52 protein-coding genes and 1 tRNA gene (2 of these 53 only partly in view) are annotated in these 56073 nt (G+C 65.0%); 25 read left to right on the top strand and 28 right to left on the bottom strand.

Going from position 1 to position 56073, the window contains the following annotated elements; translation table 11 throughout:
* Positions 1-1127, bottom strand: the 5' portion of a protein-coding gene (locus AAC071_RS08405; RefSeq protein WP_339831622.1) for a globin-coupled sensor protein. Its footprint begins 220 nt before the window's first position; 1127 of the gene's 1347 nt are visible here — the first part of the coding sequence; the start codon lies at positions 1125-1127; the stop codon falls past the left edge of the window.
* A 350-nt stretch (positions 1128-1477) separates the two neighbouring features.
* Here AAC071_RS08405 and AAC071_RS08400 point away from each other — a divergent pair, with 350 nt between their 5' ends.
* The 3 genes from AAC071_RS08400 to AAC071_RS08390 all read left to right on the top strand — a co-directional run bounded on the left by AAC071_RS08400 (position 1478) and on the right by AAC071_RS08390 (position 5594).
* Complete coding sequence (locus AAC071_RS08400; protein ID WP_339831620.1) at positions 1478-2230, top strand: Crp/Fnr family transcriptional regulator; 753 nt, start codon at positions 1478-1480, stop codon at positions 2228-2230.
* Positions 2231-2300: 70 nt separating this feature from the next.
* Positions 2301-3935: an NAD(P)/FAD-dependent oxidoreductase gene (locus tag AAC071_RS08395; protein WP_339831619.1), complete on the top strand. Its 1635-nt coding sequence runs from the start codon at positions 2301-2303 to the stop codon at positions 3933-3935.
* 204 nt (positions 3936-4139) lie between these two features.
* Complete coding sequence (locus tag AAC071_RS08390; protein WP_339831618.1) at positions 4140-5594, top strand: NAD(P)/FAD-dependent oxidoreductase; 1455 nt, start codon at positions 4140-4142, stop codon at positions 5592-5594.
* 4 nt (positions 5595-5598) lie between these two features.
* Here AAC071_RS08390 and AAC071_RS08385 read toward each other — a convergent pair whose 3' ends face one another.
* From AAC071_RS08385 to AAC071_RS08375, 3 genes are read right to left on the bottom strand one after another with little or no spacing between them, the layout of a single operon-like run.
* A complete protein-coding gene (locus AAC071_RS08385; RefSeq protein ID WP_339831617.1) occupies positions 5599-5811 on the bottom strand; it encodes a hypothetical protein in 213 nt (70 codons plus the stop codon).
* 7 nt (positions 5812-5818) lie between these two features.
* Entirely contained in the window at positions 5819-6838 is a 1020-nt protein-coding gene (locus AAC071_RS08380) for a nitronate monooxygenase family protein (protein WP_339831699.1), read from the bottom strand.
* Entirely contained in the window at positions 6838-7653 is an 816-nt protein-coding gene (locus AAC071_RS08375; RefSeq protein ID WP_339831615.1) for a crotonase/enoyl-CoA hydratase family protein, read from the bottom strand. Before AAC071_RS08375 ends, AAC071_RS08380 begins: the two co-directional genes overlap by 1 nt.
* Positions 7654-8072: 419 nt before the next feature.
* On the opposite strand from AAC071_RS08375, the gene AAC071_RS08370 reads away from it, so the two are divergent.
* The 6 genes from AAC071_RS08370 to AAC071_RS08345 are packed head-to-tail and all read left to right on the top strand — an operon-like array spanning position 8073 to position 14923.
* A complete protein-coding gene (locus tag AAC071_RS08370; RefSeq protein ID WP_339831614.1) occupies positions 8073-9062 on the top strand; it encodes a branched-chain amino acid ABC transporter permease in 990 nt (329 codons plus the stop codon).
* A gap of 7 nt (positions 9063-9069) precedes the next feature.
* Positions 9070-10317, top strand: a complete 1248-nt coding sequence (locus AAC071_RS08365) for a branched-chain amino acid ABC transporter permease (RefSeq protein ID WP_339831613.1) — start codon at positions 9070-9072, stop codon at positions 10315-10317.
* Positions 10314-11096 (top strand): ABC transporter ATP-binding protein, encoded by a 783-nt coding sequence (locus AAC071_RS08360; protein ID WP_339831612.1) that lies wholly within the window; start codon positions 10314-10316, stop codon positions 11094-11096. The genes AAC071_RS08365 and AAC071_RS08360 overlap by 4 nt, the downstream gene beginning before the upstream one ends.
* Positions 11093-11878, top strand: coding sequence for an ABC transporter ATP-binding protein (locus AAC071_RS08355; protein WP_339831611.1), 786 nt, complete (start codon positions 11093-11095; stop codon positions 11876-11878). The genes AAC071_RS08360 and AAC071_RS08355 overlap by 4 nt, the downstream gene beginning before the upstream one ends.
* A 13-nt stretch (positions 11879-11891) precedes the next feature.
* Entirely contained in the window at positions 11892-13733 is a 1842-nt protein-coding gene (locus AAC071_RS08350; protein WP_339831610.1) for a long-chain fatty acid--CoA ligase, read from the top strand.
* Positions 13730-14923, top strand: coding sequence for an ABC transporter substrate-binding protein (locus AAC071_RS08345; protein WP_339831609.1), 1194 nt, complete (start codon positions 13730-13732; stop codon positions 14921-14923). Before AAC071_RS08350 ends, AAC071_RS08345 begins: the two co-directional genes overlap by 4 nt.
* 18 nt (positions 14924-14941) lie before the next feature.
* On the opposite strand, the gene AAC071_RS08340 is transcribed toward AAC071_RS08345, so the two are convergent.
* Positions 14942-15814: a DUF3108 domain-containing protein gene (locus AAC071_RS08340; RefSeq protein WP_339831606.1), complete on the bottom strand. Its 873-nt coding sequence runs from the start codon at positions 15812-15814 to the stop codon at positions 14942-14944.
* A gap of 51 nt (positions 15815-15865) precedes the next feature.
* Positions 15866-17680 carry a DNA helicase RecQ gene (gene recQ / locus AAC071_RS08335; protein ID WP_339831604.1) on the bottom strand — a complete coding sequence of 605 codons (1815 nt, stop codon included), beginning with the start codon at positions 17678-17680 and terminating at the stop codon, positions 15866-15868.
* 130 nt (positions 17681-17810) lie between these two features.
* On the opposite strand from recQ, the gene AAC071_RS08330 reads away from it, so the two are divergent.
* Positions 17811-18650 (top strand): fumarylacetoacetate hydrolase family protein, encoded by an 840-nt coding sequence (locus tag AAC071_RS08330; protein WP_339831601.1) that lies wholly within the window; start codon positions 17811-17813, stop codon positions 18648-18650.
* 6 nt (positions 18651-18656) lie between these two features.
* Here the strand turns inward: AAC071_RS08330 and AAC071_RS08325 are convergent, their stop codons facing one another.
* From AAC071_RS08325 to AAC071_RS08290, 8 genes are all read right to left on the bottom strand, one after another.
* On the bottom strand, positions 18657-21869 hold the full coding sequence (locus AAC071_RS08325) for an efflux RND transporter permease subunit (protein ID WP_339831599.1): 3213 nt from the start codon (positions 21867-21869) through the stop codon (positions 18657-18659).
* Positions 21866-22999, bottom strand: a complete 1134-nt coding sequence (locus AAC071_RS08320) for an efflux RND transporter periplasmic adaptor subunit (protein ID WP_339831597.1) — start codon at positions 22997-22999, stop codon at positions 21866-21868. The genes AAC071_RS08325 and AAC071_RS08320 overlap by 4 nt, the downstream gene beginning before the upstream one ends.
* The gene (locus AAC071_RS08315; protein WP_339831595.1) at positions 22992-23552 is read right to left on the bottom strand and encodes a PadR family transcriptional regulator; all 561 of its coding nucleotides are present in this window, start codon (positions 23550-23552) and stop codon (positions 22992-22994) included. The genes AAC071_RS08320 and AAC071_RS08315 overlap by 8 nt, the downstream gene beginning before the upstream one ends.
* A gap of 160 nt (positions 23553-23712) precedes the next feature.
* Entirely contained in the window at positions 23713-24438 is a 726-nt protein-coding gene (locus AAC071_RS08310) for a glutathione S-transferase N-terminal domain-containing protein (RefSeq protein ID WP_339831593.1), read from the bottom strand.
* A gap of 35 nt (positions 24439-24473) precedes the next feature.
* Positions 24474-26309: an acetyl-CoA hydrolase/transferase C-terminal domain-containing protein gene (locus tag AAC071_RS08305; RefSeq protein WP_339831592.1), complete on the bottom strand. Its 1836-nt coding sequence runs from the start codon at positions 26307-26309 to the stop codon at positions 24474-24476.
* 6 nt (positions 26310-26315) lie between these two features.
* On the bottom strand, positions 26316-29456 hold the full coding sequence (locus tag AAC071_RS08300; RefSeq protein ID WP_339831591.1) for an efflux RND transporter permease subunit: 3141 nt from the start codon (positions 29454-29456) through the stop codon (positions 26316-26318).
* A gap of 19 nt (positions 29457-29475) precedes the next feature.
* Entirely contained in the window at positions 29476-30549 is a 1074-nt protein-coding gene (locus tag AAC071_RS08295) for an efflux RND transporter periplasmic adaptor subunit (protein ID WP_339831590.1), read from the bottom strand.
* A 127-nt stretch (positions 30550-30676) separates the two neighbouring features.
* Positions 30677-32368 carry an iron ABC transporter permease gene (locus AAC071_RS08290; RefSeq protein WP_339831589.1) on the bottom strand — a complete coding sequence of 564 codons (1692 nt, stop codon included), beginning with the start codon at positions 32366-32368 and terminating at the stop codon, positions 30677-30679.
* Positions 32369-32496: 128 nt separating this feature from the next.
* Here AAC071_RS08290 and AAC071_RS08285 point away from each other — a divergent pair, with 128 nt between their 5' ends.
* Together AAC071_RS08285 and AAC071_RS08280 are read left to right on the top strand one after the other, a co-directional pair.
* Complete coding sequence (locus AAC071_RS08285) at positions 32497-33543, top strand: ABC transporter ATP-binding protein (protein ID WP_339831588.1); 1047 nt, start codon at positions 32497-32499, stop codon at positions 33541-33543.
* 111 nt (positions 33544-33654) lie between these two features.
* Positions 33655-34698, top strand: a complete 1044-nt coding sequence (locus AAC071_RS08280) for a Fe(3+) ABC transporter substrate-binding protein (protein ID WP_339831587.1) — start codon at positions 33655-33657, stop codon at positions 34696-34698.
* A gap of 3 nt (positions 34699-34701) precedes the next feature.
* Here the strand turns inward: AAC071_RS08280 and AAC071_RS08275 are convergent, their stop codons facing one another.
* The gene (locus tag AAC071_RS08275) at positions 34702-36162 is read right to left on the bottom strand and encodes a DASS family sodium-coupled anion symporter (RefSeq protein WP_339831585.1); all 1461 of its coding nucleotides are present in this window, start codon (positions 36160-36162) and stop codon (positions 34702-34704) included.
* 69 nt (positions 36163-36231) lie between these two features.
* Complete coding sequence (locus AAC071_RS08270) at positions 36232-36885, bottom strand: superoxide dismutase (protein ID WP_339831584.1); 654 nt, start codon at positions 36883-36885, stop codon at positions 36232-36234.
* A gap of 251 nt (positions 36886-37136) precedes the next feature.
* Between AAC071_RS08270 and AAC071_RS08265 the strand changes: the two genes are divergently transcribed.
* Both AAC071_RS08265 and AAC071_RS08260 read left to right on the top strand, forming a co-directional pair.
* On the top strand, positions 37137-37601 hold the full coding sequence (locus tag AAC071_RS08265; RefSeq protein ID WP_339831582.1) for an Hsp20 family protein: 465 nt from the start codon (positions 37137-37139) through the stop codon (positions 37599-37601).
* 41 nt (positions 37602-37642) lie between these two features.
* Positions 37643-37951, top strand: coding sequence for a DUF1150 domain-containing protein (locus AAC071_RS08260; protein ID WP_339831580.1), 309 nt, complete (start codon positions 37643-37645; stop codon positions 37949-37951).
* Positions 37952-38044: 93 nt separating this feature from the next.
* Here AAC071_RS08260 and ptsN read toward each other — a convergent pair whose 3' ends face one another.
* From ptsN to AAC071_RS08220, 8 genes are all read right to left on the bottom strand, one after another.
* On the bottom strand, positions 38045-38509 hold the full coding sequence (gene ptsN / locus AAC071_RS08255; protein WP_339831697.1) for a PTS IIA-like nitrogen regulatory protein PtsN: 465 nt from the start codon (positions 38507-38509) through the stop codon (positions 38045-38047).
* 115 nt (positions 38510-38624) lie between these two features.
* A complete protein-coding gene (gene raiA, locus AAC071_RS08250; RefSeq protein WP_339831578.1) occupies positions 38625-39206 on the bottom strand; it encodes a ribosome-associated translation inhibitor RaiA in 582 nt (193 codons plus the stop codon).
* Between the two features lie 256 nt (positions 39207-39462).
* Positions 39463-41001, bottom strand: coding sequence for an RNA polymerase factor sigma-54 (gene rpoN, locus AAC071_RS08245; protein ID WP_339831576.1), 1539 nt, complete (start codon positions 40999-41001; stop codon positions 39463-39465).
* A gap of 20 nt (positions 41002-41021) precedes the next feature.
* On the bottom strand, positions 41022-41813 hold the full coding sequence (gene lptB / locus AAC071_RS08240) for an LPS export ABC transporter ATP-binding protein (protein WP_339831575.1): 792 nt from the start codon (positions 41811-41813) through the stop codon (positions 41022-41024).
* 94 nt (positions 41814-41907) lie between these two features.
* Positions 41908-42465, bottom strand: coding sequence for a lipopolysaccharide transport periplasmic protein LptA (lptA, locus tag AAC071_RS08235; RefSeq protein WP_339831574.1), 558 nt, complete (start codon positions 42463-42465; stop codon positions 41908-41910).
* A gap of 22 nt (positions 42466-42487) precedes the next feature.
* Positions 42488-43204 carry an LPS export ABC transporter periplasmic protein LptC gene (gene lptC, locus AAC071_RS08230; RefSeq protein WP_339831572.1) on the bottom strand — a complete coding sequence of 239 codons (717 nt, stop codon included), beginning with the start codon at positions 43202-43204 and terminating at the stop codon, positions 42488-42490.
* Positions 43205-43322: 118 nt separating this feature from the next.
* Complete coding sequence (locus AAC071_RS08225) at positions 43323-43934, bottom strand: ribonuclease H-like domain-containing protein (protein ID WP_339831570.1); 612 nt, start codon at positions 43932-43934, stop codon at positions 43323-43325.
* Positions 43935-44012: 78 nt separating this feature from the next.
* A tRNA-Leu gene (locus AAC071_RS08220) sits at positions 44013-44099 on the bottom strand.
* 197 nt (positions 44100-44296) lie between these two features.
* On the opposite strand from AAC071_RS08220, the gene AAC071_RS08215 reads away from it, so the two are divergent.
* The 3 genes from AAC071_RS08215 to queG are packed head-to-tail and all read left to right on the top strand — an operon-like array spanning position 44297 to position 47161.
* Positions 44297-45304, top strand: coding sequence for a complex I NDUFA9 subunit family protein (locus AAC071_RS08215; RefSeq protein WP_339831568.1), 1008 nt, complete (start codon positions 44297-44299; stop codon positions 45302-45304).
* A 44-nt stretch (positions 45305-45348) separates the two neighbouring features.
* A complete protein-coding gene (locus tag AAC071_RS08210; protein WP_339831566.1) occupies positions 45349-46029 on the top strand; it encodes a glutathione S-transferase family protein in 681 nt (226 codons plus the stop codon).
* Positions 46010-47161 carry a tRNA epoxyqueuosine(34) reductase QueG gene (queG, locus tag AAC071_RS08205; RefSeq protein WP_339831564.1) on the top strand — a complete coding sequence of 384 codons (1152 nt, stop codon included), beginning with the start codon at positions 46010-46012 and terminating at the stop codon, positions 47159-47161. Before AAC071_RS08210 ends, queG begins: the two co-directional genes overlap by 20 nt.
* Here the strand turns inward: queG and AAC071_RS08200 are convergent.
* Positions 47151-47894 (bottom strand): hypothetical protein, encoded by a 744-nt coding sequence (locus AAC071_RS08200; RefSeq protein ID WP_339831563.1) that lies wholly within the window; start codon positions 47892-47894, stop codon positions 47151-47153. The genes queG and AAC071_RS08200 overlap by 11 nt on opposite strands.
* 44 nt (positions 47895-47938) lie before the next feature.
* Here AAC071_RS08200 and AAC071_RS08195 point away from each other — a divergent pair, with 44 nt between their 5' ends.
* Together AAC071_RS08195 and AAC071_RS08190 are read left to right on the top strand one after the other, a co-directional pair.
* Positions 47939-48829: an SDR family oxidoreductase gene (locus AAC071_RS08195; protein WP_339831561.1), complete on the top strand. Its 891-nt coding sequence runs from the start codon at positions 47939-47941 to the stop codon at positions 48827-48829.
* A 74-nt stretch (positions 48830-48903) separates the two neighbouring features.
* Positions 48904-49302: a translational machinery protein gene (locus tag AAC071_RS08190; RefSeq protein ID WP_339831560.1), complete on the top strand. Its 399-nt coding sequence runs from the start codon at positions 48904-48906 to the stop codon at positions 49300-49302.
* On the opposite strand, the gene AAC071_RS08185 is transcribed toward AAC071_RS08190, so the two are convergent.
* Positions 49299-50093 (bottom strand): alpha/beta hydrolase, encoded by a 795-nt coding sequence (locus AAC071_RS08185; RefSeq protein WP_339831557.1) that lies wholly within the window; start codon positions 50091-50093, stop codon positions 49299-49301. The two genes, AAC071_RS08190 and AAC071_RS08185, sit on opposite strands and share 4 nt — an antisense overlap.
* A 58-nt stretch (positions 50094-50151) precedes the next feature.
* On the opposite strand from AAC071_RS08185, the gene AAC071_RS08180 reads away from it, so the two are divergent.
* The 3 genes from AAC071_RS08180 to infC all read left to right on the top strand — a co-directional run bounded on the left by AAC071_RS08180 (position 50152) and on the right by infC (position 52377).
* On the top strand, positions 50152-51327 hold the full coding sequence (locus AAC071_RS08180; RefSeq protein ID WP_339831555.1) for a glycosyltransferase family 4 protein: 1176 nt from the start codon (positions 50152-50154) through the stop codon (positions 51325-51327).
* Positions 51317-51667 (top strand): hypothetical protein, encoded by a 351-nt coding sequence (locus AAC071_RS08175; protein WP_339831553.1) that lies wholly within the window; start codon positions 51317-51319, stop codon positions 51665-51667. The genes AAC071_RS08180 and AAC071_RS08175 overlap by 11 nt, the downstream gene beginning before the upstream one ends.
* A gap of 188 nt (positions 51668-51855) precedes the next feature.
* A complete protein-coding gene (infC, locus tag AAC071_RS08170) occupies positions 51856-52377 on the top strand; it encodes a translation initiation factor IF-3 (RefSeq protein ID WP_339831551.1) in 522 nt (173 codons plus the stop codon).
* Between the two features lie 54 nt (positions 52378-52431).
* Here the strand turns inward: infC and AAC071_RS08165 are convergent, their stop codons facing one another.
* Entirely contained in the window at positions 52432-53385 is a 954-nt protein-coding gene (locus AAC071_RS08165; RefSeq protein WP_339831550.1) for a glycerophosphodiester phosphodiesterase family protein, read from the bottom strand.
* 316 nt (positions 53386-53701) lie between these two features.
* Between AAC071_RS08165 and AAC071_RS08160 the strand changes: the two genes are divergently transcribed.
* The 3 genes from AAC071_RS08160 to AAC071_RS08150 all read left to right on the top strand — a co-directional run bounded on the left by AAC071_RS08160 (position 53702) and on the right by AAC071_RS08150 (position 55796).
* Positions 53702-53950: a hypothetical protein gene (locus tag AAC071_RS08160; protein ID WP_339831549.1), complete on the top strand. Its 249-nt coding sequence runs from the start codon at positions 53702-53704 to the stop codon at positions 53948-53950.
* Between the two features lie 89 nt (positions 53951-54039).
* Positions 54040-55272: an LLM class flavin-dependent oxidoreductase gene (locus AAC071_RS08155; RefSeq protein ID WP_339831548.1), complete on the top strand. Its 1233-nt coding sequence runs from the start codon at positions 54040-54042 to the stop codon at positions 55270-55272.
* 92 nt (positions 55273-55364) lie between these two features.
* On the top strand, positions 55365-55796 hold the full coding sequence (locus tag AAC071_RS08150) for a MarR family winged helix-turn-helix transcriptional regulator (protein WP_339831546.1): 432 nt from the start codon (positions 55365-55367) through the stop codon (positions 55794-55796).
* On the opposite strand, the gene AAC071_RS08145 is transcribed toward AAC071_RS08150, so the two are convergent.
* Positions 55759-56073, bottom strand: the 3' end of a protein-coding gene (locus tag AAC071_RS08145) for a 4Fe-4S ferredoxin (protein ID WP_339831544.1). The gene runs 1089 nt beyond the window's last position; 315 of the gene's 1404 nt are visible here — the last part of the coding sequence; its start codon lies off the right edge, out of view — the gene reads right to left on this strand; the stop codon is at positions 55759-55761. The two genes, AAC071_RS08150 and AAC071_RS08145, sit on opposite strands and share 38 nt — an antisense overlap.

Below are 56073 nucleotides of genomic sequence, written 5' to 3'. Positions count from 1 at the left end.
TCGACTGCAGCAGCGATGGAGGTTGCGATCTGGTTCATCTCGGTAATCGTCTTCTCGATCGACTTGATCGCTTCGACAGATTCCACTGTTGCGCCCTGCATCGCCTTGATCTGCTCGGCGATCTCTTCCGTTGCCTTCGCCGTCTGATTGGCGAGACTTTTGACTTCGGACGCAACCACCGCAAAGCCCTTGCCGGCTTCGCCGGCGCGCGCGGCCTCGATCGTGGCATTCAGGGCCAGAAGATTGGTCTGGGCGGCGATGTCGTTGATGAGGGTGACCACGTCGCCGATCTTCTGCGCAGCGTCGGCGAGACCCTGCACCTTGCCGTCCGTTCGATGGGCTTCCTGAACGGCCTGCCCCGCGATCTTGGTGGACATCGATGCCTGACGGCCGATTTCGGCGATCGAACTGGAGAGCTGCTCGCTGGCCGAGGCGACGGTCTGAACGTTTGTCGACGCCTCTTCTGAAGCCGCTGCAACTGTTGTGGTCTTGGAACTTGTCTGTTCGGCGGTCACGCTCATGGCCTGGGCGGACGCCTGCAGTTCGGTGGAGGCCGATGCGACGGACTTGATGATTTCGTTGACCGCCACGTCAAAATCGGCGATGGCCGTTTCAAGCGTCCGCTGGCGGCCGGCGCGTTCTTCCACCATGGCGTCCTGATAGGCCGAGATGGCCAGATCCATGTCGAGCAGAACGGCGGTGTTCAGTGCGCCGAGGACTTCGGCAAGACGCTTGGGTGTCCAGCGATATTTCTGCACCGCGACATCGACCAGACGGTTCATCACGAACTTGTATCCGCCGATATACCAGCGCGGCTCAAGACCGATGCGATTGTGGGTCAGGCCGATCGTGTGGACACTCTTCATGTATTCATCGTCGAACTTGCCGGTGAAGAGGCGGCCCCAATGCGTCCCCTGAGCCTGCTTGAGACGCGGCGTCTGCGTGCCGACAAGCTTGGCGAGGTCGGGCACGGCGCCGAGATGAGCATAGAATCCATCAAGTATTTCCGGCAGATGCGGCTCGATAACCTTCCAGAAATCACGCAATGCTTCGCCGGTGACCTCCGATACTTCCATGAAACGCATGCGGCCTTCGCGGTCGACCGTCGACACCTGGTCTTTCGTCATGATTTCCCCCAGCGGAAACGGACCGGCGGCGCCGGTCATCAATCCAGTTGAGCGCCGGCCCGGGACCCTTGAGTCGCAGAAAGTGCGACTATTTGTCCGTCGAATCGGAGCGATTAATGTTGATTCTAGAATTCGACTCAAAATAAATGGTTAACAGTAAAGTATTGGACATCTTATTTATTATAACAATACAGTATATACGTGATTTATATACTATGTTGAAAAATATATATTTTAGTTTGAGGGCTGGAAAAAGTAGTTCGGGCACGATAACTATTTTGCCGGGGTGGAAGTAATCCGGTCGAAATGGCCCGCGTACGGGGGCGCCGCCGGGCGGAAAGTTTTTGTCAGTGAACAACGAGAAAACCATCGGCAAGCGTTCGCCCTCAGCCACGATCGGTATCCGGACGCATGGCGGTATGTCTGGCGATTGTGACGATTGTCCTCTCCGGGACGCCGAATTCTGCGGCGCGGTTCTGCGCAGCAATCCGGACATCGGGGATCGCAAGATCAACGGTACGGTGCGTCCGCGCCAGCATCTCTACAAGCAGGGCGAACCGCGCGGCAGGCTGATGGACCTGAGGGATGGCTGGGCCGTCAGGTTCGCGCTCACGCCCGACGGACGGCGGCAGGTGCTGTCGATCGCCGTACCGGGCGATATTGTCGGCGGCGAGTTCCTGATGCGCGATCAGGCGAGCGTATCGGCCCAGACGGTCACAGCGGTCGACTACTGCGCTTTCGGGCCTGACGATCTGAGGGAGATCGCAGGGAAGGATCCGGATCTGGTCTGGGCCTTTGTCGGCATCTGCTTCTCCGGCCGCGAGGCCAGCGAGGCGCGGCTGGTCGATCTGGGCCGGCGCAACGCCGAGCAGCGCATTGCTCGCCTTGTTCTCGACATTTATGAGCGGCTTGCAAGGCGGGGCCTTGCCGAGGCGAACACCATGCCCTTTCCGCTGCGTCAGCAGATCATCGCAGATGCGCTCGGACTGACCCAGGTCCATGTCAGTCGCGTGATGACAGCCATGCGCGAACACGGGATTATCGAACTGTCCGGGGGACGTCTCACCATCCACGACATGCAGGCCCTACGCGACATCGCCTAACCCGTACACCTCTCTTGTGCCCACCCCGCCGGGGGCTACAATCGGGCAACAACAAAATCGGGAGGTTCTCGTGGCTCAGGATACAAAAGCGGCGTCGACGCCGCCGGACGCGACCGAGTTCGATGCCGTCATTGTCGGCGCGGGCTTTGCCGGCATGTACATGTTGCATCGGTTGCGTGGTCTCGGACTGACGGCGCGCGTCTACGAGGCCGGCGACGGCGTCGGCGGCACCTGGTACTGGAACCGCTATCCGGGCGCCCGTTGCGATGTCGAGAGCCTCGAATATCAATATGGTTTTTCCGACGAGATTCAGCGCGGCTGGACCTGGACCGAACGCTATGCGGCGCAGCCCGAAATCCTGCGCTATCAGAACTATGTTGCCGACAAGCTCGACCTGCGCCGCGACATGCGGTTCTCGACGCGCGTGACATCGACCGCCTATGACGAACGCGCGGGGCTCTGGACGGTCGAAACCGATCGCGGCGATCGCGTGCAGGCCAGATTCTGCATCATGGCGACGGGTTGCCTGTCGGCCGCGCGCGTTCCCGACTTCGAAGGTCTCAACGACTTCGAGGGCGATTGGTACCACACCGGCGACTGGCCGAAAGAAGGTGTCGACTTCACCGGCAAGCGCGTCATCGTCATCGGTACCGGATCATCCGGCGTGCAGAGCATCCCGCTGATCGCCGAGCAGGCGTCGCATGTGACCGTCTTTCAGCGCACGGCGAACTTCACGTTGCCGGCCGGCAACCGGCCGCTGCCAAAGGAAGAAATCGAAAAGTCGAAAAGGACTCTGCTGCAGGATCGCCAGCATGCGCGCACCACGGCAGGCGGCATCATCTGTTTCGAATACAATGAAACCCCGGCCGCCGAGATGACGCCGGAGGAACGCCGGCGCGAACTCGAAAGCCGCTGGAACATGGGCGGTTTCGCCTTTCTCGGGGCCTTCGGCGATCTGATGGCGACCCAGGAGGCCAATGACTACGCGGCCGAATTCGCCCGCGCCCGGATGCGCGAGGTGATCACCAATCCCGACGTCGTCGACCTTCTGCTGCCCAACGATCACCCGGTCGGCGTCAAGCGACTTTGTCTCGATACGCATTATCTCGAGACATTCAACCTGCCGCATGTCGAACTGATCGATGTCCGCAAGGCGCCGATCGAGAGGATCACGAAAAAGGGCGTCGTCAGCGGCGGCAAGGAATACGAAGCCGACGGCATCGTTTTCGCGACGGGCTTCGACGCGATGACGGGCGCGCTGACCAGCATCGACATCGTCGGACGCAAGGGCACGAAGCTCAGCGACAAATGGGCAGCCGGCCCGCGCACCTATCTGGGGCTCGGTTCGGCCGGCTTTCCCAATCTGTTTTTCATCACCGGTCCCGGCAGTCCGTCGGTGCTCTCGAACATGATCGTTTCGATCGAACAGCATGTCGACTGGATCGCGGAATGCATCGGACGTTTGACGGAAGGCAATATTCGTTCGATCGAACCGACGAAGGATGCCGAGGATACATGGGTCGATCACGTCAACGAGGTCGCGGCGACGACGCTCTACCCGCAGGCGAACTCCTGGTACATGGGTGCGAATATCCCCGGAAAGCCGCGGATCTTCATGCCTTATGCGGGCGGTGTCGGCGTCTATGGCGAGAAGCTGGCCGAGGTCGCGGCGAAGGATTACGAGGGCTTCGCGCTGGGTGCGTGACAGCGAAAAACCGCAGCGGACCCCCCCCTCTGTCACGCAACTGTCACAAAACTGTCACAAACGCTGCCGACCGGGTCTGGGGAAAGAACTTATCCCCGCTTTCGAGCAGGCCGGACGCGGGGACAAGAAAATTTGTCCCCGGGGGTGGGGACCCCCGAAGCCGAATCGCGCGGGCGCCGCGAACCGAAGGGAAGGACGGATGGCATGACCAGGGAACGAAATCTCCGCATCGCGATCATCGGCGCCGGCGCCTCCGGCCTGATGGCGCTGATCAGATTGCGCGAGGCCGGCATCGAGGATGTGACGATCTACGAGAAGGCCGACGCGCTGGGCGGCACCTGGCGCGACAACCGCTATCCGGGCGTCACCTGCGACGTGCCGTCCCATGGCTATCGCTATTCCTTCGAACCCAATCCCGAATGGAGCCGCGTCTGCGCGCCGGGCGCGGAAATTCTCGACTATCTGAAAAAGGTCGCACGCAAGCACGATGCCGAGGCCTTCATCCGCTACGGCGAGGAGGTCACGCGCGCCGACTGGCGCGACGGCCACTGGCATCTCGAGACATCGAAGGGCGGTCGGGACGCCTTCGACGCGGTGATCACGGCGACCGGCATCCTGCATCACCCGGTCATGCCCGATATTCCGGGTCTGGACGATTTCGCCGGCGAAGCCTTTCATACCGCGCGCTGGAAGGACGAGGTCTCGCTCAAGGGCAAGCGCGTCGGCGTCGTCGGCACCGGCTCGACCGCGACGCAGATCGTCGGCGCGGTGGTCGACGAGGTCGCAAAGCTCAGCCTCTTCCAGCGCACGGCGCAATGGATCCTGCCGCTGCCGCAGGCGCCGATCCCGGAGGAACAGAAGGCGCTCTACCGCGCCGACCCGGCGCTGCTCGAACGGGAATATCAGCGCATCTCCTTCGAGAACAATTCGAAATTCGCCGCCGCGATCGTCGGCGCCAACCCCCATGCCTACAAGGCGATGGTGACGGCGTGTGAGGAAAACCTCGCCCGCGTCGCCGACCCGGAGCTGCGCGCGAAGCTGACGCCGAACTACGCGGTCGGCTGCAAGCGGATGATCCTGTCGGACAATTTCTACGAGGCGATCCAGAAGCCCAATGCCGAACTGGTGACGGACGGCATCGAACGCTTCGAGCGCGACGGCATCCGCACGAAGGACGGGCGGCTTCACCCGCTCGACGTGATCGTGCTGGCGACCGGTTTCGACACGCACCGGCTGTTCCGGCCGATGCAGGTGACCGGCCGGGCGGGCAGGACGCTGGACGAGGCCTGGGCGCAGGGAAACGAAGGTTACAAGGCCGTCACCGTGCCGGATTTTCCCAACTGGTTCATGATCGGCGGACCGAACAGCCCGATCGGAAACTTCTCCTGGCTGCTGACGGCGGAGAACCAGTTCAACTTCGCGCTGCAGCTGATCCTGAAGCTCAGGGACGGCAATCTGTCGGAGATCGCGCCGAAACGCGAAGCCGCACAGGCCTTCAACGAAGCGGTGCGGGCAAAGCTGCCGGACACGATCTGGGCGAGCGGCTGCCAGAGCTGGTACATCGACCCCTTCGGCAACATCGCTTCATGGCCCTGGACCTATGAGAAGTTCGAGGCCGATATGCGCGCGCCTGTCTGGGAGGATTTCGAGGTCGCCTGACGGCTTATTCCTCGATGTCCTTGTAGAAGAAGGACGCGGTCACCACGCCGATGACCAGCGCGATGCCGAGAAAGTCGATCCAGGCCCATTCGGGATCGAAGGGCAGCGGCAATCCGGCAAGCCTGAGCAGCGCCTCGATGCCGACGACAACGCCGGCGCCCGCCGCGCATGAAACGACATGCGCGGCGATGCGGCCATGGGTGACGCGCCAGGCCATGACGCGGTCAGGCGACCAGCTTGTCGAGCCGCTGGCGGATGATCTGCTCGGCTTCCGACATGATGCGGTCGATCAGCTCCTTGCAGGTCGGAATGTCGTGGATCAGACCGGCCACCATGCCGCAGCTCCAGGCGCCCGCATCCATCTCGCCGCCCTGCATGACGCGCGGATAGACGCCGCCGACCAGTTCGCGAATGTCCTCGATGCCGAGGCTGGCGCCCTTTTCGCGCTCGATCTCGACGATCTTGTCGACCGCGGCATTGGCCAGCACGCGCTCGGTATTGCGCAAGGGGCGCATGATCAGGCGGGTGTCGAGTTCGCTGGCCGCAATCAGGGCCTGTTTGACGTTCTCATGCACCGGCGCCTCCTTTGTCGCGATGAAGCGCGTGCCCATGTTGATGCCGTCGGCACCGAGGGCCAGCGCAGCGACGAGCTGCGAGGCGGTACCCATGCCGCCCGAGGCGACGAAGGGGATCTTCAGTTCCTCGGCCGCGCGCGGCAGCAGGATCATGTTGGGAATATCGTCCTCGCCCGGATGACCGCCGCATTCGAACCCGTCGACGCTGACCGCGTCGCAGCCGATGCGCTCGGCCTTCAGCGAATGGCGCACCGAGGTGCATTTGTGGATCACCTTGATGCCCGCGTCCTTCATGGCCGGCATATAGGCTTCGGGGCTGCGGCCGGCCGTCTCGACGATGCGGACGCCGCCATCGATGATCGCCTGGATATATTCAGGGTAAGGAGGATTGGCGAAGCCCGGCAGGAAGGTCAGGTTCACGCCGATCGGCTTGTCGGTCATCTTCTTGCACTTCGCGATCTCGTTGGCGAGATCCTTCGGCGTCGGCTGGGTCAGTGCGGTGATGATGCCGAGGCCGCCGGCATTGGAAACGGCGGCCGCCATTTCGGCGAGGCCGACGAAATGCATGCCGCCCTGGACGATCGGATGCTGGATGCCGAAAAGTTCGGTGATGCGCGTCTTCATGTTTCTGCCTTCGGTTTCGATTGAATGGAATGCGGGGCGCCGGATCAGCCGGCGAAATTGGGGCGGCGCTTTTCGAGATTGGCCATGATGGCCTCCTTCTGGTGCGCCCCGCCGATCAGCTTGTCCTGCTCGACGGATTCGGCGAGCAGGATTGCGGCGGCGTCATTGTCCGGTGCGTCGTTGAGGATGCGCTTGGCGGCGCGGATCGCCGACGGGCTCTTGTCGGCGATCTCGCGCGCTACCGTCAGCGCCTCGGCGTAAGGATCGTTGCAGATGCGGGTGGCAAAGCCGTAGGCGAGCGCCTCCTCGGTCTCGAAGATGCGGCCGGTATAGGTGAGGTCGCGGATGACGTCCTCGCGGGCGAGCCCGCGCATCAGATACATGCCGGCCATGTCGGGCACGAGGCCCCATTTGATTTCCATCACCGAGAATCGGGTGCCGGACGCCACGAAGCGCATATCGGCGCCGAGCGCCACCTGGAAGCCGCCGCCAAAGGCGACGCCGTGAACCGCCGCGATGACCGGCACCGGAATGTCGCGCCAGACAAGCGCGGCATACTGGGCCCGGTTGGCGATGCCATGCGTGCGCTGTTCGAGCCGGCCGGTGATCTCCGACTTGTTGTCGGCCTTGCGCTCGCCGCTGGCCATGCGGCCGAAATTGCTCATGTCGAGTCCGGCGCAGAAGGCGCGGCCCTCGCCGGAGACGACGACGGCGCGGACCGACTTGTCGGATTTGAGCTTCTCGCCGGTTTCGAGCAGCGCCGCGAACATCGCGTCGTCGAGTGCGTTCATCTTGTCGCTGCGCACGAGGCGCACATCGGCGACCCCTTCGGTGATTGTCGTCCTGACGCGCTCTTCCATGAGCCGGGCCTCCCCTTTTTCTGCCGATACCGGTTGCATGAGTCATAGCGGGCCGGCGGGCGAATACAAGGCCGGGTGCGGTCGGCCGGGTCTGCAGAAATGAACCGCTGCCCGCTGCCGCAGCGTTCCGCGTCGCTCCGGCGCGTCGCGACGGCGCCGGCGCCCGGACATCCTGCGCCGATGAAATCGTCATTCCCGGCCGGCGGGCACTCAAATGGGTTTTGGGCGGCACTCGAACGGGTTCTTGCCGCTGCGCAAAGCCTGCCGCATGAAACCGGCGATGACAAGGAATGGCGCCGATCATGCCGGTTCCGATTGCGACATTGTGAGTCCTCTGTAGACTGTGCGGCTGGATTTCATATCCACCGGGACGGGAGACCCGGCGCAGAGGGACAGGGAACGGGGAGACGAGCGGGGGGATGGACAGGATTCTCGGGCGGATATGGTGGCTGCTTGCGGCAAGCGCCGTCATTGCATTCCTGTCGCCGCCTTTTCTCTGGCTGTTCGGCTTCATGGACGGGCCGCAACTGACGCTCTATCTGCAGCAGGTTGTCAGCGGCACGGCCAATGGCTGCGTCTATGCGCTGGTCGCGCTCGGCATCGTGCTGATCTACAAGGCCACTGAAACCATCAATTTCGCGCAAGGCGAGCTGATGATGGTCGGCGCCTTTCTGGCCTTCACCTTCATCACCATGTACGGCCTCAATTTCTGGCTCGGCGCGGCGCTGGCGGTGGCCGGCGGCGTGCTGTTCGGCATGGCGACCGACCGCGCCATCATCCGCCCCGTGGTCGGTCAGCCGGTCTTCGCCATCGTGATGGTGACGCTGGGTTTCGGCTTCGTGGTGCGCGCCGTCGTCGGCATGGTGCCCGGCTGGGGCACCGATACCTATGCGCTGGCAACGCCCTTTTCGGGCGCCGATCTGCGCCTCGGGGCGCTGGTGGTCAGCCAGGATTATGCGGCGATCATCGTCAGCACGCTGGTGCTGGTCGCCTTCCTCTTCGTCTTCTTCCGCTACACGCGGCTCGGCGTCGCGATGGAAGCCTCGTCGGAAAACCAGCTGGCGGCCTATTACATGGGCATCCCCGTCAAGCGCGTCTACACGCTGATCTGGGGCCTTTCGGCTGGCGTCGCGGCGTTCGCGGGCCTGTTGCTGGCGCCGATCACCTTCATCCATACCCAGATGGGCTTCGGCGTCATCTTCAAGGCCTTTCCGGCCGCGATCCTGGGCGGCTTCGGCTCGATCCCCGGCGCGATCGTCGGCGGGCTGATCATCGGCATCGTCGAGGCGCTGGCCGGTTTCTATCTGCCGGAAGGTTTCAAGGATGTGGCGCCTTATGTGGTGCTGCTGATCGTCCTGCTGCTGAAGCCCGAGGGCATTTTCGGCCGCGTCGTCGTCAAGAAGGTGTGAGAGCGACATGCGCTTCCTGTTCAAGACCGATTATGCCCAGGACACCCGCCTCTTTCCCTTCGGCGGGACGAAACGTTTCTGGACCGGACTGGCACTTTACGCGGCGATCCTGGTTGCGCTGGCGCATTACGCGCCGCTGGCCCTGACCTCGACGCACTGGCTCGGCGTTGCCGTCGCCTATGCCATCGTTTTCGGCGCCGTGCTGCTGCGCCAGAACGCCGATGGCGAGGGCGGACACGCGGCCTTCTGGTACGGGTTGCTGGGCGTGGCGGCGCTGTCGGCGCCTTTCGTGCTCGATCTCTATTTCCTGAGCCAGGTGACCTTCGTCTATGTCTATGCGATTGCCGGCGTCGGTCTGATTCTGCTGCTCGGCATGTGTGGCCAGATTTCGCTCGGTCATGCGGCCTTCATGGCCTGCGGCGCCTATACGGCCGGCATCCTGCAGGCGCAGGGCTTCGACCTGCTGGTGACGCTGCCGGCCGCAATCCTGCTGTCGGCCGCGCTCGGCGTCGTGATCGGTCTGCCGGCGCTCCGCATGACCGGCATCTATCTCGCCTTTGCCACCTATGCCTTCGCCTTCATCGTCGAGGAAGTGCTGGCGCGCTGGGACGGGCTGACCGGCGGCAATATGGGCTTCGTGCTCTCCGATCCCTCGATCCTCGGTTACAGCTTCGACAGCGAACAGAAGATGTATTACCTGGCGCTGGCGCTGTTCGCGCTGACCCTGCTGGCGGGGCTCAATATCCGCCGCTCCTCCACGGGCCGTGCCTTCATGGCGATCCGCGATTCCGAAACGGCGGCCGAAGCCATGGGCGTCAATCTCGCCGTCTACAAGACGACCGCCTTTGCCATTTCGGCCGGCATGGCGGGACTGGCCGGCGCCGTCTATGCGCATCTCCTCTTCTTCATCAGCCCCGAGGGCTTCACCATCCTGCTCTCGATCAACCTGCTGGTGATGGCGGTGATCGGCGGATTGGCCTCGATGCATGGCGCGATCTTCGGCGCCGCCTTCATCGTCGTGCTGCCGCAGCTGATCTCGCTGACCAAGGACAGCCTGCCGCAGGCGGTCGGCCAGTTGCCCGGTCTCGAATCCGGGATTTTCGGTCTCGTCATCATCCTCTTCGTGATCCTGGAGCCGATGGGCCTTCATGGCCGCTGGATGAAGATCAAGACCTATTTCCAGCTTTTCCCGCTCTACAAGAAAGGCACCTTCCGGCGCCAGAAGAGCTACATGGTCAGCGAGAAGAACCGATGACATTGCTCGAGGTCGAAAATCTGGCCGTGCATTTCGGCGGCATCAAGGCGGTCGACGGCGTCAGCTTCGGCGTCGACAAGGGCGAGATCTTCACGATCATCGGTCCGAACGGCGCCGGCAAGTCGACGATCTTCAATCTCGTCAGCCGCATCTACCAGCCGACATCCGGCCGCATCCGCTTCGAGGGGCACGACATCACGGCGCTGCCGGCGCATCGCATCGCCGGTCTCGGCATCGCGCGCACCTTCCAGAACATCGAACTCTTCGATATGGCGACCGTGCTCGACAACATGATGCTGGGCCGCCATGCGCATCGCCGCACCGGGCCGCTCGCGCATCTCTTCTTCGGGCCTGCCACGCGGGCCGAGGAACTGGCGCATCGGCGCAAGATCGAGGAAGTGATCGATTTTCTCGACCTGCAGCACTACCGCGACCAGATGATCGCCAATCTGCCCTATGGCGTGCGCAAGGTCGTCGAACTCGGCCGTGCGCTCTGCACCGAGCCGAAAATCCTGCTGCTCGACGAACCGTCCTCCGGCCTCAATGTCGAGGAGACCGAGGACATGTCGTTCTGGATTTCGGACATCAAGAACATTCTCGGCATCACCGTGATCATGGTCGAGCACGACATGAATCTCGTCAACGATGTCTCGGACCGCGTGCTGGCGCTCAATTACGGCCGCGTCATCGCGACCGGCACGCCGGCCGAAGTGCAGGCGCATCCCGAAGTCATCCGCGCCTATCTCGGCGGCGACGACAACGAGACGGAGGCCGCATGAACAGGCCCGACGCACCCGTCATTCTCTCGCTGCGCAATGTCGAGACCTTCTACGGCCCGATCATGGCGATCCGCGGCGTCTCGCTCGATGTGCGCGAAGGCCAGATCGTGACCGTGCTGGGCGCCAACGGCGCCGGCAAGACGACGATCCTGAAAACCGTGTCGGGCATCATGGACCCGCAAAAGGGTACCATCGCCTATCGCGACAAGCGCATCGACGGGTTCGACCCGGCGCGCATTGTCGGGCTTGGTATCAGCCATGTGCCGGAAGGCCGCGAAGTCTTCCCGACGCTGTCGGTCGCCGACAATCTGCGCATGGGCGCCTATCTGAGGAACGACCGCAAGGGCGTCGCCGAGGATCTCGACGTGGTCTATGGCTATTTCCCGGTGCTGAAGACGCGCATGCATCAGCAGGCCGGCCAGCTGTCGGGCGGCGAGCAGCAGATGCTGGCGATCTCGCGCGCGCTGATGGCGCGCCCGCGCGTGCTGCTGCTCGACGAACCCTCGCTCGGCCTGTCGCCGCGCCTGGTCAAGGAAATCTTCGCCATCATCCGCCGCATCAATGCCGAACGCGGCGTGACGATATTGCTGGTCGAGCAGAACGCCAACATGGCGCTGCAGCTTTCCGACTACGGCTATGTGCTCGAAGTCGGCCGCATCGTGATGGAAGGCGACAGCGCCCGGCTCCTCGAAAACGAGGACATCAAGGAGTTCTATCTGGGCCAGAAGGAAGAAGGCGCGCGCGGCAAGCGGCGCTGGAAGAAACGAAAAGTATGGCGATAGGGAAGAGACTCGCATGAAGCTCGCGCCGCTGGTTATTTCTCCCGATTGCGACACCGTTCCGAAGCTCTTCGTCAAACGGGCGAAGGAGCTCGGGGCCCGCGTCGCGATGCGCGACAAGCAGTTCGGCCTGTGGGAGCCGATCAGCTGGAACGATTACTACGAAAAGGCCCGCGCCTCGGGCCTGGCGCTGAAGGCGCTGGGGCTGTCCGATGGCGGCCGCATCGCGATCGTTTCGGAAGTCTGTCCCGAATGGCTTTTCGTCGATCTCGGCTGCATGGGCGTCGGCGGCGTCTCGATGGGGATCTATTCGACCGACACCGCGCCGCAGGTCGAATACATCATGAACGACTGCACGGCCGAATTCTATTTCGCCGAGAACGAGGAGCAGCTCGACAAGATTCTCGAGGTGCGCGACCGCATTCCCTCGCTGAAGCGCATCATCGTCTTCGACATGGAAGGGCTGCACGATTTCCGCGATCCGATGGTCATGGGCTTCGACGCCTTCATCGATCTCGGCCGCAAGGAGGCGCGCGACGCGCCGTCGCGTTTCGACGATCTGGTGCGCGACACGCGGCCCGACGACATCGCGATCCTGGTCTATACCAGCGGTACCACCGGCCCGCCCAAGGGCGCGATGATCAGCCATGCCAACATCATGTTCCAGCTCGCCAACAACCAGAACCTGCTGCCGCATACGCCGGAGGATCGCTCGCTGGCCTTCCTGCCGCTCTGCCACATCGCCGAGCGCACCTTCACGACCTTCAACCAGCTGATGACGGGACAGACGGTCAATTTCGCCGAGAACCTCGAAACGGTGCCGGAGAATCTGCGCGAGGTGCAGCCCACCGCCTTCTTCGCCGTGCCGCGCATCTGGGAGAAGTTCTATTCGACCGTCTCGATCGCGCTGAAGGATGCGACGCTGGCCGAGAAGCTTGCCTATCGCTGGGCGATTTCGGTGGGCGAGAAGGTCGCCGACCGGCGCATCGCGGGCGACAGCGTGCCGGCGCTGCTGCGCTGGCATTTCGCGCTGGCCGATTTCCTGGTGCTGAAGAACATCCGCAAGATGATCGGCATCGACAGTTGCCGTTACATTCTCTCGGGCGCCGCGCCGATCTCGCCGGAGCTGATCCGCTGGTATTTCGCGCTCGGCCTCTACATGGCCGAAGGCTACGGCCAGACCGAGAATGCCGGCATCGCGACGATCCCGCAGCCCTTCGGCACCTACAAGTTCGGTCTTGTCGGCAAGCCCGTGCCCAATACCGAGGTCCGGCTGGCGGAAGACGGCGAGATCCTGATGCGCGGCCCGCATGTCTTCATGGGCTACTGGAACAAGCCCGAAAAGACCGCCGAAACGGTGATCGACGGCTGGCTGCATACCGGCGATATCGGCGAGATCGACAATGAGGGCTGGATCCGCATCACCGACCGCAAGAAGGACATCATCATCACGGCCGGCGGCAAGAACATCACGCCGTCGGAAATCGAGAACGAACTGAAATTCTCGCCCTATATCCAGGATGCGGTGGTGATCGGCGACCGGCGGAAATTCCTCTCGGCGCTGATCATGATCGACCGCGACAATGTCGAGAAATTCGCGCAGGACGCCAATGTGCCTTTCTCCGATTTCCGCAGCCTCTGCCGCGCGGCGGAGGTGCTGGAACTGCTGCAGGGCGAGATCGACCGCGCCAACAAGAAGTTCGCCCGCGTCGAGACGATCAAGAAATTCCGCGTCATCGAGCACCAGATCATGGCCGAGGACGACGAGATCACCGCGACCGGCAAGCTGAAGCGGTCGCTGGTCAACGAGAAATATGCGACGCTGATCGAGGGCATGTACAAGGGAGAAGCCGCATGACAGGCAACAGCTTACGGATCGCGCTGGCGGCATCGGGTTTTCTGCTGGCTGCCGGCCAGATTGTGCCGGCCGCGGCCGAGACGCAGGGCGTCAGCCCGAGCGAGATCGTTCTCGGCACACATCAGGACCTGTCGGGCCCGCTGACATCGTGGGGTGTGCCGGTGCGCAACGGCCTGCAGATGGCCTTTGACGACATCAATGCGTCAGGCGGCGTCAACGGCCGCCAGATCCGCCTCGTGGTCGAGGATACCGGCTACGATCCGCGCCGCGCGGTGCTGGCGACGCAGAAGCTGATCAACCGCGACAAGGTATTCGCGATCATCGCCGCGCTGGGCTCGCCCACCGTCATCGCCTCGATGCCGCTGGCGCTCAGGCGCGGCGTGCCGGTGCTGTTTCCCTTCACCGCCGCCGACCAGACCTACGATCCCTATCATCCGCTGAAATTCGCCTCGAACATCCCTTACGTGCATGCGATGCGGATCGGCACGCGGCATTTCATCGAAACCGAAGGCGTGACGAAGATCGGGTTGCTCTACCAGGACGACGAGTTCGGCCTCAACGTCAAGCGCGGCGCCGAGCAGGAAGCCGAGGCGCATGGCCTGACGATCGTCGAGAGCACCACCTACAAGCGTGGCGCGACCGATTTTTCGAGCCAGATCGCGCGGCTGCGCGCGGCCGATGTCGAGATGGTGGTGCTGGGCACGGTGGTGCGCGAAACCATCGGCGCGATGCAGGCCGCCCGTTCGCTGGGCTGGGACCCGATCATGCTGTGTTCGCAGGCCTGCTACACGCCGGAAGTGCACGATCTCGGCGGCGACACGGTGAACGGGCTCTATGCGATCTCGCAGACGCCGATCCCCTATCCCGACGATCCCAATCCGAAACTGCGCGCATGGACGGCCGAGTACGAGAAGCGCTTCAATCTGGTCGCCAATGTGCAGGCGGTCGGCGCCTATACGCTGGCGCGTCTTTTCGCCGAGGCGCTGGAGCGCGCCGGCCCCGAGCCGACGGCCGAAAGCTTCACCCAGGCGCTGGTCGACATGGAGCCCTGGGTCGATCCCGATTTCGGCGGCGTGCCGATCGACTTCAGCGAGGGCGATCATCTCGGCACCAAGTCGGGCTTTCTCGCGCAGATCAAGGAAGGCCGCTGGGTGACGCTGAGCGAGCCGATGTCGGTCGAGGCGGATTGACGCGCGCCTGGAAACGCTCTAGTCGGCCGCGCTGCTGGCGATCAGCTCGCGGCCGTCGATGCGGGCCCGCGTCAGATGGGCGACCGCATTGACCCAGGCCGACTCGATCTGCAGGCGGACCGGCAGCAGGAAGCTCGGCGTCTCGCCGGCGCCGTTTTCGGCGCCTTCGAAGCGCGCCAGCCAGACGGTGGCCGGGCGCAGCGGGTCCCTGGCCCGGCGGATATGCCATTCGCGTGTGAAGCCCGATACCGGCCGGTAGGCGACTTCGCAGCGCCAGGCCTCGCCGGCAAATTCCCCGGCGGCGCGCGGCTCCAGCCGGTCGGTCGCCAGCATCGAGAAATCGAGATCATAGACGCGCCGGCCGTCGAAGACCGGGACGCGGGCCTTGCAGGGGCTGTCGGCCCCGGCCAGCGCCGCATGGATCGAGGCGGTCAGCGGATCGACCGTGCCGACCACCTTGCGGGGGTCGACCGGCGCCTGGCCGGGCACGGCCTCGTCGGGTTCGGCCGCGACGTCGTAGCTGCCGTCATCGGCAAGGCGCATGTCGATCGAGCGGTCGCCGAAGCGGCCCTTGTAGGCCTGGCGGTAGCGTTCGAGCCGCGGCCCCTGATCGGTCAGGCGGCCCTGGGCGCTGCTGGTCAGGCGGCCATGGAAGAGGCGGTCGACCAGCCCCTCGGTGGCGAGCTGCGAGGCGATTTCATAGCGTGACGGGCCCAGCGCGGCGCTGGTGTCGAGCGAGAGGATCAGCAGCCCGCCGCCATAGACCCGATAGGTGAGGTCGACACGGGTGTCGGCCGGCGCCTCGGCCGCGGCCGGCGCCGCCGCGACCAGCAGCGCGCCCAGCGCGAGCCCTGCCAGCCGTCGAGACCCTGTCGTGCCGATCCGCGTCATTTCCCGATCCTCGCCTGACCGGGAAAGAAGGTAGCGCAGCCGCAAGCCGGATCAAGCGGCGGATACACCCGCCTCATGGGCGCGGATCGTGGTCAGGAAAATCCCGGCGAAATCCCGCAATTTGGCCGCGCCGACGCCGTTGACCTCGGCGAACTCGGCCTCGCTTTGCGGCTGCCGCTCGGCCATGTCGGCCAGCGTCCGGTCGGAAAAGATCACATAGGCCGGCACCTGGCGCTCGCGGGCGAGCCGCAGGCGCAGCTCCTTGAGCGCTTCGAGCAGCGCCGACGCCTCGCCGGCCGGCGCGGCATCGGCGCCCCGGCGCCGGTCGCGCCGCTGCACCACATGGTCGGCGCGATAGAGGAAGCGCGCCTCGCCGCGCGCCAGCGCCGCGCCCTTGCCGGCGATCGTCAAGCCGCCATAGCCGCCGATATCGACGGCGAGAAACCCCGCGCCGGTCAATTGCCGGATCAGCGCCTGCCATTCGGGCTTGCGCCGCGCCGCGCCGCGGCCGAAGACGGGCAGGCGGTCATGGCCGGCGGCCAGGACCTTCTCGGTTTCGCTGCCGCGCAGAATGTCGATCACATGCGCCGCGCCGTAACGCGCGCCGCTCTCGGAGATCGCGGCCAGGACCAGTTGCGCCTCTTGCGTGCCGTCGCTGAGTTCGGCCGGGTCGAGACAGGTGTCGCAATTGCCGCAGGGTTCGGACGCCTCGCCGAAATAGGACAGCAGGATCTGACGGCGGCAGGCCGGCGCCTCGCAAAAGGCCAGCAGCGCATCGAGGCGGCGATGCTCGCGGCGGCGGCGCTCCTCGCCGGCTTCCTCGGCCTCGATGAAGCTGCGCCGCATGCGGATATCGGCAAGGCCGAACAGCATATGCGCCTCGGCCGCTTCGCCGTCGCGCCCGGCACGGCCGATCTCCTGGTAATAGGCCTCGAGACTGCCGGGCAGGTCGGCATGAACGACATAGCGCACATCCGACTTGTCGATGCCCATGCCGAAGGCGATGGTCGCGACCATGACGATGCCGCGCTCGGTCATGAAGCGGTTCTGGTTGGCCTCGCGCGCTTCCTTGCTCATGCCGGCATGATAGGGCAGCGCCTCGATGCCTTCGCCGGCCAGAAATGCGGCCGTCTCCTCGGTCTTGCGCCGCGACAGGCAATAGACGATGCCGCTGGCGCCGGCATGGCGCGAAACCGTGTCGAGAAGCTGGCGCTTCCATTCCTTCTTCGGCGAGACGGTGAGACGGATATTGGGCCGGTCGAAACCGAGCACCAGCGTCTCGACATCGCCGCCGAAAAGCCGCGCGGCGATATCGGCCCGCGTCGCCTCGTCGGCGGTCGCAGTCAGCGCCGCGATCGGCACGCCGGGGAAGAGGTCGCGCAGCCGCGCCAGATCCTCATATTCGCGCCGGAAGGCCGGTCCCCATTGCGAAATGCAATGCGCCTCGTCGACCGCGATGAGCTTGACGTCGAGACGCTGCAGCGCGGCCAGCATGCGCGCGGTCATCAGCCGTTCGGGCGCGAGATAGAGGAGCCGCGTCTCGCCGGCAGCCGCGCGGCGCCAGGCAGCGACATTGTCCTCGCGCGACTGCGCCGAATTGATGCTGTCGGCGGCGACGCCGGCCAGCCGGAGCGCCGCGACCTGGTCCTGCATCAGCGCCACCAGCGGCGAGACGACGAGCGTGAGGCCGCCCGTCACCAGCGCCGGCACCTGGAAGCAGAGCGATTTGCCCGAGCCGGTCGGCATGACGGTGAGGAGATGGCGGCCCGACAGCAGCACGCGCATGGCCTCCTCCTGGCCGGGGCGGAACGCATCGAAGCCGAAAACGTCTTTCAGGACCTGCCGCGCGGGTGCGGGAACATTCATCGGGGGGCTGTCCGGGAAGAGGAAGCGAATCGGGATCCCAGCCTCGCATGCATGGCGCCGCAGGAAAAGTTGCGATCTGGCGCCGCCGCCCGGCCCGTGAGATAAAGCGGCAGCAGCAGGGGAGAAGGCGATGCGGTTCGTGACATTCGAAGCGGCCGGGCAGGCGCGGCTGGGTCTGGTCGAGGGCAGCGAGGTCGCCGATCTCGGGGCCCGGACGCTGCGCGACACGCTGCGCGCCGGCCCGGCGGCGCTGGCCGCGGCGGCCGAGGCGGCCGTTTCGGCGCCGCGCCTGATGCTGGACGGGCTGACGCTGCTGCCGGTGATCCCGCGGCCGGGCAAGATCATCTGTCTCGGCCTCAACTATGCCGAACACGCGGCGGAAGGCGGGCGCGAGAAGCCCGACTATCCCAATTTCTTCATGCGCGGCGCAACCTCGCTGGTCGGCCATGGCCGGCCCGTCATCCGCCCGCGCGTTTCCGAGCAGTTCGACTTCGAGGCCGAACTCGCCGCCGTGATCGGCCGCACCGTGCCGCGCCATGTCGCTCGCGGCGACGCGCTCGGCTACGTCGCCGGCTACAGCTGCTTCAACGATGTCTCGGTGCGCGATTATCAGCGCCGCACGCCGCAATGGACCATCGGCAAGAATTTCGATGCCACCGGGCCCTTCGGTCCGGCCTTCGTGACGGCGGACGAACTGCCGCCAGGCGCGGCCGGGCTCGCCATCGCCTCGCGCCTCAACGGCCAGACGATGCAGAGCGCCAATACGCGCGACATGATCTTCCCGGTCGACGAGACGATCGCGCTGCTGAGCGAATGTCTGACGCTCGAGGCCGGCGACGTGCTGGTGATGGGCACGCCGGCCGGCGTCGGCTTCGCCCGCACCCCGCCGGTCTGGATGAAGCCCGGCGACACGATCGAGATCGAGATCGAGGGCGTCGGCCGCCTGGTCAATCCGGTCGCCGCCGAATAGGCGCCGTCAGTCGGCGCGCCTGCCCCAGCGCAGCATCGCCGGCAGCGCCGGCCGCGCACCGCCCGGCCGCGTGCCGCTGAGCCGGCTTTCGCGCGCCACCGACGGCGCGGCCAGCAGCACCGGCACCAGCACCAGCGTCAGCAGCGTCGAGAAGCCGAGGCCGAAAATGATCGCGGTCGACAGCTGCACCCACCAGGCCGCGACCGGCCCGCCGAAAACGATCTCCCGTGCCGCGAAATCGAGATTGATCTGCAGCGCCATCGGCAGCAGCCCGAACATGGTGGTGATCGTGGTCAGCATGATCGGACGCAGCCGCTGGCCGGCCGTTCGCAGCACGGCTTCGACCGCGCTCATGCCTTCGCCGAGCAGGCGCTGATAGGTATCGATCAGCACGATCGAATTGTTCACCACGATGCCCGCCAGTGCGACGATGCCCGTGCCCGTCATGATGACCGAGAACGGCTGCCCCGTGACCATCATGCCGATCAGCACGCCGACCGTCGACAGCACGACCGTCGAAAGCGTCAGCACCGAATGATAGAAGCTGTTGAACTGCGTCAGCAGGATCACGAACATCAGGAACAGCGCCCCGACCAGCGCGCCGCCGAGGAAGCTCGATGCCTTGGCCTGTTCCTCATTGGCGCCGCGGAAGCGCACGCGCACGCCGGCGCCGAAATCCTGCGCCTCGACCCATTCCTGGATCTCGCGCGTCTTCTCGTCGATATTGATCTTGCTCTGCGTTTCCCGGTCGAAGGCGGTATTGGCCTTGACCATGATCTGCCGGTAGCCGTCGATCCGCTCGATCGTGCCGACCTGCGGTTGGGCGCTGCGCGTGACGAAATTCGAGATCGGCACAAGGCCGTGCGGCGTCTGGACACGCAGCTGGTCGAGCTGGTCGAGAACGCGATAATCGCCCGGAAACCGCGCCCGGATGTCGATTTCGTCCTGCGCATCGTCGGGCCGGTACTTGCCGATCAGGATGCCGTTGGTGACGAGCTGGATCGTCGCCCCGACAGAGGTCACGTCGGCGCCGAAGCGGCCGGCGAGTTCCCGGTCGACATTCATCACCCATTCGATGCCTGGCAGCGGCCGTCCGTCCTCGACATCGATCAGCCCGTCGACATTCCGGTCGAGATGATCGCGAATGGTGGCCGCTGCCTGCAGCAACTGGCCGTAGTCGTTGGAGGTCAGTTCGATCTGGATGTCCTTGCCGGTCGGCGGACCGTCCTCGACCTTGCGCAGTTCGACCTTGATTCCGGGCACCTTGTCGGTCCGCTGGCGAATCTGGTCGAGAATGACGTCGCCCTTGGGGCGCTCCTCATAGGGCTTCAGCTCGATCATCAGCTGCGCGATGAGGTCCTTCGGCACGTCGCCGCGCCCGACCGGGCCCGAGCCGAGGCCGGGGCCGGAGCGTGTGAAGACGGTCCGCACGCCCTCGGTCGAGAGCACGATCTCCTCGACGTCGCGTGCCAGTGCCAGCGTATCCTGTGCCGAGAGATTGCCGCGTGCGCTGACCAGCACGATGGCCTGCTCCGGCTCGGTGTCGACGAAGAATTCGACGCCATTGTTGAAGTTGGAGAAGAGCGCGATCGTGCCGACGAGAATGACCGCCGTTCCCGCGAGAATGCGCCCTGGATAGTGGATCAGCTTGTCGAGCATCCGGACATAGGCGCCGGTGAAGCCGGGCAGCGCCCGAATGTCGCCCGTCTCGGCACCGGCCAGAAGTCGCAACACGTCGCTGTCGGTATTCTCGGCCTTGCCGACAAGAGAACCGAGCACCGGGAGGAACACGAGGGCGGTCAGGAACGAGGCCGAAAGCACGACGATCAGCGTGATCGGCAGATAGCTCATGAACTTGCCGCTGACGCCGGGCCACAGCAGCATCGGCAGGAAGGCGGCGAGCGTCGTCGCCGTCGAGGCGGCGATCGGCCAGAACATGCGCTTGGCCGCAAGGCCGTAGGCTGCGCGGCGTTCGAGTCCTTCCGACATCTTGCGGTCGGCATACTCGACCAGCACGATGGCGCCGTCGACCAGCATGCCCACCGACAGCAGCATGCCGAACATGACCATCATGTTGACCGTGTAACCCGTCACCGAAAGGAACAGGAAGCCGATCATGAAGGAGGTCGGAATGGCGATGCCGACCAGCAGCGCCGAGCGCAGGCCGAGCGCGGCCACGACGACGATCATCACCAGCACGATGGCGGTCGTGATCGAGGACTGGAGCGAACCGAGCGAACGATGAATCCAGCTTGAGGCATCGAGCGTGAAATCGATATGGATCGCCTCCGGCCAGTCGGCCGTGAATTCGTCGACGACCGCGCGTACCTGTCGGTTGTTGTCGACGATGTTGGTGCCGATCCGCTTGGTGACTTCGATGGCGATGGCCGGATGGCCGTTGAAACGTGCATAGCCGTCCGGGTCCTTGAAGGTCCGGCGAATCTCGGCGACGTCCGAAAGCGTCACGATGCCGTCGCCCGAGACCTTGACCGGCAGGGTCAGGACGTCTTCACGGGATTCGAACAGGCCCGGAACCTTGACCGAGAAGCGCCCCTGGCCGGTGTCGATGCTGCCCGCTGCGACCAGGCGGTTGTTCATTGTCACGATATTGATGAGTTCGGCCTGCGAGATCCCGTAGGATTCGAGCTTGGCCGGATCGATCGAAACCTCGAGAAGCTCCTCGCGATGGCCGATCAGCTCGGCCTGCAGCACGGTCGGAACGGCTTCGATCTCGTCCTTCAGCCGCCGGGCGGCCTCATAAAGCGTCCGCTCCGGCACCTCGCCCGAAAGCGTGGCGATCAGCACAGGGAACAGCGCCGCGTTGAACTCGCGCACGGTCGGTTCGTCGGTGTCGGCTGGAAGCTTGGCGCGGGCAAGATCGACCTTCTCCCGCACATCCTGCAGCGCCTTGTCCTTGTCGAAGCTGACGTCGAATTCGAGCACGATGCCGGCATGGCCCTGCGAGGCCGTGGCACGAATTTCCTCGAGCCCTTCGAGCGAACGCAGTTCGGTTTCCATCGGACGGATCAGCAGCCGCTCGGCATCTTCGGGCGAAATGCCCTGATGCGTGATCGAGACATAGAAGATCGGAATCGGAATGTCGGGATCGGCTTCCTTCGGGATCGTCACATAGGAGATGATGCCGGCAACGACCATCAGCACCATCGTCGTCATGACGGTGCGGGTACGTCCCTGGATGGCGTCGATAAATGCGTTCACAACCCGGCTCCCAGCAGTGGCACGGGCATCGCCTCGACCTTCTGGCCTTCGATCACGTAGTCCTGGCCGACGGTGATCAGCTTGATCGTTGGCGGCAGGCCGGCAACCCAAAGGCCATCCGGCGTGTCGTCCACGAGCTGGACCGCATTGAACCGGACGCGGCTCTCTTCGTCGACGGTGCGGACGCCGACGACGCCCTGATCGTCGAGCGCGATCACCGAACTGGGAATGCGATGGGCCTGGATTTCGTCGCCCGGCACCATGATTTCGGCCGTGATGCCGGCGCGCATCCTGTAGTCGGGATTGGGGACTTCGAGCTCGACGCGGAAGGTGCGGGTCGCCGGGTCGGCGGTCTTGGCCACGAAGCTGACCGTGCCCTCGACGGTTTCGCCGGTGATCAGCCGCGCCCGGCCCGGCAGGCCGATTCTCAGCACGCTCACCCGGTCTTCGGCGACCTGGCCCACGACCAGCAGCGGATCGAGTTCCACGACAAGGCCGCAGACATCGCCGATGCGCAGATAGTCGCCGATTTCGACGCGGCGGTCGTCAAATATGCCGTCAAAAGGGGCGACCAGCCGTGTCTGGCTGACCGCGATCTCCATCTGCTTCAGTCTTGCCTGTGCGGCGTCATGCGCGGCCCGCGACGCTGCCGCCGCGGTCGGCGCGCGATAGCCCTTCGCGGCCAGCTGGCGCGAGGCGTCATATTCGAGCTGCCGCTGCCGCGCCAACGCCTTCGCCTCGGCGAGCTGGGCGTCGCGCGCATCGAGATTGATCCCGCACAGCACATCGCCGGCCTTGACCGGCGCGCCCTTCTCGACCGGCAGTTCCGACACCGTACCTTGCGTTTCCGCCCGCACTTCGACGGCACGCTTTGCCGCTGTGCGACCGCGGATGGTCACCATGCCCTGCCGGGTCGCGGCGGTCGAAGTGACGACCCGCACCTGCGGAACGGTTGCATTCGCCGCATCGCGTTCGGCCGCTGTCATCTCGTCGGTGGCGCCATTCGAGCCGCCGAAGAGTCCGCTGACGAACCAGACGGCAATCACCACCGCAATGCCGATTGCGATCAGCTGGGATCGGTTGAGTTTGCCGGCCGCTTGTTCGATGGAATGACGCTGACGCTCAAACATGAGTTTGTACCGATTTGGGGGCTTCCTGCGGCGTGTCGTTCACCGCGATCTCTTCGATCAGATGCCGGTTGTTTTCGAGAAAGGACACCGAGGCCGAATAGACGGCGTGGCCATAGAGGCGGGCGAAATCCATGCCCGGCGTGTCGTCGGGATCGCGCTGCCCAAGTTCTTCCGTTTTGGCCTTCATCTCGGCCAGCCGCTGGTCGACCAGTTCCGCCACACGCGAGCGCGGCAGCAAATGGGCAAACAGCACGGCGAAAAGGAACTCCGAGCGGAACTTGTCGGCGGCCAGCGGCATATGCAGAGCGTCGCGCAGGCTCTGGCGGCCCTTTTCGGTCAGGGCATAGATCTTCTTGTCCGGACGCCGCTCCTGCTGCTCTTCCTTGCAGGTGACAAGGCCCTCCTCCGTCAGCCGCGTCAGCGCCGGATAGATCGAGCCATAGCTGGCATCGAGGAAGTGGCTGAAGGGGCCATCCTCGAACATCTTGTTGATCTCGTAGCCTGTGGCTTCGCCAAAAACCAACGCGCCGAGACAGAGCGTTGTGACTTGCATCGGGGTATCCTTGCCGCGGCCGCTTATATGTCAGGCCGATATATCGAGCCTATATATGCCCGATATATTGGATTCCAAGAGCCCAGCGTCAGTTTCTGGCCAAGGCCGATTTATTTTTTTGCACTGCGGCATAGGCGCCACACTGCATCGCAAAGCGATTTCAGGCGTCGGGGGCCGGTCGTGCGCGCTGGTTGTAGAGCATCCTGCGGACCGCTTCCTGCTCCGCAGCTGTCATCTGGGAAAGGTCCATCGAAAGGTCGCTGCCGACTGCCATGCCGCGCTGCACGGCCGGCCGCGCGCCGATCTCCTCGAGCCAGCGCTTGAAGTGCTTGAATTCCTCGATGTCCTGACCTTGCGCCTTCCAGTTGACCGCCCATGGGTAACAGATCATGTCGGCGATCGTGTATGTATCCCCCGCCATATAGGGCCGGTCATAGAGGCGGTTGTTCATGACGCCATAGAGACGGTTGGCCTCGTCGGTGAAGCGCCGCACGGCGTAGGACTGGTCGCCCTCGCGGTCGCGCAACCGGCGGAAATGACCGCATTCGCCGAGCTTGGGTCCCTGGTTGGCCATCTGCCACATCACCCACTGGGTGACTTCATATTTGCCGCGCGGGTCCTGCGGGAAGAACTTCCCGGCCTTCTCGGCGATATACATCATCATCGCGCCCGACTCGAAAATCCCGATCGGCGCACCGCCGCCCATCGGCGCATGATCGATCATGGCCGGCATGCGGTGATTGGGATTGAGCTTCAGGAATTCGGGGCTGAACTGGTCGCCGCGCCCGATATGCAGCGGGATCAGCTTGTAGTCGAGACCGCATTCCTCGAGCAGGATCGTGACCTTCTTGCCGTTGGGCGTTGGCCAGTAATAGAGATCGATCATGGCGGGTCCCTCCCGGCGTGCGTGGCGACAATGGTCTAGCTGGGGTCGGCAAGCGCGGCCAGCAAGAGGCGCCGATAAAGCCTTTCGCTGAACGACGAAGGCTTTGCGAGCCCCATCCGCTCGAGACCGGCATTAGCCGCCGCATTCAAGGGACCGCCCTTCAGGGCGAGGCGTGCCAGCTCCCGCTTCGAGGCGCGCGACAGCCGGCCGAGCGCCGGCATCAACGTCTGCTCGACCTCGGTAAAGTCGCTGCCGAAGGGAAACAGCGGCAGCAGTCCGTCGGCCTTGGCGGCTTCCAGCGCCTTGCCGATGCGCTCGGGATGGTTGTTCTGATGCGCCGTTGGAATCTTGTGGTCGGCTGCGATCTTTCCGGCCTTCTTCGCCCGCGCGAGCAATTCCTGCTGAAAGCGGGAATCGGTGACGTTGAGCATCGCGGCAACGACCTCGGCGTCGGTTCTGCCGCGCAGATCGGCCACGCCATATTCGGTCACCACGATGTCGCGCAGATGGCGCGGGATGGTCTGGTGGCCATAGGAAAAGACGATGTTCGACATCGTCTTGCCGTCCTTCTCGCGCGTGGCGCGCAGCGCGATCACCGAGCGCGCATCGGGAAGCGCAAAGGCCTGTGAAACGAAATTGTACTGGCCGCCGACGCCGCTGACGACACGCCCGTCATCCAGTCCGTCCGACACGACAGCGCCGAAAAGCGTTGCCATCATCGCCGTGTTGATGAAACGGCCGCCCCTTCGTGCCGCGCGTCGTCCCGCTTCGTCGCCATAGAGATCGTTGACGAAGGAAACCGGCACCATCGCAATCCGGCGTCGTGCCTCCGGGCTCATGGCACGAAGCCGCTCATAGAGATTGCGCGACCCGAGAAAGAACCCGGCATGGATAAAGGCGTCCTCGACTTCGCGCTTGACGATGCCGGCTTCCATCAGGTCGAGAAAACATTCGACCAGCATTTCGCTGGCGCCGTAGATGCCTTCTCCGAAAGGGCTGGCTTCGTGCGGCTTGCTGCCGAGGCGTTCCAGTGCCCCGCGCCAGACTGAATTGTGCCGGTGCCGCAGCACCAGCGCCTGGCCGACCGCATCGCCGATCGAGCCGATACCGATCTGCAGCGTTCCGCCGTCGGGGATGAGGCCGGCGATGTTGAGCCCGATCGCATAGTCGGTCTGCGTGACGGGCTCGCGCGGCGGCGCAAACAACGGAAACTGGAAATCGTCGCCTTCGAGCATGAAATCGAACTCGCTCGCGGGAATTTCGGCCTGCCCGTCCATGAAGGGAAGGGCTTCGTTGACCTGCCCGGCGAAAACGAAATCGGCACGGCCGGCGCGGCGTGCATCGAGAAAGTCCGGCGTGACATCGGGATTGCAGCTCAGACTGAAGCCGTCGCCGGTGCGATCCGGAGGCGCGACCAGCTGCGCCAGCACATTGACGCCGCGGTCGAGAATGTAGCGCGCCACATGCGTGTAGTTGGCCGAGATGTAGTTCTGCTGCTGGCGTGGCGAACCCAGCCACCGTCCGGCAAGAAGAAAGAACTCATGGATCTCGATGTTGGCAGGCAGATTTCCCTGGCGCAGCGCAGAGGCATACTCGATTTCGGGATAGTCGGCGAAGAGCCGCCCGCTGACCGGTTCGAGAAAGCGCCGTTCGAGTTCGCTCGATGCGCGCGGCCGTTCGAGCGTCAGGGCGGTCAGAATGCGCAGCGAGATCGAGGGATCGGCGATCGCGCGCGCGGTCAGCGCGTTGACGATGTGATTGGGTTTTCCAAGCCCCAGCGGCAGTGCCAGCACGATCTTTCGCCCGACCCGCGCAAGGATGGCGTCGGCGAGTTCCTGGGCATTGCCGAAACGGACGGGGCTTTGGCGCATCAGTCTCTATTCCGCTCCTTCCATCGGTCGCGGTCGCTGCATGGCACCCTCAAGCCGCTCGATCTCGGCGTCGAGCCGGCGCCGCGTGTCGCTCGGCGATCCGGTGCCGCGGGCCAGTGCCTGATAGGCGACCGGCACCACGAACAGGGTGAATATGGTCGTGGCGATGACACCGGAAAAGATGACGACGCCGATCGCGGTCCGGGTCTCGGCGCCGGCGCCGAAGGAGAGGATCAGGGCTACCGACCCCGCAATGGTGGTGATCGCCGTCATCAGGATCGGGCGCAGGCGAATGGCAGAAGCCTCGATCAGCGCCTCGCCGAAGGCCCGCCCTTCGTCGCGCAGCTGGTTGGCGAATTCGACGATCAGGATGCCGTTCTTGGCGGCAAGGCCGACCAGCATGATCAGTCCGATCTGCGTGTAGAGATTGATCGTGCCGCCGGAGATCCAGATGCCGAACAACCCGCCGGTAATGGCCAGCGGCACCGTCAGGATGATGACGACCGGGTGCACGAAGCTTTCGAACTGCGCGGCCAGGACCAGAAAGACGACGACCAGACCGAGCACGAAGATGAAGCCGAGCGCGCCGCCCGCGCGCATGAAGTCGAGCGACTGGCCGCGATAGTCGATGGCGACATTCGGCGGCAGATGCGTGCGGGCAAGGTCGCGCATATGTGCCAGCGCCGCGCCGAGCGTATAGCCGTCGGCCAGATTGGCGTCGATGGTAATGGCGCGCATGCGGTTGTAGCGGTTGAGGCTTGCCGGACCGGCCGCCTCCGTCACCGTGACGAGGTTGGCCAGCGGGATCAACTCGCCCGTCCGCTCCGAGCGAACGAAGATGTTGCTCATGTCGCTCGGCGTGCGCTGGGCGGAGCGCTCGCCCTCCAGAATGACGTCATATTCCTCACCGCCAGCCGCGAAGGTCGTTACCCGGCGCGAGCCGAACATCGTCTCGAGCGTCCGGCCGATATTCCCGACCGTAACGCCCAGATCGCCGGCATTGTTGCGGTCGATCTCGATGCGAAGCTGGGGCTTCGTTTCCTGGTAGTCGTGGTCGATATTGATCAGGCCGGGATTATCGGCCTCGATTGCGGCGATCAGCGTGTCGCGCCATTCGCGAAGCTCCTCGTAGGAGCCGCCGCCGATCACGAACTGGACCGGCTTGACGGCGCCGCGACCGAAGCCCTGCCGCATCATCGGCGAGGCGGTCACGCCGGGCAGGTCGGCAAGGCGGGCGCGCACATCCGCCATGATGTCCCAGGCCGAACGCCTTTCGCTCCAGTCGGCAAGCACGACGACGGCAATGCCCGTGTTGAAACTCGACAGATTGCCGAAGCTGCGCGGGGCGCGGACCAGCAGGCGGTTGATCTCGCCGCTCTCGACCAGCGGCATCAGCCGGTCCTCGATCTCGTCCATGTACTCCTCGATATAGTTGAACGAGGCGCCTTCCGGTCCGTTGACGAGGACGAAGAAGATGCCGCGATCCTCGCGCGGCGCATATTCGGATGGAATGACGATGAAGAGACCGAGCGCGGTGATCACGAGACCCCCAAAGACCGCCACCGTGATTGACGGCCGACCCAATGCGCGCGCCAGGGCCTCGCGATAGCGCGTCTTCAGCCGTTCGAAGGCTGCGTCGACCGCAATGTTGAAGCGGGAGTGATTGGACGTTGGGCGGAGAATTTTAGACGACAGCATTGGCGACAGGCTGAGTGCGACCAGGCTGGAAAAGGCAACAGCCGCTGCCATGGTGATGGCGAACTCCGAGAACAGCCGCCCGATCGCCCCTTCAATAAAGGCCAGCGGCACAAAGACCGAAATCAGCACCACCGTGGTCGCAATGACGGCGAAACCCACCTGCCGCGCGCCGCGATAGGCGGCAACGAGCGGGGTCTCGCCCTCCTCCATGCGGCGATAGATGTTTTCGAGCACCACGATCGTGTCGTCGACGACCAGTCCGATGGCCAGCACCAGCGCCAGCAGCGTCAGCAGATTGACCGAGAAGCCGAGCGCGAACAGAACCAGAAAGGGTGCAATCAGCGAGACCGGCACGGTGACGGCCGGCACCAGCGTCGCCCGCGCGCTGCCCAGGAAAACGTAGATCGTGAGGATGACGAGGCCGATTGCGATGAAGAGCGTCTTGTAGACTTCGCTGACCGCGCCTTCGATGAAGACGCTGGTGTCGTAGCTGCGGCGGATCTCCATCCCCTCGGGCAGACCCGGTGCAAGGCGGTCGGCCTCGGCCTTGGCCGCGCGTGCCACCGTCAGCGTATTGGCCTGGGATTGCTTGATGATGCCGATGCCGACCATCGGTATCCGGTTGCCGCGAAAGAAGGTCCGTTCTTCGGCCGCCGCGCGCTCGACCCGGGCGACATCGCCGAGCCGCACCAGATACCCGTCGCTACCCTGGCCGAGAACGAGCTGACGGAAATCATCCTCGCTGCGAAACCCGCGCTCGACACGTGCGGTGAACTGACGCTGCACCGATTCGATGCTGCCGGCCGGCAACTCGACATTCTCCGAGATCAATGCCTGTTCGACATCGCCGGCGGTCAGGCCGCGCGCCGCCAGCGCCGTCCGGTCGAGCCAGATTCGCATCGAATAGCTGCGCGCACCGCTCAGGCGCACGCGGGCGACACCGTCCTGCGTCGAGAAGCGGTCGACGAGGTGGCGTTCGACATAGTCGGTCAGTTCCAGCATCGACATGCGGTCGCTGACGACATTGAGCCACATGATGACGTCATCGCTCGAATCGGCCTTCTGGATGTCCGGCGGATCGGCCTCGACCGGCAGCATGTCGAGTATGCCCGACACGCGATCGCGGATGTCGTTGGCCGCCGCATCGATATCGCGTTCCGGATTGAACTCGATGGTGATGCGCGAACGCCCGTCCGTGCTTGAGGACTGCACGAAGGAAATGCCTTCGATGCCCGCGATGCGCTCCTCGATGACCTCGGTGATGCGCGTCTCGACCACGGCCGCGGCGGCACCGCGATAATCGGTGGTGATCGAGACGATCGGCGGATCGATGTCGGGGTATTCGCGCAAGGGCAGGCGGTCGAAGGCGACGAGACCGAACGCCACAAGCAGCATGCTGATGACGGCGGCAAAGACGGGCCGAGTAACCGAAACGTCGGAGAGTTTCATGGCTTCCGTCCCTCACATCCTACTGGACGACCGTCGTGCCGAGCCGCCCGAGCGTCTGTTCCGGTGTTTCTTCCTTGACGATATTGACTGTCATGCCGTCGCGCACCTGCATCGTGCCATGCGTGACGACGAGTTCGCCGCGTTCGAGCCCGCTCACCACCTCGACGGCGCCGGGTCGTCGCCCGCCGGTTTCGATTTCGCGCCGTTCGGCGATGCCGGTATCGCGGTCGATGACGAATACAAAATTCCGTATGCCCGATGGCACCAGCGCCTCCTCCGGGATCACGATCGAGTCGCGTGGATTCTTCAGCAGCCGGACGGTCATCAGCAGACCCGGCTTCAGCGCATGGTCCTCGTTGGCAATGAAGGCGCGCGCGGTGATAGACCGCGTCACGCGGTCGACCTGCGTGGCGACGCTGCGTACCGTGCCGCGAAACTCCTTCTCCGGCAACGCGGTCGTCGTCGCGCGGATTTCGAGTCCTGGCCGTATATTGGCCAGATAGGCGGCGGGCACCGTGAAGTCGAGCTTGATCGGATCGAGATCGTCGAGCGTCGTAATCACGCTGCCGGGCGTTACCAGCGTACCGGGGCTGATATTGCGCAGACCTATCACGCCGTCGAAGGGCGCGCGGATCTCGCGGTCGTCGAGCCGCGCTCTGGCACCGTCGCGATTGGCTTCGGCCTCACGCAACGCCGCGCGCCGTTCATCGAGTTGCGCGGTGGTCGTGTACTGGCGGCTTTCGAGCTCGCGCGCGCGGTTGTAGGCGGTCTGCCGCTCGCTCAGAATGGCTTCCGCAGCCTCCAGCGCCGCGCGTTGCTCTTCACGCCGCAAAAGGACCAGGACCTGATCCTTCTCGACCTGCTGTCCGTCCTCGAAAAGAATCTCGACCACCTTGTCCGAGACATTGGCGGTGATGGTGACGCTTTCATTGGCGAAGGTGGTCCCGAGCGCTTCGACCTGGTCGACAAAACGGTCGATGATGGCCGGCGCCACGATCACGTTCTGCAACCTTTCCTGCGCCGCCGCGGCCGAAAGACCTGCGGTTGCAAACGCAGCGGAGAGAAGCATGGCGGCAGGCATCGACAGACGCATGGAAGCTCCGGTTCGCGGGCGAGAAGGAAACGAATGATCGCGTCATCATCCGGTTGAATTGTGACAGCAGGTCAAGTTTGGCCGACGGGGCGGCGATTTCAAGCAAGACCGGCGGTTTTCGGACCGTTCAGGCGGCCGAAGGCGTCACATTTGCGTGTGCGGTTTCAGTCATGACGGGCGGCGCGGGCGGCCGGATGCCCGATCGCGCGATCGAAAGGCTGAGCAGGATCGTTGGAATGAGCCCGAGCGCGACAATGGTCAGGGCCGCTGTCGACGCCTCGGCCAGCCGCTCGTCGGAGGCGAGTCGATAGGTTCGCGTCGCCAGCGTTTCGAAATTGAAGGGGCGCAGCAGCAGCGTGGCGGGCAGTTCCTTCATCACGTCGATGAACACCAGCAGGGCAGCGCTGGCGAGTGCGCCGCGCAGCAACGGAATGTGAATGGCGCCGAGGACGCGCCCGGGCGACGCGCCGAGACTGCGGCCGGCGGCATCGAGCGCGGGATGAATCTTCTCCAGTCCGCTGTGACAGGCATTGAAGGCGGCGGTCAGAAAACGGGCGACATAGGCAAAAACCAGTCCCGCCGCCGAGCCGGTAATCAGCAGGCCCGGCGAAAAGCCGAGATGCGTTTCGGCAAGACCGGAGAGCGCCCGGTCGATATCGGTGGTCAGTGTCAGGATGCCGATGGCGATCATCGCGCCCGGCAGCGCGTAGCCAAGCGTCGCCAGCCGGATCGAAATCCGGTTGAAGGGCGTCGGGTGCAGCCTTTCGCCATAAGCCAGCAGCAGCGCCAGCGCGGTTGCGATCGCAGCGGCGATGCCCGCGACGAAGAGACTGTTCGAGGCAAAATCGAGAAAACTGCGTCCGAGCAGCGGATCGCCCGCGCTCAATGCATAGCGCAGAAGAACGATGGCGGGCAGGACGAAACCGAGAATGACCGGCAGCGCGCAAGCGGCGCTGGCCGCCCATGCCCGGCCGCCTCTGAGTGATGCCGGTCGTGCCGCCATGTCGCGCGCCAGCGGATTGGCGATACGGCCGCGCCGGCTCACCATCTCGATCATGACAAGCGCCAGTGCGAAGAGAAACAGCCAGGCGGCGATCTGGGCCGCTGCCAGGCCGTCGCCGAGACTGAACCAGGTGCGGAAAATGCCGGTGGTCAGTGTCGGCACGGCGAAATAGTCGACGACGCCGAAATCGGAAATCGTTTCCATCAGCGCCAGCGCCAGGCCGCCGGCGATCGCCGGTCGCGCGCAGGGCAGCGCGACGCGGAAGAAGGCGCGCCAAGGCCGCGCGCCGAGCATGCGCGCCGCTTCGAACAGCGCCGCCGACTGGCGCTGAAAGGCGGTGCGGGCGAGCAGATAGACATAGGGATAGAGGACGAGGCTCAGCATGATCGCCGCACCCGGCAGCGACCGGATATTGGGAAAACTGTAGTCGCCGCCGCTCCAGCCGGTCAGCGCGCGCAGGCCCGTCTGCACCGGGCCGGCAAAGGCCAGCAGGTCGGTATAGACATAGGCGATGATATAGGCCGGCGTTGCCAGCGGCAGCACCAGCGCCCAGTTGAACAGGCGCTGCCCCGGAAAACGCGTTGAAACGACGAGCCATGCCGTGCCGACGCCGATCGTGCCGGCCATCAGCGCGACCAGCAGCATCAGCCACAGCGTGTTGGTCACATAGCCCGGCAGCACCGTGGCGCGCAGATGCGCCCAGTTTTCGCTGGCCGGCAAGGCGAGGCTGGCCAGCACCGTCAGCGACGGCGCCAGCAGCACCAGTGCAATCGCAAGTGCCCCCAGCGTCCAGCCCGAAGCGACACGACGTCTCATCCCGGCGGAAATCCGATCTTTTTCCGTGACTGCCATGCGGCCTTTGTGACAAATACCGCTCTCTGCGGCAAAGTAATTTTGCTACGCATTTGCAAGAGTTTCGCGGCAAAGGGCATGGTAAGGCAGGCATGACGCTGGCGTTCCGCAATGTCGGACACAGATATGGTGCGCTTCAGGTGCTGTCCGGCGTCTCGCTGGAGGCGCGCGCGGGCGAGATTCTCTGCCTTCTGGGGCCTTCGGGCAGCGGCAAGACGACGCTGTTGCGGCTGGCCGCGGGGCTTGAGCTGCTGCAGGAAGGAACGATCGAACTGGATGGCGCCGTGCTGGCGATGCCGCATCGTGCGCTGCCGCCCGAGAAACGGCCCTTCGGTATGGTTTTCCAGGACAATGCGCTTTTTCCGCATCTGACGGTGGCCGAGAATATCGCCTTCGGCATCAACCGCCGCCCGAAGGAGGAACAGGCCCGCATCATTGCGCAAAGGCTTGCCGCCGTTGGCCTTTCCGGCTTCGAACCGCGCTACCCGCATACCCTGTCGGGCGGCCAGCAGCAGCGCGTCGCGCTGGCCCGCGCGCTGGCGCCGGAACCGGCCGCGATGCTGCTCGACGAACCCTTTGCCAGCGTCGATGTCACGCGCCGCCGCAGCCTGCGCGAGGAAGCGCGCCGTGCGCTGAAAGATGCTGGCGTTATTACACTTGTCGTCACCCACGACCCGATGGAGGCGATGGAAATCGCCGACCGGATCGCGGTGATGGAGAGCGGCCGCATTGCCCAATGCGCGACCCCGGCCGAACTCTATGCCCATCCCGCAAGTGCCCTTGTGGCCTCGCTTTTCGGCGAGGCGCAGCGCTTTCCGGCCACCGTGCTGGGCGGCGAGGCGGTGACCGCCTATGGCGCGGTGCCGGCGCCCGATTTCCGCGACGGCGCCGCCGCGGAGGTCATCGTGCGCCCCGAAGCGGTCCGGCTGGAACCGGCAGAAGGCGCCGAAAACACTTTCAGGATCAGTGACTTGCGCTTTCTGGGCCGGGACTGGCTGGTGCTGCTTTCGGCCGCCGCCGCGCCATCCCTGGAGCCGCTGCGGGCCCGCGTGCCCGAACTGGGCGGACTGAAGATCGGCGCCAGCGCGGCCGTCCGATTCGAGCCGCAAGGCAGCTTCATCTTCGCCGCCAGGTCCTGACTGTCATCAAACTGTCAAAAATCTGTCACATGACGTGATAGGTCCGCGAATGATAGTCGTTATCAACAGGGTCCGAACTCCGGACCGCCCCCTGGTCACTCTGGAGTGCACATGTCTCGTCTCCTTGCCGGTCTCCTTTGTCTCGGTCTTGTCCTGTCGGCCATGGTCGGGGCCCGCGCCGACACCCCTGGCGCGCCCGAAGCAGGCGAACTCAACATCTATTCGGCGCGGCACTACGACACCGACCTGGCGCTTTATGACCGCTTCACCGAAGAGACCGGCATCAGGATCAATCTGATCGAAGGCGACAGCGACGAGCTGATCGCGCGCATCGAACGCGAGGGCACGCACAGCCCGGCCGACCTGCTGATCACGGTCGATGCCGGCCGTCTCTGGCGTGCCGAGGAGAAGGGACTGTTCCAGACGGTCGAATCCGGAATTCTCGAGACGCGCATCCCCGAACATCTGCGCCATCCGGACGGATTGTGGTTCGGCCTCTCCAAGCGCGCCCGCATCATCATCTACAACAAGGCGCAGAGCCACCCCGAAAAGCTCGACACCTACGCCGATCTCGCCGACCCCGCCAATCGCGGCGCGGTCTGCATGCGCTCCTCCTCGAATATCTACAACCTGTCGCTGCTGGCCGCCCTGATCGAACATCAGGGTACGGAGGAAGCCGAGAATTGGGCCAAGGGCGTCGTCGCCAATTTCGCGCGCCCGCCCCAGGGAAACGACACCGCCAATATCCGCGCAGTGGCGGCCGGCGAATGCCGCATCTCGCTGGTCAATACCTATTATGTCGGCCGGCTGCTCGGCTCGGACAATCCCGAAGACCGCGCGGTGGCCGAAGCGATCGGTCTGGTCTTCCCCGATCAGCAAGGCCGCGGCACCCATGTCAATATCGGCGGCGCCGGCGTGCTGATCAATGCGCCCAACCGCGCCAATGCGGTGCGCTTCATCGAGTTCCTGACCGGCGACTGGGCGCAGCGCGCCTTCAGCGAACAGAACCACGAATATGCCGCCGTGCCGGGCATCGAGATCGACACGCCGCTCAACGCCTTCGGCCCGTTCCGGGAAGACACGCTGAACGCCGCCGCGCTGGGCCGCAACCAGCCCGAAGCGGTGCGCATCTTCGACCGGGCGGGGTGGAAGTAACGCTCAGCCCAGTAGCGGGAAGGCCAGGCCCAGCAACGCATAGGCCATCAGCGTCACCGTGACGATGGCGAAGATGTTGAGCCAGATGCCGGCCTTGGCCATTTGCGGGATCGTGACATGGCCGGCGCCGAAGACGACCGCATTGGGCGGCGTGGCAACCGGCAGCATGAAGGCGCAACTGGCGGCCAGCGCGGCCGGCGCGCAGAGCAGCAGCGGGTGGATGCCGGCGCCGACCGCGACGCCGGCGAGCAGCGGCACCATGGCGGCCGTCGTCGCGATATTGCTGGTCAGTTCGGTCAGGAAGACGATGGTCGCGACGATCAGCAGGATGACGAGGATCGCCGGCAGGCCCGCCGCCGCGCCGAGCCCGCCGGCAAGCCAGAGCGCCAGGCCGGTGGAACCGAAAGCGGCGGCAAGACTGAGACCGCCGCCGAACAGCAGCAACAGCCCGTAGGGCACGCGGCTCGCATGCTCCCAGTTGAGGGCGGGCTTGCCGCCGCCGGCCGGGATGATGAAAAGCACCAGCGCCGCGAGGATCGCGATGACGGTGTCCGACAGATTCGGAACGAGTGTCGCGATCAGCGGCTGCGCGATCCAGGCGGCGGCCGCGCAGAAGAAGACGGCGGCGACGGTCTTTTCAGGGCGCCGGATCGGACCGAGATCGTCCAGCGCCCGGCCGAGCGTCGCGGCGACGCCTTCGATCGGCTTCGGGTCGAGCGGGAAGGCCAGCCGCGTCAGCGTGAGCCAGCAGCAGGCGAGCATCACCAGCGACAGCGGCAGCGCGAAGACCATCCATTGCGCAAAGCCGATCTCGAGCCCGTGCTCCTGCGCCATGTAGCCGGCAAGGAAGGCATTGGGCGGCGTGCCGATCAGGGTCGCGATGCCGCCGATGCTGGCGCCATAGGCGACCGCCAGCAGCAGCGCCACATCGAGCCCGCCGCGCGGCGCATGGCGGCCGTCATCGGCCACCGTGATCGCGATCACCGACATCGCAATCGGCACCATCATCACCGCGGTGGCGGTGTTCGAGACCCACATCGAGAGGAAGGCGGCCGTCAGCATGAAGCCGCCGACAAGCTGGCGGGCGCCGGTGCCGGTACGCGCCAGCACATGCAGCGCGATGCGCTGATGCAGCCCCGTCGCCTGCATCGCGGCCGCGATCAGGAAGCCGCCGAGAAACAGGAAGATGATCGGATTGGCATAAGGCGCGGCCGCCGCGCCGATGCCGGCAATGTCGAGCAGCGGAAAGCCGACCAGCGGCATCAGACCGGTGGCATAGACGGGGATCGCCTCGGTGACCCACCAGATCGCCATCAGCGCGACCAGCGCCGCCAGCCGCCAGCCCTCGGGCGACAGCCCGTCGGGCGCCGGCAGCGCCAGCATCAGACCGGCAATGGCGAGCCCCGCGACAATGGCTTTGGGATTATAGGAGACGCGCTCCGCCTCGATCGTCTCCGTCTCCACGCACCATCCCCCGTTCGCCGCCTTCAGCCGGCGCACAGTCTGTCAAATGCGGCGGCGCCGACCAAGCGGCTATTTGACCAGAAATTTTCCCGCCGGGACATCGCTGCCGGGATCGAGCGAAGCGATCGAGGCCAGATTGGCCGCCGCGAAATCCCAGTCGACCAGATGATCGAAGAAGGTGTCGATATGGGCGCCGCGCGCGTTGCGGTGGTCGAGATAATAGGCATGCTCCCAGAGGTCGACGGTCAGCAGCGGCACTTCCTCATTGTCGGCGACCGGCGTTTCGGCATTGGGTGTCGCATAGACGCCGAGCCGGCCGCCCGCGCCGGCAACGAGCCAGCAATAGCCCGAGCCGAACTGGCCAAGCGATGCGTCCAGGAAGGTCTGCCGGAATTTCGCGTAATCGCCGAAATCGCTCTCGATCTGCGCCGCCAATGCGCCATTGGGCCGGCCGCCACCCATGGGCGACATCGAGCGCCAGTAGAAGTCGTGATTCCAGACCTGCGCTGCATTGTTGAAAAGGGTTCTTTGCGCGCGGTCGCCCGCTAGCTGGCGGATGAGCGGCACGAGAGAGAGATCGGCGAGCGCGGTTCCGTCGACCAGCCGGTTGACCGTGTCGACATAGCCCCTGTGATGCTTGCCATAGTGAAAGGCCAGCGTCTCGGCGGACATATGGGGCGCGAGCGCGTCCTCGGCATAGGGAAGGGGAGAGAGTTCGAGCATGGCCTGCGTGACTTTCGTTTTGTGGCGTTTTCCGGCGCCCCCGCCTGCGACCGTCCCTTGTCGCGCGCAGGTGCGGCGATTTGATGACGCCGGGCCGTCGCCGCTGCGGCTGTACCGGAAAATCGGCGGAATCCGGCAGGTTTTGCCGCCTGCTTGCAACGCAAAAGGCGAATCCCCACATAATAACCAACGGCGCCACAAGGGCCGGACGACAAAGTCGCTTTGCAGACAGGGCTTTGGAGACGATACGCATGATTCAGTTCAACAGCCCGTTCCTGCTGGGCTTCGAGCAGATGGAGCGATTGCTGGAGCGGGCCGCCAAGGGCTCGGACGGCTATCCGCCCTACAATGTCGAGCAGTTGAGCGCGACGGCGGGCGAGGCGTTGCGGATCACGCTGGCGGTTGCCGGATTTTCGCGCGACGAACTGAGCGTCACGGTCGAGAACAGCGAACTGGTCATTCGCGGCCGGCAGCGCGAAGAGGACGATCGTACCTATCTGCATCGCGGCATCGCAGCGCGCCAGTTCCAGCGCGCTTTCGTGCTGGCCGACGGCATGCAGGTAATGGGCGCCCGGCTTGAAAACGGATTGCTGAAGATCGATCTCGAACGACCCGAGCCGCGGAAAAGCGTCATCAAGGTCGAGATCGCCGAGGAAAGGCCGGCGGCGGGCCGCCGGCAGGCGCCGGAGGCGCATCGCGCCGCTGCGACGGAGTAACCCCCTCGCTTCGTTGAAGGAGGTGGAAAGGAGTGAAGAAAATGCGCAATGAAACCGACAATGAGTTTGCCACCGACGGCGACCCGAACACCGGCTGGGGCACGGAGGATCTCCGCGCCCTGACACCCGAGATGTTCGCCAATGTCGGCGTGCCCAACATCGTCTATGTGCGCGAGGTGCTGGCCGGCGAGATCGAAAGCGAGATCGGCGACGAGTTGAATCTGCCGGCCGACACGCGACTTTACGCGGTGCATGCGGCCAATGGCGTGCGCATGGCCGTGCTCGACGATCGCGACGCAGCCTTTGCCGGCGCGCGCCAGTACGACCTGGAACCGCTCAGCGTGCATTGAGGGAACAGCCACCGCAGGTGATGTCCCGCTCTTTCTACCCGACAAAAAGCCCCGCTCGCGAGAGCGGGGCTTTTGATTTTCATGCGGATGGAATCAGGCGGCGCTGGTGGCGGCCGGTTCGGTCAGGATGGCGAAAAGCGCGGCGGCATCGTCGGAGGCACGCAGCTTTTCGACCACGGCCGGATTGCGCAGCAGGCGCGAAATCCGCGCCAGCGCCTTGAGATGGTCGGCGCCCGCCGATTCCGGCGCCAGCAGCAGGAACATCAGATCGACCGGCTGATCGTCGACCGATTCGAAATCGATCGGTGTGTCGAGCCGCGCGAAGAGCCCGTGCAACCGGTCGAGCTCGCCGAGCTTGCCATGCGGAATGGCGATGCCCTGTCCGACGCCGGTCGAGCCGAGACGCTCGCGTTCCAGCAAGGTTTCGAAAATGGCGCGCTCCGAAAGGCCTGTCAGTTTCGCCGCGCGTTCGGCGAGTTCCTGCAGTGCCTGCTTTTTGCTGGTGACCTTGAGGTGGGCGATGACCCCCTCCGGCTGCACCAGATCTTCAAGCTCCATGATCCGGATCCTGTTTTGCGGGGCGGCGGCAACGGCGCGCGGCGTCATGCGGCGTGCATGAGGCGCGGTCGTCATCCGGGAAGCCCCGGCTATGGTCGGGTTCGCTTTCAGTTCGTCAAGCCTTTGCCGTATCGCGGCCGGTGTCGATCCAGCCGATATTGCCGTCGCCGCGGCGATAGACCAGGTTGAGGCCGCCATCGGCCCTGGTGCGGAAAATGACCACCGGCACGTCGCCGAGATCCATCTGCATCACCGCATCGCCGACCGAGAAGACGGGAACGGCGGTCGTGCCCTCGGCGATGATGACGGGCTGCGCGTCTTCCGGCACTTCCTCGTGCTCGTCGCCCGCCTCGATGACGAAGGAGGGGAAGCTCTCGGCCGGGAGCGTCGCCTTGTTGTTGTGATTGTGGTTCTTCAGCCGGCGCTTGTAGCGGCGCAGCCGCTTTTCGAGGCGCTCCAGCGCCGCGTCGAAGGAAGCATAGACCTCGTTGGCCGCGCCCTGGGCGTTGACGCGCATGCCCGACGCCAGATGCGCCGAGGCATCGGCGCGGAATTCGTGGCCCTGCTTGCTGAAGGTGACCTGACCGTCCACCGGGCGGTCGAAATATTTTGCCACCGCCGCCTGAAGGCGCTCGGTCGCATGGGCGCGGAGCGCATCTCCGACATCGAGATGATGGCCGCTGACCTGAACCTGCATGAAAGACCTTTCCGGGTCGCTACGCTACAAACGACGGCTGCTGCCTGATGGGGTTGCCCGGACCCGGCGCGTTCCGGAAACCCTGTGCCCCGTGTCCACCGCCTCGCCCCGGAAATGCTCCGGGGGTCTTTTGAGCGAGGGGAAACTAGTGGCCTGCATCGTGGGTGTCAACCGGATGCCGGAACGGGACGGAAACCCCTTCTCTTTCAACAATATACAGGCTGTTTGCGGCGTTCCCGAAGGGCTTTTTCCCGACTCAGGCATAGGCCTTTTTTTCGCGCCGGCGCTGCACCGAGGAAGGAATGTTGAGCGCTTCCCGGTACTTGGCGACCGTGCGCCGGGCGATATCGACGCCCTGGCCCTTCAGGATGTCGACGATATTGTCGTCGGACAGCACCGCATCGGCGCGTTCGCGATCGATCAGCTCCTTGATGCGGTGACGCACGGCCTCGGCCGAATGCGCCGCGCCGCCTTCCGACGATGCGATCGAGGAGGTGAAGAAATACTTCAGCTCGAAAATGCCGCGCGGCGTGGCGATGTACTTGTTGGCGGTGACACGGCTGACCGTCGATTCATGCATCGAGATCGCCTCGGCGATGGTCTTGAGGTTCAAGGGCTTGAGATGCTGCACGCCATGCACCAGAAAACCGTCCTGCTGGCGCACGATCTCGGAGGCGACCTTGAGGATGGTGCGCGCCCGCTGGTCGAGGCTCTTGACCAGCCAGTTGGCATTGTTGAGGCATTCCGACAGATAGGCCTTTGCCTTGGGGTCGTTCGAGAACTGGCTGACCTCGGCGTAATATTGCTGGTTGATCAGCACGCGCGGCAGCGTTTCGGTGTTGAGTTCGACTGCCCAGCCGCCATCGGAGCGCGCGCGCACGAAGACGTCGGGAATGACCGGCACCACCGGCTCGCCGCCAAACGCGAGGCCCGGTTTCGGGTTGCAGCTGCGGATATCCTCGATCATCGAGGCGATGTCGTCGCGGTCGGCGCCGGTCAGCTTCATCAGCATGTCGAAATCGCGCCGCGCGAAAAGTTCGAGATTGTCGAGAAAGGCCTGCATGGCCGGGTCGAGCCGGTTGTGTTCGGCCAGCTGCAGCGCCAGGCATTCCTTGAGATTGCGGGCGCAGATGCCGGTCGGCTCGAAGGTCTGCAGCACGCCGAGCACCGCCTCGATATCCTCGACATCGACGCCGAGCCGTTCGGCCGCCTCGGCAATGTCCGCGGTCATGTAGCCGGCCTCGTTGACCTGGTCGATCAGGAAGGCCGCGATCATGCGGTCGCCCGGCGTCTTCAGCGCCATGTTCATCTGGTCGGTCAGATGTTCGGCCAGCGTCGCCTCGCGGGTCAGCGTCGCCGCGAAATCGTAATCGCCATCCCCGCCGCCGCCGCCGCCGCTGGTGCGCATGTTCTGCCAGTCGGAACCCTGCGCGCCCGGCGTCTCTGCCGCGGCCGCATTGTTCTGCGCGTCGGCACGCGCCTCGTCGGCATAGACATTGTCGTAATCGGTATCGAGATCGCCGCCGCGGTCGGGAAGCGGCCCGTCATCGGCGAGCGTCAACGAGGTCTCGGCGGTCGTCACCTGTTCGTGAGTTTCGGCCGGCGTCTCGCGCTCGCTCGCGCGGTCGGCTTCGGCAACGCCGTTTTCCAGCAGCGGATTGCGCTCGAGTTCCTGGTCGACATATTCGGCGAGTTCGAGATTGGAGAGCTGCAGCAGCTTGATCGCCTGCTGGAGCTGCGGCGTCATGACCAGGGATTGTCCCTGGCGCATCTCGAGTCGCGGTGCCAGCGCCATGATCCGTGCCGCCTCCCCGCCTACAGACTGAACCGCTCGCCGAGATAGAGCCGGCGCACATCCTCGTTGCCCACGATGGCGGAAGGTTCGCCCTCCATGAGCACCGCGCCGTCATGAATGATGACGGCATGGTCGATGAGTTCCAGCGTCTCGCGAACATTGTGGTCGGTGATCAGCACGCCGATGCCGCGATCCTTGAGATGCGCGACGAGATCGCGAATATCGCCGATGGCGATCGGATCAATGCCGGCAAAGGGCTCGTCGAGCAGCATGAAGGAGGGCTGCGTGGCCAGCGCCCGGGCGATCTCGACGCGCCGCCGCTCGCCGCCCGAAAGCGCAATGGACGGCGTGCGACGGAGATGCGTGATCGAGAATTCGGCCAGCAGGTCGTCGAGTTCGGCCTCGCGCCGGTCGCGGTCGGGTTCGACCACCTCAAGCACCGCGCGGATGTTCTGCTCGACGGTCATGCCGCGAAAGATCGAGGCTTCCTGCGGCAGATAGCCGACCCCGCGCCGCGCGCGGCGATACATCGGCAGATTGGTCACGTCCTGCCCGTCGAGCAGGATCGTGCCATAATCCGGCTGAATAAGACCGGTGATCATGTAGAAGACGGTCGTCTTGCCGGCGCCGTTGGGGCCCAGAAGGCCGACGGCCTCGCCGCGCTGGACATGGAAGCTGACGCTGCGCACGACCGGCCGCCCCTTGAAGCTCTTGCCGATCTTCTCGACAGAAAGCCCCGGATTGTCGGCGACCAGAAGCGGACGCGCGTCTGCGCCCCCCGCCTCTTTGCCCAGCCCCGTTTCACCCGTCATAGGGTCCCCACTTCATTAATCGATGCCATCAAACGGTACTTGGCATTAAAATTGTATGAAGTGAAGCGATTAACCAAGCCCTTTCGGCCCGGTATCAGTCTCCGCCGGGGTGAAACAGCCCGCGAACCCGGCCCGTTCCGCCAGTTTCGGACGGGGTGCCACCGGCCACGCGGGCCTTGCCGCTGTCGAGATCGACATGGAGTCGCGCGCCGCGGATAACGTTTTCGCCCTGGCGCAGCAGGACGTTGTCCCCCATCTCGATCTGCCGGCTTTCGACCTTGTAATCGGCCCAATCGCCGCTGGCCGACTGGTCGTCGGGCGCTGTCATATGGACCTTGCCGGTCGCGCGGATACGTTCGATGCCCGAACCGCCGCCGGCCCGGCTCGAGGCGTAGAAGACCACCAGCCGGTCGGCCCGCATCCGGACCTCGCCCTGTGTCACCAGCACATTGCCGGTGAAAGTGGCGCTTTGTCTGGCATCCTCGACTTCGAGCGCATCGGCCTCGATTTCGATCGGCTGTTTGGGATCATTGGCGAACCCGCCGCCGACCAGACCCGACGATTGCGCCGCTGCCGGCGCGCTGCCGAGCCCCATGGCGACCAGCAGCGCAAGCCCGGCAAGCGCCGCCCGCCGCCCTGCGGCAGCCTTCATCCCCCCAGTCCTCGCCCTCATGTCAGTCCCCCTCGCTCGGCCGATCGGGATGGATCAGCAATTTCACCCGGCCCTCGAAGCGCATGACACGCCCCGTATGATCGGCCGTCATGCGGTCGGCACGCAAGGTGCCAAGCGGGCCTTCGCCCGTGACTTCGTGGTCGCTGGTCACGGTGCCCGCCTCGAAATCGACGGTGGCCCGGCTGCCATGAAAGGCGTAGCCCTGCGCCGTGGCGATGTCGATCGTTTCTGTCAGTTCGAGCGTCTGGCTTTCGGAGTCGAGAAGTCCGCCCGCTGCCGTCAGCGTGATCCATTCGCTTTCCATGCCAGCGGCCTCGTCGCGCTTCATTTCGGCGCTGATATTCTCCAGCACCACGAAATTGGGCCGGTTGGCGTCCTGCGTCGCATTGTCGGCGCTGATGACATAGGGACGACCCTCGCGCGTCACGCCGGCAATGCGCGGACTGACCATCCGAAGGTCGTCCGGCCGCGTCTCGATTTCGCGAAAGGCGACATCGAGCCGGTCGTCGCTCTCGAAGACACCCGAATAGGAGAGGATGACCGCCAGCAGCGCGATCGCGCCGAGCGGCAGGGCCACCTTCATCAGCGTCACGAAATAGCTGTAGCGGCTTTGCGGCCGCGCCGGACCGCGCGGCCGCGGATAGGCGCCCGCGGCGCGCGCCGGCCGCAACCGGGTCGCTCCTTCGCCGGTCTCGGTCTCGCCGGACCCCTGGCTCATACGTATCTGCTCCACATCGCCCGAGCCCGAAGCCCCGCCGGGTTGCAAGTATGCGCGTCAGCGCCGCACAGCGTCAACGAAGGGTGCGGACGTGCCGTTCCTGCGGGCCGTTGCCGGATCAATGCGCGAAAATATCCTCTTCGGGCCAGCCCGCGAGATCGAGCGCGGCACGGACCGGAAGGAAGGCAAAGCAGGCCTTGGCGAGCTCCGTGCGGCCTTCGCGGGCCAGCATGTCGTCGAGGATGGTCTTGATTTCGTGCAGGTGGAGAACATCGGAGGCGGCATAGGCCAGTTGCGCCTCGCTGAGCGTTTCGGCGCCCCAGTCGGAGCTTTGCTGCTGCTTCGACATGTCGACATTGACCAGTTCGCGCGCCAGATCCTTCAGCCCGTGCCGGTCGGTATAGGTGCGCACCAGCTTCGAGGCGATTTTGGTGCAATAGACCGGCGCGGTGACGACGCCGAGATGGCGCTGGATCGTCGCAACGTCGAAGCGGGCAAAATGGAAAATCTTCAGGACCGACGCATCGCCCATCAGCGCCCGCAGATTGGGTGCGCGATAGGTGCCGCGATCGAGCTGGACGATATGGGCGTTGCCGTCACCCGCCGACAGCTGCACGACGCAGAGCGGGTCGCGCGCGGGATTGAGGCCCATCGTCTCGGTGTCGACGGCGACGCTGCTGCCGAAGGCCAGGCCGTCCGGCAGATCGCCCTTGTGCAGCGTGACCGCCATGTACTGGCTCCGCTTGGCCCCGAAGGGCGGGCAGCGGGCGATCCGGTCAGGAAACCGGTTGCCGCCGCCTGAAAGGAATGGTGCCCAGGAGAAGACTCGAACTTCCACGCCCTTGCGAGCGCCAGCACCTGAAGCTGGTGCGTCTACCAATTCCGCCACCTGGGCACTTGCTGCGTTGCTTAAATAGGGGCTCTGACAATGTCAATGGAGGAGACCCGTTGCGGCGTGGCGATCTTGCATCTTTCGCCGCCCGTCCCGCTCTTTGCCGCGCGCCGCCGATGGGTTATCTAGGGAGCGGCCGGCGCGGTGACCGGCCGGCAAGAGGCTTGCCGGGCTGCCGGCAGACGATGTGAGAGGCAAGAATGAGCGCAGACGGGACGGGCGAGACGACCAGCAGGGCGAATCCGGGGCCGGGCGCCACCATCACGGTATTCGGCGGTTCGGGCTTTGTCGGCCGTCATACGGTGCAGGCGCTGGCCCGGCGCGGCTATCGCCTGCGCGTGGCGGTACGCCAGCCCAACAATGCCCAGTTCCTGCGCCCGATGGGCGTGGTCGGTCAGGTCGAGCCGGTGCAGGCCAATATCCGCGACGATGCCTCGGTGGCCGCCGCGGTCGAAGGCGCCGATGCGGTCGTCAATCTGGTCGGCATTCTGCATGAAAGCGGCAAGCAGAAATTCGCCGCCGTGCAGGCCGAAGGCGCCGATCGCGTCGCCCGCGCCGCGGCGGCGGCCGGCATTGCCAGCTTCGTCCAGATGTCGGCCATCGGTGCCGATCCCGACAGCCCCTCCACCTATGCCCGTTCGAAGGCCGAAGGCGAGGCCGCCGTGCGCGCGGTGATTGCGGGTGCCGTCGTGCTGCGGCCCTCGATCGTGTTCGGTCCGGAAGACGACTTCTTCAATCGCTTCGCCGGCATGGCGCGGCTCTCGCCGATCCTGCCGCTGATCGGCGGCGGCGCGACGCGCTTCCAGCCGGTCTATGTCAAGGATGTCGCCGAGGCGGTTGTGCGCGTGCTCGAGCGCGGCGACGCGGCCGGTCGCACCTATGAGCTTGGCGGACCGGAGGTGCTGACCTTCCGTGAACTGATGGAAATCGTGCTGCATGAAACCGGCCGGTCGCGGCTGCTGGTGCCGGTGCCGTTCGCGCTGGCGCGTGTTCAGGCGGCCGTCCTGCAATTGCTGCCCCATCCGCTGCTGACCCTCGACCAGCTGCGCCTTCTCGCGCTCGACAATGTGGCGAGCGATGCGGCGAAGGCCGAGGGCTGCACGCTCGAAGGTCTCGGCATCGCGCCGACGGCACTTGCCGCCGTGCTGCCGACCTATCTCTATCGCTTCCGCCGCACCGGGCAGTTCGAGCGCGCCAACGCAAGCTGAGCCCAGGCTCTCCGCGCAACGCCGAGTGAAGAATAAAAGGACCGATGCGCCAGCTTTATCATCTTCCGATTTCGCCCGCCTGCCGCAAGGTGCGTCTGGTGCTGGCCGAAAAGGGCCTGCCTTTCGAGCTGGTCGAGGAGCGCGACTGGGAGCGGCGGCACGAATTCCTGGCCCTCAATCCGGCCGGCGAAGTGCCGGTGATGGTCGAAGACGAGGGCGAGCCGATCTGCGGCGCGACCGCGATTGCCGAATATCTCGAAGAGACCGCTTCCGACGTCGCGTTGTTGCCGGGAAACCCGCGCGAGCGCGCCGAGACGCGCCGCCTGGTCGACTGGTTCGACCGGAAATTTGCCATGGAGGTCAGCGACGGATTGCTGTTCGAAAAGGTGACGCGGCGGTTTCTGAGCGCAGCGGAAGGCGGCGGGGCGCCGGAGATGCCGGTGGTGCGCGCCGCACTTCACAATCTGCGCTATCACCTCGACTATATCTGCTACCTGATGGAAACGCGCAGCTGGCTGGCCGGCGAGGCGATGACGCTGGCCGATCTGACGGCGGCGGCACATCTGTCCTGTCTTGATTATGTCGGCGACGTGCCCTGGAGCCAGTACCAGGGCGCCAAGGACTGGTATGTCCGCATCAAGTCGCGCCCCGGCTTCCGCCAGATTCTGGCCGACCACATTCCCGGCATGCCGCCGCCCAAGCTCTATGCCAATCTCGACTTCTGACGCCGCGACCGAGCTCGACGGATTGCGTGCCGAACTTTTCCGGCGCGCGAAGGAAGCGGGTTTCGACGATGCCGGGATCGCGCGGGCCGATGCGCGTCCCGATCTGCCGGCGCGCCTGTCGGCCTGGCTCGCGCAAGGGCGCCAGGGCGACATGGGCTGGATGGCGGCGACCGCCGCGCGCCGCGCCGATCCGCTGACACTCTGGCCGGCGGCGAAATCGGTCATCATGCTGGCCATGACCTACGGGCCGGACAGCGACCCGCTCGAACTGCTCGCGCGGCGCGACCGCGCGGCGATCTCGGTCTATGCGCGCAATCGCGACTATCACGACCTCGTCAAGAAACGTCTGAAGATGGTGGCGCGCTGGCTGGCCGAAACCAGCGGCGCGGAGGTGAAGGTCTTTGTCGATACCGCGCCAGTGATGGAAAAGCCGCTGGCTGAGGCCGCCGGTCTCGGCTGGCAGGGCAAGCACACCAATCTGGTCTCGCGCCGGCTCGGTTCGTGGTTCTTTCTCGGGGCGATCTTGACCACGCTCGAATTCGCGCCCGATGCGCGCCACGACGACCGTTGCGGCGACTGCCGCCGCTGTCTCGACATCTGTCCGACAAAGGCGTTTCCGGCGCCCTACCAGCTCGATGCGCGGCGCTGCATTTCCTATCTGACCATCGAGCACAAGGGCCCGATCGCACTCGAATTCCGCAAACCCATGGGCAATCGCATCTATGGCTGCGACGATTGTCTGGCCGTCTGCCCCTGGAACAAGTTCGCGCAATCGGCACGCGAGGCCGCCTTCGTCGCCCGCGACGATCTGCGGGCGCCGCTGCTGGCGGAACTGGCGCGGCTCGACGATGCCGGCTTTCGCGCCCGCTTTTCCGGCTCGCCGGTCAAGCGTATCGGCCGCGACCGCTTCATCCGCAATGTGCTGATCGCCATCGGCAATACAGGCGATGCCGCGCTTGCCGCTATCGTCCGGCCGCTGCTGGCCGACGCCTCGCCGCTGGTGCGCGGCATGGCGGTCTGGGCACTGGCCGAACTGGGCGCAGACGAGGAATTGCGCCAGGGCGCTGCCGCTGCGCTCGAGAGGGAGTCGGATGAAGATGTGCGTGCCGAATGGCGGCGCGTCAGCGGCTGAGATATTGCCGCGCGGCCGCGGCGGCGGGGTGATCCGTGCGTCCGGTGGCGGCCGCATAGTCGAGCGCGCTTTGCCAGTCGGCCCAGGCCGATCGGCGGTCGCCCAGCGCCAGATGCACGCGGCCGCGTTCGACCAGCGCCTCGAGATCATGCGGCCGCGCCTCGACCGCCTTGTTGGCATCGACCAGGGCGGCCTGCGGAAAGCCCAGGACGCGGTTGGCGGCCGCCCGCAGCAGCATCGCCTCGATCAGCCAGGGATCGAGCGCCAGCGCCTCGGCGGCGTCGTCGCGCGTGCCCTCCCAGTCTTCCTCCAGCGCCTGCATCCGCGCCCGCCCGAGCCGGTAGGGCGCCGCGTCGGGCATGCGGGCGATCGCCTGGTCATAGGCGCGCCGCGCCTGTGCCGGCTGGCCGGCCAGCGCCCAGGCATCGCCGGCCTGCGCATAGACCGGCGCGCGGAGTTCGTCGGCCGCCTGCACCATCCGCTCGGCAAGCTCATAGAACACCGGCGCCGCATCGGCCGGCCGTCCCGCCGCGACAAGCGCCAGCGCCTCGCAATGCATCCCGGCGGCTTCGTCCTCGCCGCGGCGAAGCTTGAGCGTTTGCGCCATGTTGAGCGCCGCCTCGGGGTCGCGCTCGGCCAGCGCGGCGCAGCTCTCGTAGGTGGCCTCGGCCCGGGCGGGCGGGGCGGCGAGCAGGGCGGCCAGAAGGAAAATCGGCAGGACAAACGCTTTCATGCGCGCCAGCCTCGTTCAGGCTGTACAATCTGGCAAGTGAAACCATGGACAGGATGGCGATGAACCTGCACCCGCGCCTTTTCAGCTTTGGCTACGGCTTCAGCGCTGCCGCGCTCGGCCGCCGTCTCGCCGCGCGCGGTTTCGCCATTGCGGGGACCTGCCGGCACGAGGAAAAGGCAGCGCGTCTGCGCGCCGAGGGAATCGATTGCTTCATTTTCGGCGACCATCCGTTGGCCGATCCGGCCTCGGCACTTGCCGGCACGACGCATCTGCTGCTGTCGGTGCCGCCGGGCGCGGACGGCGATCCGGTTCTGGCGATGCATGCGGCCGACATCGCCCGCATTGCCCCGCAGCTCGAATGGATGGGCTATCTCTCGACCACCGGCGTCTATGGCGACCGGAGCGGCGGCTGGGTCGACGAAAGCACGCCGCTCGCGCCCGGTACGCGGCGCGGCCGCCGGCGCCTCGAAGCCGAAGCGGCATGGCGCGCCTTCGCCACCCGCACCGGCGCGCCGCTGCACATCTTCCGTCTTGCCGGCATTTACGGACCGGGCCGCAACCCGTTGCGCGGCATCCTCGACGGCACGGCCCGGCGCATCGTCAAGCCGGGACAGGTCTTCTCCCGTATTCATGTCGACGACATCGCGGCCGTGCTCGAGGCCTCGATCGACAGGCCCCGTCCGGGGGCCGCCTATAATGTCTGCGACGACGCACCTGCCCCGCCGCAGGATGTCGTCGCCTATGCGGCCGAACTTCTCGGACGCCCGCCGCCGCCCGAAATTCCCTTCGACAAGGCCGAACTGACGCCGATGGCGCGCAGCTTCTATGCGGATTCGAAGCGGGTCTCGAACCGTCTGATCCGTGACGAACTGGGCGTGACGCTCAAATATCCGACCTATCGCGAAGGGCTGAAGGCGCTTCTGGCATATCCCTGAGCGGAGCCATTGTGCCGCAGGGCGACGGCGCGCGGTCCTGCTATATAGTCAGCCGAACAAGAACGGGAGGCCTTATGCCGCATCATTTCCACGCCGTCGTCTGGATCGACCATCACGAAGCCCGCATCCTCGATTTCAACGCGGATGACGCCCATGCGACGGCGATATCGCCGAAACACTCGACCAGCCGTGGCCACAGCAAGCTCGGCGGACGCGCAAGCTGGCGCGAGTCGGAAGACATGACCTATTTCGACGAAGTGGCGGCGAAGCTCGATGGAATCGGCGAAGTCCTGATCGTCGGCCCGGCCAATGCGAAGCTCGGTTTCCTGAAGCGCCTGCAGGCGAAGCATGCGCCGCTGGCCGAAAAGGTTGTCGGTGTCGAAACGGTCGATCATCCCAGCGATGGTCAGTTGCTGAAATTTGCCCGTGCCTATTTCGAGAAGGCCGACCGCATGCTGCCGCAGATCGACTAGGCTTCGATTTCGGCAAGCAGGGATTCGATCGTCTGTTGCAGCCGCGCGATGTCGGCCGGTGTCGACAGGCGGTGATCGCCTTCCTTGCTCAACCCGATCGTCACATCGGCGCTCGTCAGCGCTTCGACGAGACGCATCGCATGCTGCCATGGCACGTCCGGATCCTTCATGCCCTGCAGGATCCGAACCGGCATGTCGAGAACGATCGGCTTGCCGAGGATCAGATGATTTCGTCCCTCTTCGATCAGACGCATGGTGATTTCGTAGGGTTCCGTGTCGTATTCGGACGGTGCGCGGTAAATGCCGTCGCGTGCGAGCGTCGATTTGATGTCGTCGGAAAAGCCCTCCCACATCAATTCCTGCGTGAAGTCGGGCGCGGGCGCGATCAGGACCAGCCCCTTGACCCGCGCCGGACGTGCCAGCGCCGCGAGCAGCGCCACCCAGCCGCCCATGCTGGAACCGACCAGAATCTGCGGGCCTTGCGCCAGCGTATCGATGGCGGCCAGCGCATCGTCGAGCCAGCGTCCGACGGTTGCCTTGCGAAAGTCGCCGGAGGAGGCGCCATGGGCATAGTAGTCGAAGCGCAGCAGGTGCCGTCCGGCCGCCTGCGCCCAATCGCTGAGGGCGCTCGCCTTGGTGCCGGTCATCTCGGACTTGAAGCCGCCGAGCCAGGTGAGGCCGGTCGGTCCGGCCGGTGTCGCGGGCGCGTCGATCAGGCAGGCCAGCGTTTCGCCCGCGCTGCCGTCATGACCGGGCCGGTCGAGCTTGCGGGCAAGGGAAGCGTCGGTCATTGTCTGTTGTGCCGGCTGTCGTTTCTGCTGCCGTCATACATCCAACAGAGATGTCCGCGTGTCCAACGCTTTTGAAAATATCTGCAATGCCGCGATCCTGCAGCTTGTGCCGGCGCTCGAAACCGGCGGTGCGGAGCGCACGACGGTCGATGTCGCGCGCGCCATTGTCGCGGCGGGTGGTCACGCGCTTGTCGCGAGCCGGGGCGGGCGCATGGTCGCCGAGCTTGAAGCGGCCGGTGCGCGGCATGTCGAAATGGCCGTTCATTCGAAGAACCCGGTTGTGATGGCGCTCAATGTCGAACGGCTGACACGGCTGATCGCGCGCGAAAAGATCGGTCTCGTTCACGCGCGCAGCCGCGCGCCGGCCTGGAGTGCACTGGCCGCAGCGCACCGCGCCGGAATTCCCTTCGTGACAACCTATCACTCGCGTGTGCATGAAAGGCCGCGCCTGAAAGTCTTCTATAATTCGGTGATGACGCGCGGCGATGCGGTGATCGCCAATTCCGAATTCACCGCCGGGCGCATACGTGCCGTTCACGCACCCGATGAGGCGCGCATCTTCACCGTGCCGCGCGGTATCGATATCGAAGGATTGGCGCCGGCCGCCATCGCACTGGGTCGCATCGAGACGCTGCGCAGTCACTGGAATCTCGATGGCGCCGCCGGTGTCATTTTCATTCACCCGGCGCGCCTGACGCGCTGGAAGGGGCAGGCCGTCTCCGTCGAGGCGGCACGTCTGTTGCGGGCCCGCGGCATCGAGGGCTTCACATTGCTGCTGGTCGGCGATGCGCAGGGCCGCGACGAGTATCGGGCGGAACTGGCCCGGGCGATCGCGCGTGACGGCCTGCAGCGACATGTTCGACTTGTCGGCCATTGCGACGACATGGGCGCGGCCTATGCGCTGAGCGACATCGTGCTTTCGCCCTCGATCGAGGCCGAACCCTTCGGACGGACAGCGGTCGAAGCCCAGGCGGCGGCACGTCCGGTGATCGTCAGCGATGCCGGCGGCCAGCGCGAAACCGTGTTGACGGCGGAAGGGGCTGCAACGGGTCTTTGCGTACCGCCGGGCGATGCGGGCGCATTGGCCGATGCCATGGAACAGATGATTGCGTGGGGGCGTGAGGCCCGTGCGGCGATGGGCGCGCGCGGGCAGGCTCATGTGGCGGCGCATTATTCGGTCGCGTCCATGTGCAAGACGACCCTTGGTATCTATGACCGCCTGCTTGGCCGCTGAGCCCATCATTGTCATCTGGTTTGGAGCCGGTGGGTCGGAACGCGCGGCAGCTGTTTTTGCAGCCCTGCGCAAACGTCATGCCGGATCGCGGCTGATCCTGCTGACGACGCGCATGGCCGCAGGTCAGGCCGGCAGGCTTGCCGACGAGGTCTGGACCGACGGCGCTGCGCGGGGCGCCGCCGCTTTTCTGGCGCGCGTCCGCCGTCTTTCATGGGCAAGTCCGGGTGCGGTCTACGATCTGGAGGGCAGTCCGGCGACGCGCGGACTGCGCTTTTGTGTGTGGCCGAGGCCACAATGGCGCCTCGTCGCGCCCGGTCACGAAATCCCGCCACTTTCTTGACTTGCGGGCAGCGGCCGAGAAATCTATAGCTGTCACCTTGGAATGCCCGTCAGTGAACCCGAAGTCGGGTTTCGTCGGGCGGGAGCCCGCAATCCCGCGCAATCTTGCATGGGACCCGGCACCGCTCGAAACGCCATATCCGGCGGCCGGGCCAGATTGAAGGAGAAGAGTTCATAGCTCGCAGACCGATGCAGGCGCCGCCCACACGAGAGGGCCCGCGCATAAACGAAATGATCGATGAACCGACCGTGTTGCTGATCGACGCCGAGGGCGAGAAGCGCGGCGTCATCCCCACCGATGAAGCGATCAGAATGGCCGAAGAGGCCGGACTGGATCTGGTCGAGGTATCGCCGAACGCGAAACCTCCCGTATGCAAGCTTCTCGACTACGGCAAATTCAAGTATCAGGCCCAGAAGAAGGCCAACGAGGCGCGCAAGAAGCAGAAGACCGTCGAGGTCAAGGAAATCAAGATGCGCCCGAACATCGACACGCATGACTATGACGTGAAGATGCGTGCGATCCATCGCTTCTTCGAGGAGGGCGACAAGGTGAAGGTGACCTTGCGCTTCCGCGGCCGCGAAATGGCCCATCAGGAGCTCGGCATGCAGCTCCTGAACAAGGTCAAGGAAGAGCTGGAGGAGATTGCCAAGGTCGAAACCTGGCCCCGTCTCGAAGGCCGTCAGATGATCATGGTGCTGGCGCCGAAATAACGGCTGCCGCCATGCGACGAATGAAGGCCCGGCGGGTGATCCGCCGGGCCTTTTTCATCCGAGCAACGCCTTCAGGCGGTCCGGCCGATCGGTGAGGATCGCTTCGACGCCGAGCGCGGCAAGCCGCTTCATTTCCGCTTCTTCGTCGACGGTCCAGCAGGAAACGGCAAGGCCGAGTTCGGCCGCGAGCGCCGCCGTTTCGACCGTGACGTCGCCATGCCAGGCAAACCAGCCATCGGCGGGGCCCGATGCGATGGCGCGCAGCATGCGTTCCGGGAAATGCGTCCCTTGTTGTCTGTGCCAGTCGAAACCGGCCGTCCATGGCGCCCCGGCAGCTGATGCCCGGCGAATGGCCTCATCCTCCGATCCAGGTTTGTCCCGCGCCGCCGAGGGGTCGGCCGGATCGAGCTGAAAGAAGGGCAGGGTCGTGAAGGCGTTGCAGATGTCGGGCGCGGTTTCCCTGGCCCGCTTGAGCGCCCGCCAGTCGAAGGAGACGAAGGTGACGGTTTCGGACAGACCCTGCGCGCGCGTCAGCGCCACGGCCGCGTCGGCCAGGGCGGCCGGGTCGGCCGATTGCGTGAGGTCGAGCAGGGCCGTCTTGAGTTCGACATAGAGGCGGAAGCCGGGTTTCGCTGTGCGCCGGACAAGCGCATAGACATCGGCAAGAAGCGGAATGCGCGCCCCGTCGAAGGATGTCTGTTCGGGATAGCGTGACGAATAGCCCGCACCGGGCCGCAGCCGCCCGACATCATAGATGCGAAGTTGCGCGAGGGTCAGATCCTTGAGCAACGGCGTCGGACGCTGCAGCCATTGCTTATCGGCGCCGCGCGCAATGGCAGGTTTCAGGCTTTCGTCGTGATGCACAACCAGCTGGCCGTCGCGACTGAGATGGACGTCGAGCTCGATGCCGTCGGCGCCCATCGCAATGGCCCGTTCGAAGGCTTCCATCGTATTTTCGGGCCAGAGGCCCGCGCCGCCGCGATGGGCGATCTGTAGCGGTGTCGTCATACCGGTTCCCTCACGAACGCCGGATCATGGCCAGGCCGGCCTGTAGTCTCCGGGCGCCAATATGACGGTTTCCGGCCGGCCGCGTCAAAATGGGCCATGGTGTCGGGCCGGAAAGCCACCCGCTGTATTATTGATGTTATCCAATTGAGTTAAGCACTGACGTTGCGGTCCTGAGTGGCTGTATTATCTGGCGTGTCACCAGGAAGAGTGATCGCGCGGGTCGGACGTTGCGCCGGCCGCGCGGCAGAACGCGACAATGCCGAAGGCGGGCGCCTGGCGGTGTTTGTGCGGCGGCGACAGCCAGGCGGGTGATGACATGCCGATTGCCTCGATATGGCGCCGCATTCGACGGCGGCGCGTGCGGCGTTCCTTCTACGAGACGCAGGACGTGATGCGCCGCGCAGTGGAGATGGCGGCGCTGGAGGAGGAATTGCGCATGCTCGACGATGAGCGGCTGCGCCAGCGCCTCGATGACGAAGCCGATGCCGCGCGCCGCCGCGCGGTGCAGCGGGAATGCATGCGCCGGCGGACCTCTGGCCATTCCCCTGCGTCAGGTGCGCCATAGGGGCCGATCGGTGCCAGCTCCCTTTGCATTCCGGCCGTCCCATCGCCGATACTCTCTCCAACAAGAAACCGGAACAGGGGAGGGACGTGATGAAGTTCGGCGTGTTTTATGAATTGCAGTTGCCGAAGCCATGGAACGAGGGCGACGAGGCGCGGCTCTTCCACGAGGCACTGGAGCAGATCGTGCTGGCCGACCGGCTGGGCTTCGATCACGCATGGGAAGTCGAACATCACTTTCTTGACGAATATTCGCATTCCTCGGCGCCGGAAGTCTTTCTCGCCGCTGCCGCGTCGGTCACGAAGAATATCCGACTCGGGCACGGCATCCGGCAGGTGATCCCCAACTACAATCATCCCGCCCGCACGGCCGAAGGTCTCTCCACGCTCGACATCATGTCGAATGGCCGGGTCGAGTTCGGAATCGGCGAGGGCGCAACGCGGCTCGAGCTCGGCGGCTTCAATATTCCGGCCAAGGAAAAGCGCGCCATGGCCATTGAGGCCGGCGAGCAGATCGCCAACATGATGGTTCTCGATCCCTATCCGGGCTTCGAGGGCAAGTACTTCTCGATGCCCTGCCGCAACGTGTTGCCGAAACCGGTGCAGCGCCCGCATCCGCCGATGTGGATGGCCTGCACCAATCGCGACACGATCAGGGTCGCGGCTTCGCTGGGCGTCGGCGCGCTGGCCTTTTCCTTCCTCGATCCGGAGGAAGCGCATCACTGGTCGGAAATCTATTACGGCATCATCAAGTCGGAGGAATGCCGGCCGATCGGTCACAGCGTCAACGCCAACATCGCCATGGTCTCGAACTTCTCGCTGCATCAGGACCGCGCCGAGGCGATCCGCCGCGGCCATGAAGGCTTCGAATTCTTCGGCTATGCGCTGAATGCGCTGGTCGCACACGACACGGTGCCGGGCCGCACCGATATGTGGGGCGACTACATCAAGGCACGCGGCAACCGCACGCAGGAGATCATCGATGCCGGCAAGCGCGCCGATGCGATCGCCACCGGCATCGGCACGCCGGACGACATGCGGGCGCATCTCAGAGCCTTCCAGAATGCCGGCGTCGACCAGGTGATCTTCATGCAACAGGCCGGCCGCAACAAGCATGCGCATATCTGCGAGTCGCTGGAGCTCTTCGCCGCCGAGGTGATGCCCGAGTTCAAGGCGGAGCTTGCCGAACGCGAGGCTAAGAAGCGGCAGGACCTGGCGCCCTATATCGAGGCGGCGCTGATGCGGAAGAACTGGATGAAGCCGCTCGAAGACCACGAAATCCCGGTCGTTGAGGCATCGGTGAAGAAGGCGCAGGTCAATCAGTAGAAGCCTCTGATCGGTATCGATGGCCCACCGCGCCCGCAATTGCGCGTTGGGCCATGATTTGGTATTGTGTATATACATTTTTGGGTTTCGACATGACTGCAGCAACAGAAGCGGATGTTCGTGAGAACTGCGCGGCCCTGCGCGTGCGCATGGCGGCACGCAAGCTGACGCGCCTCTACGACAAGGCGCTGCGTCCGGTCGGTCTCAAGATCACGCAATTCACCTTGCTGATCGCCGTCGAAGAGGGTCGGATGACATCGCTCTCGGCGCTGGCCGATCTGCTTGCGCTGGAGCGATCGAGCCTGGTGCGCAACGTCAGGCTGCTTGAGGAGGCCGGTCTGATCGAGTCCGTGCCGACCGGTGAGGGGCGCTCGCTTGGCCTGAAGCTGACGCGTGCCGGCCGCCGCAAGCTCACCGAAGCGCTGCCGCTCTGGAACAAGGCGCAGACAAGTATCGAAAAAAGTCTCGGCAGCAACTGGCCGGACGTCAGGAAGTCGCTGCATCTCCTGATTGCACGGACGTGAGTCTCGCGGCCGCCCGATAGATCGGGAAACAGTTGCGGATCGCCTGCGCCGTCGCGATGTCGCCCGTCAGCGTCGCGCCGTGCGTCGCCATGGCGTCGGCAACCGAAACACCATCCCTGAAAATCGTCTGCAGCGTCTGCCAGTCGAGCATCAACGATGCGTCGGAAACCTCGGGCGCCTTGAAGTCGATCTCGATGCGCGAAGCATGAACGCGCAGGGTTGCGGTCAGCGGTCCGCGGTCGGAGATGATCAGCGCCAGGATCGCGTCGAGCCCGCG

Origin of the sequence: uncultured Parvibaculum sp., assembly GCF_963975745.1 — a bacterium.
Taxonomy (GTDB): domain Bacteria; phylum Pseudomonadota; class Alphaproteobacteria; order Parvibaculales; family Parvibaculaceae; genus Parvibaculum.
Note: the sequence above shows the minus strand (reverse complement) of the source record. Positions and strands in the feature narration are given on the sequence as shown.

What these genes read in the sequence shown, in the direction of transcription:
- AAC071_RS08390 (WP_339831618.1), top strand. Translation starts at nt 4,140, where the DNA reads ATGACCAGGGAACGAAATCTCCGCATCGCGATCATCGGCGCCGGCGCC.
- AAC071_RS08385 (WP_339831617.1), bottom strand. Translation starts at nt 5,811, where the DNA reads ATGGCCTGGCGCGTCACCCATGGCCGCATCGCCGCGCATGTCGTTTCA.
- AAC071_RS08375 (WP_339831615.1), bottom strand. Translation starts at nt 7,653, where the DNA reads ATGGAAGAGCGCGTCAGGACGACAATCACCGAAGGGGTCGCCGATGTG.
- AAC071_RS08370 (WP_339831614.1), top strand. Translation starts at nt 8,073, where the DNA reads ATGGACAGGATTCTCGGGCGGATATGGTGGCTGCTTGCGGCAAGCGCC.
- AAC071_RS08365 (WP_339831613.1), top strand. Translation starts at nt 9,070, where the DNA reads ATGCGCTTCCTGTTCAAGACCGATTATGCCCAGGACACCCGCCTCTTT.
- AAC071_RS08360 (WP_339831612.1), top strand. Translation starts at nt 10,314, where the DNA reads ATGACATTGCTCGAGGTCGAAAATCTGGCCGTGCATTTCGGCGGCATC.
- AAC071_RS08355 (WP_339831611.1), top strand. Translation starts at nt 11,093, where the DNA reads ATGAACAGGCCCGACGCACCCGTCATTCTCTCGCTGCGCAATGTCGAG.
- AAC071_RS08350 (WP_339831610.1), top strand. Translation starts at nt 11,892, where the DNA reads ATGAAGCTCGCGCCGCTGGTTATTTCTCCCGATTGCGACACCGTTCCG.
- AAC071_RS08345 (WP_339831609.1), top strand. Translation starts at nt 13,730, where the DNA reads ATGACAGGCAACAGCTTACGGATCGCGCTGGCGGCATCGGGTTTTCTG.
- AAC071_RS08340 (WP_339831606.1), bottom strand. Translation starts at nt 15,814, where the DNA reads ATGACGCGGATCGGCACGACAGGGTCTCGACGGCTGGCAGGGCTCGCG.
- recQ (WP_339831604.1), bottom strand. Translation starts at nt 17,680, where the DNA reads ATGAATGTTCCCGCACCCGCGCGGCAGGTCCTGAAAGACGTTTTCGGC.
- AAC071_RS08330 (WP_339831601.1), top strand. Translation starts at nt 17,811, where the DNA reads ATGCGGTTCGTGACATTCGAAGCGGCCGGGCAGGCGCGGCTGGGTCTG.
- AAC071_RS08320 (WP_339831597.1), bottom strand. Translation starts at nt 22,999, where the DNA reads ATGTTTGAGCGTCAGCGTCATTCCATCGAACAAGCGGCCGGCAAACTC.
- AAC071_RS08315 (WP_339831595.1), bottom strand. Translation starts at nt 23,552, where the DNA reads ATGCAAGTCACAACGCTCTGTCTCGGCGCGTTGGTTTTTGGCGAAGCC.
- AAC071_RS08310 (WP_339831593.1), bottom strand. Translation starts at nt 24,438, where the DNA reads ATGATCGATCTCTATTACTGGCCAACGCCCAACGGCAAGAAGGTCACG.
- AAC071_RS08305 (WP_339831592.1), bottom strand. Translation starts at nt 26,309, where the DNA reads ATGCGCCAAAGCCCCGTCCGTTTCGGCAATGCCCAGGAACTCGCCGAC.
- AAC071_RS08300 (WP_339831591.1), bottom strand. Translation starts at nt 29,456, where the DNA reads ATGAAACTCTCCGACGTTTCGGTTACTCGGCCCGTCTTTGCCGCCGTC.
- AAC071_RS08295 (WP_339831590.1), bottom strand. Translation starts at nt 30,549, where the DNA reads ATGCGTCTGTCGATGCCTGCCGCCATGCTTCTCTCCGCTGCGTTTGCA.
- AAC071_RS08290 (WP_339831589.1), bottom strand. Translation starts at nt 32,368, where the DNA reads ATGAGACGTCGTGTCGCTTCGGGCTGGACGCTGGGGGCACTTGCGATT.
- AAC071_RS08285 (WP_339831588.1), top strand. Translation starts at nt 32,497, where the DNA reads ATGACGCTGGCGTTCCGCAATGTCGGACACAGATATGGTGCGCTTCAG.
- AAC071_RS08280 (WP_339831587.1), top strand. Translation starts at nt 33,655, where the DNA reads ATGTCTCGTCTCCTTGCCGGTCTCCTTTGTCTCGGTCTTGTCCTGTCG.
- AAC071_RS08270 (WP_339831584.1), bottom strand. Translation starts at nt 36,885, where the DNA reads ATGCTCGAACTCTCTCCCCTTCCCTATGCCGAGGACGCGCTCGCGCCC.
- AAC071_RS08265 (WP_339831582.1), top strand. Translation starts at nt 37,137, where the DNA reads ATGATTCAGTTCAACAGCCCGTTCCTGCTGGGCTTCGAGCAGATGGAG.
- AAC071_RS08260 (WP_339831580.1), top strand. Translation starts at nt 37,643, where the DNA reads ATGCGCAATGAAACCGACAATGAGTTTGCCACCGACGGCGACCCGAAC.
- ptsN (WP_339831697.1), bottom strand. Translation starts at nt 38,509, where the DNA reads ATGGAGCTTGAAGATCTGGTGCAGCCGGAGGGGGTCATCGCCCACCTC.
- raiA (WP_339831578.1), bottom strand. Translation starts at nt 39,206, where the DNA reads ATGCAGGTTCAGGTCAGCGGCCATCATCTCGATGTCGGAGATGCGCTC.
- rpoN (WP_339831576.1), bottom strand. Translation starts at nt 41,001, where the DNA reads ATGGCGCTGGCACCGCGACTCGAGATGCGCCAGGGACAATCCCTGGTC.
- lptB (WP_339831575.1), bottom strand. Translation starts at nt 41,813, where the DNA reads ATGACGGGTGAAACGGGGCTGGGCAAAGAGGCGGGGGGCGCAGACGCG.
- lptA (WP_339831574.1), bottom strand. Translation starts at nt 42,465, where the DNA reads ATGAAGGCTGCCGCAGGGCGGCGGGCGGCGCTTGCCGGGCTTGCGCTG.
- lptC (WP_339831572.1), bottom strand. Translation starts at nt 43,204, where the DNA reads ATGAGCCAGGGGTCCGGCGAGACCGAGACCGGCGAAGGAGCGACCCGG.
- AAC071_RS08225 (WP_339831570.1), bottom strand. Translation starts at nt 43,934, where the DNA reads ATGGCGGTCACGCTGCACAAGGGCGATCTGCCGGACGGCCTGGCCTTC.
- AAC071_RS08215 (WP_339831568.1), top strand. Translation starts at nt 44,297, where the DNA reads ATGAGCGCAGACGGGACGGGCGAGACGACCAGCAGGGCGAATCCGGGG.
- AAC071_RS08210 (WP_339831566.1), top strand. Translation starts at nt 45,349, where the DNA reads ATGCGCCAGCTTTATCATCTTCCGATTTCGCCCGCCTGCCGCAAGGTG.
- queG (WP_339831564.1), top strand. Translation starts at nt 46,010, where the DNA reads ATGCCAATCTCGACTTCTGACGCCGCGACCGAGCTCGACGGATTGCGT.
- AAC071_RS08200 (WP_339831563.1), bottom strand. Translation starts at nt 47,894, where the DNA reads ATGAAAGCGTTTGTCCTGCCGATTTTCCTTCTGGCCGCCCTGCTCGCC.
- AAC071_RS08195 (WP_339831561.1), top strand. Translation starts at nt 47,939, where the DNA reads ATGGACAGGATGGCGATGAACCTGCACCCGCGCCTTTTCAGCTTTGGC.
- AAC071_RS08190 (WP_339831560.1), top strand. Translation starts at nt 48,904, where the DNA reads ATGCCGCATCATTTCCACGCCGTCGTCTGGATCGACCATCACGAAGCC.
- AAC071_RS08185 (WP_339831557.1), bottom strand. Translation starts at nt 50,093, where the DNA reads ATGACCGACGCTTCCCTTGCCCGCAAGCTCGACCGGCCCGGTCATGAC.
- infC (WP_339831551.1), top strand. Translation starts at nt 51,856, where the DNA reads ATGCAGGCGCCGCCCACACGAGAGGGCCCGCGCATAAACGAAATGATC.
- AAC071_RS08165 (WP_339831550.1), bottom strand. Translation starts at nt 53,385, where the DNA reads ATGACGACACCGCTACAGATCGCCCATCGCGGCGGCGCGGGCCTCTGG.
- AAC071_RS08160 (WP_339831549.1), top strand. Translation starts at nt 53,702, where the DNA reads ATGCCGATTGCCTCGATATGGCGCCGCATTCGACGGCGGCGCGTGCGG.
- AAC071_RS08155 (WP_339831548.1), top strand. Translation starts at nt 54,040, where the DNA reads ATGAAGTTCGGCGTGTTTTATGAATTGCAGTTGCCGAAGCCATGGAAC.
- AAC071_RS08150 (WP_339831546.1), top strand. Translation starts at nt 55,365, where the DNA reads ATGACTGCAGCAACAGAAGCGGATGTTCGTGAGAACTGCGCGGCCCTG.